The organism is Methylobacterium sp. UNC378MF, from assembly GCF_900103195.1.
Lineage (GTDB): Bacteria > Pseudomonadota > Alphaproteobacteria > Rhizobiales > Beijerinckiaceae > Methylobacterium.
On record NZ_FMWU01000006.1, the window covers coordinates 167,774 to 224,519 of the forward strand.

48 protein-coding genes (2 of these 48 cut by a window edge) are annotated in these 56,746 nt (G+C 70.8%); 27 read left to right on the forward strand and 21 right to left on the reverse strand.

Annotated features, from left to right (window positions below; genetic code table 11):
- The 4 genes from BLT59_RS08400 to BLT59_RS08415 all read left to right on the forward strand — a co-directional run.
- Positions 1-580 carry the 3' portion of a PIG-L deacetylase family protein gene (locus tag BLT59_RS08400; RefSeq protein ID WP_091778429.1) on the forward strand. 179 nt of this gene lie to the left of the window's left edge, so 580 of the gene's 759 nt are visible here — the last part of the coding sequence; its start codon lies beyond the left edge, outside the window; the stop codon is at positions 578-580.
- Positions 570-1,199, forward strand: coding sequence for a uracil-DNA glycosylase (locus tag BLT59_RS08405; protein WP_091778431.1), 630 nt, complete (start codon positions 570-572; stop codon positions 1,197-1,199). The genes BLT59_RS08400 and BLT59_RS08405 overlap by 11 nt, the downstream gene beginning before the upstream one ends.
- 151 nt (positions 1,200-1,350) lie before the next feature.
- Complete coding sequence (locus tag BLT59_RS08410) at positions 1,351-2,439, forward strand: lysylphosphatidylglycerol synthase domain-containing protein (RefSeq protein ID WP_091778545.1); 1,089 nt, start codon at positions 1,351-1,353, stop codon at positions 2,437-2,439.
- Between the two features lie 19 nt (positions 2,440-2,458).
- Positions 2,459-3,730: an ATP-binding protein gene (locus BLT59_RS08415; protein ID WP_175543968.1), complete on the forward strand. Its 1,272-nt coding sequence runs from the start codon at positions 2,459-2,461 to the stop codon at positions 3,728-3,730.
- Here the strand turns inward: BLT59_RS08415 and BLT59_RS08420 are convergent.
- The gene (locus tag BLT59_RS08420) at positions 3,712-4,323 is read right to left on the reverse strand and encodes a glutathione S-transferase family protein (protein ID WP_091778433.1); all 612 of its coding nucleotides are present in this window, start codon (positions 4,321-4,323) and stop codon (positions 3,712-3,714) included. The genes BLT59_RS08415 and BLT59_RS08420 overlap by 19 nt on opposite strands.
- 175 nt (positions 4,324-4,498) lie before the next feature.
- Here BLT59_RS08420 and BLT59_RS08425 point away from each other — a divergent pair, with 175 nt between their 5' ends.
- The 3 genes from BLT59_RS08425 to BLT59_RS08440 all read left to right on the forward strand — a co-directional run bounded on the left by BLT59_RS08425 (position 4,499) and on the right by BLT59_RS08440 (position 9,085).
- The gene (locus BLT59_RS08425) at positions 4,499-6,973 is read left to right on the forward strand and encodes a heavy metal translocating P-type ATPase (protein WP_091778435.1); all 2,475 of its coding nucleotides are present in this window, start codon (positions 4,499-4,501) and stop codon (positions 6,971-6,973) included.
- A complete protein-coding gene (cueR, locus tag BLT59_RS08430) occupies positions 6,970-7,431 on the forward strand; it encodes a Cu(I)-responsive transcriptional regulator (RefSeq protein ID WP_091778437.1) in 462 nt (153 codons plus the stop codon). Before BLT59_RS08425 ends, cueR begins: the two co-directional genes overlap by 4 nt.
- A gap of 481 nt (positions 7,432-7,912) precedes the next feature.
- On the forward strand, positions 7,913-9,085 hold the full coding sequence (locus BLT59_RS08440; protein WP_091778439.1) for a M20 aminoacylase family protein: 1,173 nt from the start codon (positions 7,913-7,915) through the stop codon (positions 9,083-9,085).
- Between the two features lie 283 nt (positions 9,086-9,368).
- On the opposite strand, the gene BLT59_RS08445 is transcribed toward BLT59_RS08440, so the two are convergent.
- Positions 9,369-10,769, reverse strand: coding sequence for a leucyl aminopeptidase family protein (locus BLT59_RS08445; protein WP_091778441.1), 1,401 nt, complete (start codon positions 10,767-10,769; stop codon positions 9,369-9,371).
- 124 nt (positions 10,770-10,893) lie between these two features.
- Here BLT59_RS08445 and BLT59_RS08450 point away from each other — a divergent pair, with 124 nt between their 5' ends.
- From BLT59_RS08450 to BLT59_RS08470, 5 genes are all read left to right on the forward strand, one after another.
- The gene (locus BLT59_RS08450) at positions 10,894-11,706 is read left to right on the forward strand and encodes a tetratricopeptide repeat protein (protein WP_091778547.1); all 813 of its coding nucleotides are present in this window, start codon (positions 10,894-10,896) and stop codon (positions 11,704-11,706) included.
- A 487-nt stretch (positions 11,707-12,193) separates the two neighbouring features.
- A complete protein-coding gene (gene acnA, locus BLT59_RS08455) occupies positions 12,194-14,893 on the forward strand; it encodes an aconitate hydratase AcnA (RefSeq protein ID WP_091778443.1) in 2,700 nt (899 codons plus the stop codon).
- A gap of 312 nt (positions 14,894-15,205) precedes the next feature.
- Positions 15,206-15,892 carry a metal ABC transporter permease gene (locus tag BLT59_RS08460; RefSeq protein ID WP_091778445.1) on the forward strand — a complete coding sequence of 229 codons (687 nt, stop codon included), beginning with the start codon at positions 15,206-15,208 and terminating at the stop codon, positions 15,890-15,892.
- A 261-nt stretch (positions 15,893-16,153) separates the two neighbouring features.
- A complete protein-coding gene (locus BLT59_RS08465) occupies positions 16,154-17,815 on the forward strand; it encodes an OFA family MFS transporter (RefSeq protein ID WP_091778447.1) in 1,662 nt (553 codons plus the stop codon).
- A 76-nt stretch (positions 17,816-17,891) separates the two neighbouring features.
- Positions 17,892-18,809: a LysR family transcriptional regulator gene (locus BLT59_RS08470; protein ID WP_091778449.1), complete on the forward strand. Its 918-nt coding sequence runs from the start codon at positions 17,892-17,894 to the stop codon at positions 18,807-18,809.
- Positions 18,810-18,927: 118 nt separating this feature from the next.
- Here the strand turns inward: BLT59_RS08470 and rpmG are convergent, their stop codons facing one another.
- From rpmG to BLT59_RS08500, 6 genes are all read right to left on the reverse strand, one after another.
- Complete coding sequence (gene rpmG, locus BLT59_RS08475; protein WP_012320513.1) at positions 18,928-19,095, reverse strand: 50S ribosomal protein L33; 168 nt, start codon at positions 19,093-19,095, stop codon at positions 18,928-18,930.
- Positions 19,096-19,201: 106 nt separating this feature from the next.
- The gene (locus BLT59_RS08480) at positions 19,202-20,332 is read right to left on the reverse strand and encodes an MFS transporter (RefSeq protein ID WP_091778548.1); all 1,131 of its coding nucleotides are present in this window, start codon (positions 20,330-20,332) and stop codon (positions 19,202-19,204) included.
- Between the two features lie 53 nt (positions 20,333-20,385).
- Entirely contained in the window at positions 20,386-21,129 is a 744-nt protein-coding gene (locus BLT59_RS08485; RefSeq protein WP_091778451.1) for an NUDIX hydrolase, read from the reverse strand.
- Positions 21,086-21,550, reverse strand: a complete 465-nt coding sequence (locus BLT59_RS08490) for a DUF983 domain-containing protein (RefSeq protein WP_091778549.1) — start codon at positions 21,548-21,550, stop codon at positions 21,086-21,088. The genes BLT59_RS08485 and BLT59_RS08490 overlap by 44 nt, the downstream gene beginning before the upstream one ends.
- Before the next feature lie 23 nt (positions 21,551-21,573).
- Entirely contained in the window at positions 21,574-23,895 is a 2,322-nt protein-coding gene (rnr, locus tag BLT59_RS08495; RefSeq protein ID WP_091778453.1) for a ribonuclease R, read from the reverse strand.
- A gap of 135 nt (positions 23,896-24,030) precedes the next feature.
- Positions 24,031-24,369 (reverse strand): hypothetical protein, encoded by a 339-nt coding sequence (locus tag BLT59_RS08500; RefSeq protein ID WP_091778455.1) that lies wholly within the window; start codon positions 24,367-24,369, stop codon positions 24,031-24,033.
- 113 nt (positions 24,370-24,482) lie between these two features.
- Between BLT59_RS08500 and BLT59_RS08505 the strand changes: the two genes are divergently transcribed.
- Together BLT59_RS08505 and BLT59_RS08510 are read left to right on the forward strand one after the other, a co-directional pair.
- Positions 24,483-27,566: a D-2-hydroxyglutarate dehydrogenase YdiJ gene (locus BLT59_RS08505; RefSeq protein ID WP_091778458.1), complete on the forward strand. Its 3,084-nt coding sequence runs from the start codon at positions 24,483-24,485 to the stop codon at positions 27,564-27,566.
- A gap of 10 nt (positions 27,567-27,576) precedes the next feature.
- Positions 27,577-28,467 carry a ketopantoate reductase family protein gene (locus tag BLT59_RS08510; protein WP_091778550.1) on the forward strand — a complete coding sequence of 297 codons (891 nt, stop codon included), beginning with the start codon at positions 27,577-27,579 and terminating at the stop codon, positions 28,465-28,467.
- Between the two features lie 91 nt (positions 28,468-28,558).
- Here the strand turns inward: BLT59_RS08510 and BLT59_RS08515 are convergent, their stop codons facing one another.
- From BLT59_RS08515 to BLT59_RS08530, 4 genes are all read right to left on the reverse strand, one after another.
- A complete protein-coding gene (locus BLT59_RS08515; RefSeq protein ID WP_091778460.1) occupies positions 28,559-28,873 on the reverse strand; it encodes a plasmid stabilization protein in 315 nt (104 codons plus the stop codon).
- A 17-nt stretch (positions 28,874-28,890) separates the two neighbouring features.
- Entirely contained in the window at positions 28,891-30,510 is a 1,620-nt protein-coding gene (locus BLT59_RS08520; RefSeq protein WP_091778462.1) for a hybrid sensor histidine kinase/response regulator, read from the reverse strand.
- A 129-nt stretch (positions 30,511-30,639) separates the two neighbouring features.
- Entirely contained in the window at positions 30,640-32,613 is a 1,974-nt protein-coding gene (locus BLT59_RS08525) for an AI-2E family transporter (protein ID WP_091778551.1), read from the reverse strand.
- Positions 32,614-32,670: 57 nt separating this feature from the next.
- Positions 32,671-33,051: a response regulator gene (locus tag BLT59_RS08530; protein WP_091778464.1), complete on the reverse strand. Its 381-nt coding sequence runs from the start codon at positions 33,049-33,051 to the stop codon at positions 32,671-32,673.
- A 194-nt stretch (positions 33,052-33,245) separates the two neighbouring features.
- Between BLT59_RS08530 and BLT59_RS08535 the strand changes: the two genes are divergently transcribed.
- The 3 genes from BLT59_RS08535 (at position 33,246) to BLT59_RS08545 (ending at position 36,224) form a co-directional block, all read left to right on the forward strand.
- Complete coding sequence (locus BLT59_RS08535; protein ID WP_091778466.1) at positions 33,246-33,881, forward strand: glutathione S-transferase family protein; 636 nt, start codon at positions 33,246-33,248, stop codon at positions 33,879-33,881.
- A 113-nt stretch (positions 33,882-33,994) separates the two neighbouring features.
- Entirely contained in the window at positions 33,995-34,900 is a 906-nt protein-coding gene (locus tag BLT59_RS08540; protein WP_091778468.1) for an amino acid ABC transporter substrate-binding protein, read from the forward strand.
- Between the two features lie 82 nt (positions 34,901-34,982).
- The gene (locus tag BLT59_RS08545) at positions 34,983-36,224 is read left to right on the forward strand and encodes an MFS transporter (protein ID WP_175543969.1); all 1,242 of its coding nucleotides are present in this window, start codon (positions 34,983-34,985) and stop codon (positions 36,222-36,224) included.
- A gap of 2 nt (positions 36,225-36,226) precedes the next feature.
- On the opposite strand, the gene BLT59_RS08550 is transcribed toward BLT59_RS08545, so the two are convergent.
- Together BLT59_RS08550 and BLT59_RS08555 are read right to left on the reverse strand one after the other, a co-directional pair.
- On the reverse strand, positions 36,227-37,468 hold the full coding sequence (locus tag BLT59_RS08550) for an NAD(P)/FAD-dependent oxidoreductase (RefSeq protein WP_091778470.1): 1,242 nt from the start codon (positions 37,466-37,468) through the stop codon (positions 36,227-36,229).
- The gene (locus BLT59_RS08555; RefSeq protein WP_091778472.1) at positions 37,465-38,412 is read right to left on the reverse strand and encodes a LysR family transcriptional regulator; all 948 of its coding nucleotides are present in this window, start codon (positions 38,410-38,412) and stop codon (positions 37,465-37,467) included. The genes BLT59_RS08550 and BLT59_RS08555 overlap by 4 nt, the downstream gene beginning before the upstream one ends.
- A gap of 194 nt (positions 38,413-38,606) precedes the next feature.
- Here BLT59_RS08555 and BLT59_RS08560 point away from each other — a divergent pair, with 194 nt between their 5' ends.
- The 4 genes from BLT59_RS08560 to BLT59_RS08575 are packed head-to-tail and all read left to right on the forward strand — an operon-like array spanning position 38,607 to position 42,045.
- Positions 38,607-39,662 (forward strand): class 1 fructose-bisphosphatase, encoded by a 1,056-nt coding sequence (locus BLT59_RS08560; protein ID WP_091778474.1) that lies wholly within the window; start codon positions 38,607-38,609, stop codon positions 39,660-39,662.
- 24 nt (positions 39,663-39,686) lie between these two features.
- The gene (locus tag BLT59_RS08565; protein WP_091778476.1) at positions 39,687-40,547 is read left to right on the forward strand and encodes a phosphoribulokinase; all 861 of its coding nucleotides are present in this window, start codon (positions 39,687-39,689) and stop codon (positions 40,545-40,547) included.
- 20 nt (positions 40,548-40,567) lie between these two features.
- Entirely contained in the window at positions 40,568-41,254 is a 687-nt protein-coding gene (rpe, locus tag BLT59_RS08570; RefSeq protein ID WP_091778478.1) for a ribulose-phosphate 3-epimerase, read from the forward strand.
- Positions 41,248-42,045, forward strand: a complete 798-nt coding sequence (locus tag BLT59_RS08575; protein WP_091778480.1) for an HAD-IA family hydrolase — start codon at positions 41,248-41,250, stop codon at positions 42,043-42,045. The genes rpe and BLT59_RS08575 overlap by 7 nt, the downstream gene beginning before the upstream one ends.
- A gap of 295 nt (positions 42,046-42,340) precedes the next feature.
- Here the strand turns inward: BLT59_RS08575 and BLT59_RS08580 are convergent, their stop codons facing one another.
- Entirely contained in the window at positions 42,341-43,387 is a 1,047-nt protein-coding gene (locus tag BLT59_RS08580; protein ID WP_091778482.1) for an SDR family oxidoreductase, read from the reverse strand.
- A 228-nt stretch (positions 43,388-43,615) separates the two neighbouring features.
- On the opposite strand from BLT59_RS08580, the gene BLT59_RS08585 reads away from it, so the two are divergent.
- Positions 43,616-44,362, forward strand: coding sequence for a YebC/PmpR family DNA-binding transcriptional regulator (locus tag BLT59_RS08585; protein ID WP_091778484.1), 747 nt, complete (start codon positions 43,616-43,618; stop codon positions 44,360-44,362).
- Between the two features lie 223 nt (positions 44,363-44,585).
- Here BLT59_RS08585 and BLT59_RS08590 read toward each other — a convergent pair whose 3' ends face one another.
- On the reverse strand, positions 44,586-45,572 hold the full coding sequence (locus BLT59_RS08590) for an alginate O-acetyltransferase AlgX-related protein (protein WP_091778486.1): 987 nt from the start codon (positions 45,570-45,572) through the stop codon (positions 44,586-44,588).
- 181 nt (positions 45,573-45,753) lie between these two features.
- Here BLT59_RS08590 and ada point away from each other — a divergent pair, with 181 nt between their 5' ends.
- A complete protein-coding gene (gene ada, locus BLT59_RS08595; protein ID WP_175543973.1) occupies positions 45,754-46,818 on the forward strand; it encodes a bifunctional DNA-binding transcriptional regulator/O6-methylguanine-DNA methyltransferase Ada in 1,065 nt (354 codons plus the stop codon).
- A gap of 37 nt (positions 46,819-46,855) precedes the next feature.
- On the opposite strand, the gene BLT59_RS31215 is transcribed toward ada, so the two are convergent.
- Together BLT59_RS31215 and BLT59_RS08605 are read right to left on the reverse strand one after the other, a co-directional pair.
- A complete protein-coding gene (locus tag BLT59_RS31215; protein ID WP_091778490.1) occupies positions 46,856-48,190 on the reverse strand; it encodes a DUF5666 domain-containing protein in 1,335 nt (444 codons plus the stop codon).
- Between the two features lie 11 nt (positions 48,191-48,201).
- A complete protein-coding gene (locus BLT59_RS08605; protein WP_091778492.1) occupies positions 48,202-49,047 on the reverse strand; it encodes a DUF6502 family protein in 846 nt (281 codons plus the stop codon).
- 477 nt (positions 49,048-49,524) lie between these two features.
- Between BLT59_RS08605 and BLT59_RS32115 the strand changes: the two genes are divergently transcribed.
- From BLT59_RS32115 to BLT59_RS08620, 3 genes are all read left to right on the forward strand, one after another.
- Positions 49,525-49,653, forward strand: a complete 129-nt coding sequence (locus BLT59_RS32115; RefSeq protein ID WP_280141039.1) for a hypothetical protein — start codon at positions 49,525-49,527, stop codon at positions 49,651-49,653.
- A gap of 37 nt (positions 49,654-49,690) precedes the next feature.
- Positions 49,691-50,428, forward strand: a complete 738-nt coding sequence (locus BLT59_RS08615) for an outer membrane protein (RefSeq protein WP_091778494.1) — start codon at positions 49,691-49,693, stop codon at positions 50,426-50,428.
- A 179-nt stretch (positions 50,429-50,607) separates the two neighbouring features.
- Positions 50,608-50,985 carry a phospholipase A2 family protein gene (locus BLT59_RS08620; protein WP_091778496.1) on the forward strand — a complete coding sequence of 126 codons (378 nt, stop codon included), beginning with the start codon at positions 50,608-50,610 and terminating at the stop codon, positions 50,983-50,985.
- Positions 50,986-51,003: 18 nt separating this feature from the next.
- On the opposite strand, the gene grpE is transcribed toward BLT59_RS08620, so the two are convergent.
- From grpE to BLT59_RS08635, 3 genes are all read right to left on the reverse strand, one after another.
- Positions 51,004-51,618, reverse strand: a complete 615-nt coding sequence (grpE, locus tag BLT59_RS08625) for a nucleotide exchange factor GrpE (RefSeq protein WP_091778554.1) — start codon at positions 51,616-51,618, stop codon at positions 51,004-51,006.
- 104 nt (positions 51,619-51,722) lie between these two features.
- On the reverse strand, positions 51,723-54,515 hold the full coding sequence (locus BLT59_RS08630) for a [protein-PII] uridylyltransferase (protein WP_091778498.1): 2,793 nt from the start codon (positions 54,513-54,515) through the stop codon (positions 51,723-51,725).
- A gap of 51 nt (positions 54,516-54,566) precedes the next feature.
- Positions 54,567-55,985: a TAXI family TRAP transporter solute-binding subunit gene (locus BLT59_RS08635; protein ID WP_091778500.1), complete on the reverse strand. Its 1,419-nt coding sequence runs from the start codon at positions 55,983-55,985 to the stop codon at positions 54,567-54,569.
- Positions 55,986-56,209: 224 nt separating this feature from the next.
- On the opposite strand from BLT59_RS08635, the gene BLT59_RS08640 reads away from it, so the two are divergent.
- Positions 56,210-56,746: the 5' portion of a regulatory protein RecX gene (locus BLT59_RS08640; RefSeq protein ID WP_091778502.1), read on the forward strand. Its footprint extends 3 nt past the window's final position; only the first 537 of its 540 coding nucleotides appear in the window; the start codon lies at positions 56,210-56,212; its stop codon lies off the right edge, out of view.

Genomic DNA, 56,746 nt, shown 5'->3' on the forward strand with positions numbered 1-56,746 from the left:
CGGGATCGACTACATGGCGCTGCGCCGCGATGAGGACATCCGGGCCGCCGCCGAACTCGGGATCGCGCCGCCCGTCCACCTGCCGTTCCGGGAAGCGCCGCATCGGGGCTACGGCTCGGCGCCGGACCTGTTCTCCGACACCCGCCCCGACGACGGCATCGCGGCCGATCTCGCGCCGGCCATCGCGGAGCTGATCGGCGTCGAAAGCCCTGACCTCCTTCTCGCGCCGCAGGCGATCGGCGGCCATGTCGACCATGTTCAGACGGTCCGGGCGCTCCGGAGCCTCGATCCGCCGGAGCCGATCCTGTGGTGGCGCGACTTCCCGTACACGGTGCGCGACACCGTACCGAAAGCGCCGCTGGCCGAGCTGTTCACGGCGCTTGCCGAGCCGGCGATGCGGCTCGGTCCGGACGCCCAGGCCAGGAAGCGGGCGGCGTGTGCGGCCTATGCCAGCCAGATCGGCTTCCAGTTCGGCGGCGTGGCCGGCCTCGATGCGCGGCTCGCCCGCGAGGAGGGCATCGAGCGCTTCCGCCTCTCCGGCCGGCTCGGCGCGGCGATCCCCGGCCTCGATGTCGGCTGAGCCCCAGGCGCCGAAATCCCTGGCCGACCCGGACGCGCTCGCGGCCCGCCGCGCGATGATCGGGGCAGAGCATATCGCGCCGATCCGGGCGCTCGGCGAACGGATCTCTGCGGAGCGCGGCGCGCCGGTCCCGGTCCCCGATCCCCTCGATGGCGGCGTCGGCGCGCGGATGCTGCTCCTCTTGGAGACGCCTGGGCCGGCCGTGCTGCGCACCGGATTCGTCACCCGCGACAGCGCGAACGGCACCGCCGCCAACCTGTTCCGCTTCCTGGCCGAAACCGGCATTGCCCGGGCCGACACGCTGATCTGGAACGCCGTCCCCTGGTTGATCCATCAGGCGGGCGCGCTCAACCGGGCGCCCCGCCGGACCGAAATCGCGGCCGCCGGGCCCTATCTCGCGCCGCTCCTCGACCTGCTGCCGCGCCTCGCGGTGGCGGTGCTCGCCGGCCGCTTCGCCGGTGAGGCCGCACCGGCGCTCGCGACGCTCCGTCCCGGCCTGCCGGTGATCCGGATCCCGCATCCGAGCCCGACCTATGTCTGCACCGCGCCGGAGGTGCCGGCCCGGATCCGGCGCGGCCTTGCAGAGGCGGCCGCGATCCTCGCCGACGCGGCCGGCTGAGGATAGAAGGCCTGTCACGGCCGGACCTTCCCTGGCCTTGGGCGCCTGTTCGGCCTACATGCGGGGCGACGGGCCGCGGTCCGGGAGATTCCGGCACGGGCTGACGGCCTTCGGCCGGGCCGCGCAGCCGGAAGGGCGGACGCCGAACGGCATGAATTTTCAGGGACAGCACCGGAAGCCGGCTGAACCGGCTGAGCCGGTCCAGCACGACGCGGCCGAGAACGCGAAGCGGAAGGGCCGGCGCAACCGCTTCGCCTGGATCGGCACCGCCGCCAGCATCGTGCTGGTCGCCGTCTCCCTCGGCGTGCTGTGGAAGCTCGTCCAGAGCGTGAGCTGGGCGGAGGTGCGCTCGGCGATCGCGGCGGCCACGGCCGAGCAGCTCGGCCTCGCCTTCCTGTTCGTCGGCGTCAGCTACCTGTTCCTTACCGGCTACGACGCGCTGGCCCTGCGCCAGCTCAAGATCAAGGTGCCCTACCGGATCACCGCGCTCGCCTCGTTCACCAGCTACGCGGTGAGCTTCACCCTGGGCTTTCCGCTGCTTACCGCCGGCACGATCCGCTACTGGATCTACGCCCGGCAGGGCCTGTCCACGCCCAAGATCGCGGCGCTCACCGTCATCGCCGGCTTCACCTTCTGGCTCGGGATGGGCGTGGTGCTGGGCCTCAGCCTGATCATCGAGGCGGGCCAGCTCGCCGGGCTCGCCTTCACGTCGATCCGGATCAACCAGGGCGTCGGACTCGCGGCGCTCGCCCTGGTGCTCGGTTACCTCGCCTGGGTCTCGGCCAAGAAGCGCAGCATCACGGTGAAGCAGTGGCGCCTGGAACTGCCCGGGGCCTCGGTCTCGATCGGGCAGATGATCGTCGGGATCGGCGATGTCTGCGCGGCGGCGGCGGTGCTCTACGTCCTGCTGCCGCAGGAGACGACGCTGGGCTTCACGACCTTCCTGGCGATCTACGTGCTCGCCGCCATGCTGGGCATCGCGTCGAACGCCCCGGGCGGCATCGGCGTGTTCGAGGCGACGGTGCTGCTCGCCCTGTCGAGCCTGCCGCGCAACGAGGTGCTGACCTCGCTGCTCCTGTTCCGGGGCTGCTACTACGTCGTACCCTTCGTCACCGCCCTGGCGATGCTCGGCCTCTACGAGATCGTGAAGCGCGCGGGCGGCGCGCGCGATCCCGGCCCGCCGGAGGGGACGGCGGGGCCGTCCGGCCGGGCATGGCATGACGAGACCGAGCGCCGCTGATCCGCCGAACGCGCCTGCCATGTCCGCCCGCCTGCGCAGCTCTCCCGCCTGGACCGGCGCCGCGATCGCGGCAGGCCTGCTGGGGCTCGCCACCGCCCTGGCCGGGCGGCTCGATCTGCCGCTGATCCTGATCGGGCTCGGCGCCGTCTGCCTGGGCGGCTGGCTCGGCGGGCGCGGCCGCGAGGCCCCGGTGCCGCGTCCGGCCGCCACCGCGCAACGCCATGGTGTCGCCGAGGCGTTGCTCGCCCACGTGCCGGATCCGGTGATCCTGGTGGACCGCCGGACCCTGGTTGTGGAGGCGAATCCCGCCGCCCGCGCGCTCCTGCCGGCCTTGCACCAGGCCCGGCCCCTGTCCTTCGCGCTCCGCGATCCGGAGGTCCTCGACGGGATTGAGGCGGTGCTCAGTTCCGGCCTCCCGCGCCGCGTCGCGCTGTCGACCCGGGTGCCGCTGGAGCGCACCTTCGACGTCCAGATCGGCGCCCTGCCGATGCCCGACGGCTCGGGCGTCAGCGCGCTGCTGTTCCTGCGCGACCTCACGGCGGCCCGGCGCCTGGAGGCGATGCGGGTCGATTTCGTCGCCAACGCGAGCCACGAGCTGCGCACGCCGCTCGCCACCCTGATCGGCTTCATCGAGACCCTGCAGGGGCCGGCCCGCGACGACGCGCAGGCCCGGGAGCGCTTCCTGGAGATCATGCGCGTCCAGGCCCTGCGCATGACACGGCTGATCGACGATCTGCTGTCGCTGTCGCGGATCGAGCTGCGCGAGCACGTCGCGCCCACGGCCGTGGTCGATCTCGGATCCCTCGCCCGCCAGATGGTCGATGCCCAGGGGCCGCCCGCCAAGGCGCGGGGCGCCACGATCCAGCTGGAGGAGGGGGCCGGCCCCTACGCCGTCCCGGGCGACGCCGACGAACTCGCCCGGGTGATCGAGAACCTGATCGAGAACGCCGTGAAATACGGCGGGGGCCGGATCAGCGTCGGGCTCGCCCGGGAGGATGATCCGCGGCTCGGGCGCCGGATCGTCCTGTCGGTGGCCGATGACGGGCCGGGCATCCCGCCCGAGCACATCCCGCGTCTGACCGAGCGCTTCTACCGGGTCGACGTCGCGTCGAGCCGGGCCCGCGGCGGCACGGGCCTCGGGCTCGCCATCGTCAAGCACAGCCTCAACCGCCATCGCGGACGCCTCGCCATCGAGAGCGCCCCGGGGGAGGGGACGACCGTGCGGGTCAGCCTGCCGGAATACGGCGCCGCGCCGCCGCAGCCCGCGGCCGATCAGGCCGGCCCGGCATAGGGCCCGATCCCGAGCTCGCCTTCGACGCGCCCGACCCAGGCGCGGATCGCCGGGAAGCCTGCTAGGTCGAAGCCGCCCTCATGGGCCATGCGCGTGTAGGCGACGAGCGCCACGTCGGCGAGGGTCAGGGTCTCGCCCGCCATGAAGGCCGAGCGCGCGAGGGTGGCCTCCATCAGCCGCAGGGCGTCGGTGCCGCGCTCGGCGAGCTTCGGGTCGAGATCCTCCGGCGCCCGCCCGAGGTAGTGGAGTTGGTAGCGGCGGACCGCGATGTAGGGCTCGTGGCTGTACTGCTCCCAGAACATCCACTGCAGCATGCGGGCGCGGGGCAGCGGCTCCGCGGGCACCAGCGCGGAGCCCTCCGCGAGGTAGAGGATGATCGCGTTCGATTCCGAAAGCACGGCGCCGTCGGGCAGGACGACGACTGGCACCCGCCCGGCGGGGTTCAGGGTCAGGAACTCGGGCCTGCGCGTCCCGCCGCCCGGGACGTCCACATCGCGCCAGACCGCTGGGATGCCGAGATGGGCCGCGACCCACTTGACCTTGAGGCAGTTCCCGGAGCCCGGGTCGCCGTAGATCGTCAGCGGTTCGGTCATCCGGATCCTCGTCGATCATGCGTGCGAGGACCTTGGCCGGGCACCGGCGATTCGACAACGGACCGCGCCTCACCGTGTGTCGGATCCATCCGGTCTGCCAACCCGTGCCCTTGACCTTCCCATCATGGGAAGCCCCATCTGAGCGGGCGTGGATGCTTCGAACCGGATCACCGCCATGTCGAAATCCGTCGCCCTGACCTTGCCCGTCGAGGGCATGTCCTGCGCCTCCTGCGTCGGCCGCGTCGAGCGTGCCCTCGCGGCGCTGCCCGGTGCCCGGGATGTCGCGGTGAACCTCGCCACCAACCGCGCCAGCCTCGTCCTCGACGGGGACACGAGCCCGGGCGACGTCGCGGCGGCGCTGGCGGAGGCCGGCTACCCCGTCCCCGAGACGCAGAGCCTCCTCACCATCGAGGGCATGTCCTGCGCGAGCTGCGTGGGCCGCGTCGAGCGGGCGCTGGCCGCCGTGCCGGGGGTGACCGGGGCCAGCGTCAACCTCGCCGCGGGGCGGGCCACGATCCGCCATCCCGAGGGCGTGGTGTCGATGGACGCACTGACGGCGGCCGTCGAATCGGCGGGCTACGAGGCCCGACCGGTCGAGGCCGGCCACGCGGTCGACCCGTCGGCCCGGCAGGCGGAAGAGGGCCGCGCCCTGCGCCGCGACCTGATCGTCGCCGCCCTGCTGTCGGCGCCCGTGGTCGTCCTCGACATGGGCGGCCACCTTCTGCCCGCGCTGCATGGGGGTCCGGTGGCGGCCCTGGTCCAGGCCGTGCTGGCCACCCTGGTCCTCGCCGGCCCGGGGCGGCGCTTCTTCCTGCGCGGCGTTCCGGGTCTGCTGCGCGGCCATCCCGACATGAACGCCCTGGTCGCCCTCGGGGCCGGCGCCGCCTACCTGTACTCGCTGGTCTCGACCCTGGCGCCCGATCTCCTGCCGGCGGGGGCGGCGCACCTCTATTTCGAGGCGAGCGTCCTGATCGTCACGCTGATCCTCCTCGGCCGGACCCTGGAAGCCCGCGCCAAGGGGCGCACCGGGCAGGCGATCGCCCGCCTGATGGATCTGACGCCGAAGACGGCCCGGGTCGTCCGCGGCGGCGCTGAAGCCGAGGTCCCCCTCGACGTCCTGCGCATCGGCGATGTCGTCCGGGTGCGGCCGGGGGAGCGGGTGGCGGCCGATGGGGCCGTGGTCTCCGGCACCAGCCACGTCGACGAGAGCATGGTCACGGGCGAGCCGGCTCCGGTGCGCAAGGGGCCGGGCGATTCCGTGGTCGGCGGGACGCTCAACGGCCGCGGCAGCCTCGATCTGCGGGTCGAGGCCGTGGGCGGCGCTACCGTGGTGGCGCAGATCGCCGCCATGGTGGAGCGCGCCCAGGGCGGTAAGCTGCCGATTCAGGCGCTGGTCGACCGCATCACCGGATGGTTCGTGCCGGTGGTGATCGGGATCGCCGCGGCGACCTTCCTGGCCTGGCTGATCCTGGCGCCGGCCCCGGCGCTGGGTCCGGCCCTGGTGAATGCCGTGGCGGTGCTGATCATCGCCTGCCCCTGCGCCATGGGGCTGGCGACGCCCACCGCCATCATGGTCGGCACTGGGCGCGCGGCGGCGCGCGGCGTGCTGTTCCGCGACGGCGCGGCGCTGCAGGGCCTGCGCGACGTGCGGGTCGTGGCCCTCGACAAGACCGGCACCCTGACCGAGGGGCGCCCCCGGCTGACCGAGATCGTCCCCGCCGCCAATGTCACGGAGGACGAGGCGCTGGCCCTCGCCGCCGCGCTGGAGACCCGCTCCGAGCACCCGCTGGCCGGCGCCGTCGTGGCGGCCGCCCGCGACCGCGGCCTCGCCACGGCCGAGCCCGACAGCTTCGAGGCGGTGGCGGGCTTCGGCGTCGCCGGCCGGGTCGCGGATCGGACCGTTGCACTCGGCGCGCCGCGCTACCTGGGACGCCTCGGCGTCGCCCTGGATCCGGGTCTCGCTGCCCGCGCCGAGGCGTTGGCGAGTGCGGGGCGGAGCCCGGTCCACCTCGTGCTCGACGGCCGCCACGCCGCGATCCTCGCGGTGGCCGATCCCGTGAAGGCGGGCGCCCGCGCGGCGGTGGCGGCCCTGAAGGCGCAGGGTCTCGCGGTGGCGATGGTCACGGGCGACGATCCCGTCACTGCGGCGGGCGTGGCGCGGAGCCTCGGCATCGACGCGGTGGCCGCCGGGGTTCTGCCCGGCGGGAAGATCGAGGCCGTCCAGCGGTTCCGGGCCGCGCACGGGCCGGTGGCCTTCGTAGGCGACGGCATCAACGACGCGCCGGCCCTGGCCGAGGCCGATGTCGGGCTGGCGATCGGAACCGGCACCGACATCGCCGTCGAGAGCGCCGACGTTGTGTTGATGTCGGGCGATCTGGACGCTCTGGTCGAGGCCCTGGCCCTGTCGCGGGCGGTGATGGCCAATATCCGCCAGAACCTGTTCTGGGCCTTCGCCTACAACGCCGCCCTGATCCCGGTGGCGGCCGGCGTGCTGGTGCCGTTCGGCGGCCCGGCCCTCTCGCCGATCCTGGCCGCGGGCGCCATGGCGTTCTCGAGCGTGTTCGTCCTCGGCAACGCCCTGCGGCTACGCCGGGCCGGCGGGCGGCCCGCGGCGGCCGAGGCGCCGACGCTCGCCGCGCGGTCGGCATGAGCGCGGCGAGCCTGACGATCGGCGAGGCGGCGCGCCGCACCGGCGTCTCGGCCAAGATGATCCGCTGGTACGAGGCGACCGGCCTGCTGCCGCCGGCCGCCCGGTCCGAGGCCGGCTATCGCCACTACGGCGAGGCGGACCTGCACACTTTGCGCTTCATCCGCCGCGCCCGCGACCTCGGCTTCAGCGTGAACGCGATCGCGGATCTCCTGGCGCTCTGGCGCGACCGCGCCCGGCCGAGCGCCGGGGTTAAGGCCATCGCGCAGGAGCAGATCGCGAATCTGCGCCGCCGCATCGCCGAGATGGAGGGGATGGCCCGGACGCTGGAGCATCTGGCGGAGGCCTGCTGCGGCGACGCGCGGCCGGACTGCCCGATCCTGGACGACCTCGCCGCGGGCGACCATCCTCCCGCACCGCAGCGGCGCGCGCGCGGCATGACGGGGCGGGGGGCGGGGTGAGTGGAGCGGACGCGGATCTCCGGGGCAAGCTCGTCGGCAACGAGCGCGCGAAGCTCACCGCCACCTCCATCAACGGTCTCCCGATCGCGGTCTTCGCTGTCGGCGGTTTCGCCCCCTTCATCGGCACCGGGCGTGGCCACCGAGCAGCACGGCTTTCTCGCCGGCGCGCTGCTGCTGCTGCTCGGTGTTTGCTCGTTGACGAGCGGCGCCCTACATTGGGTAGCCCGATCTCGCCTCGGGAGCCTGGATCCATGACGACGCTTCAGTTCGCGAGCCTCCTCGGCGTTCCGCTCGCCGGGCTCGCCCTCGGCCTCGGCATGCTCTGGCTGACCGGCAAGGCGCACTGAGCCGCCGGGATCTGCGGGCTGTCCGGACGGACTTACGGGCGCACCGCGTGTACCGAGCGCGGCCGTTGACGACGGCTCTGGCCCCGGCTTTGCTGGTCCGGCCCACCCGCAAAGGCCACGAAAGCCCCGACCCGATGCCCGTCCTCGAACGGATCCGCGCCTTCACCGACACGATGGCGGCGTGGCGGCACGACCTGCACGCCCATCCCGAGCTGCTCTACGACGTCGACCGCACCGCCGGCTTCGTGGCCGAGACGCTCCGGTCCTTCGGCTGCGACGAGGTGATCACCGGCATCGGCCGCACCGGGGTGGTCGGCGTGATTCGCGGCAAGGGCCGCGCCTCCAACCGCGCCATCGGCCTGCGCGCCGACATGGATGCCCTACCGATCCAGGAGGTGCGCGATCTGCCCTATCGGTCGACCGTGCCGGGCAAGATGCACGCCTGCGGCCATGACGGGCACACCACCATGCTCCTCGGCGCCGCCAAGTACCTCGCCGAGACCCGCGACTTCGACGGGGCGGCCGTGCTGATCTTCCAGCCCGCCGAGGAGGGCGGCGGCGGCGGCGAAGCCATGGTCGAGGACGGTCTGATGGAGCGGTTCGGGGTCGAGTCGGTCTATGGGATGCACAACATCCCCGGGATGGCGGTCGGCACCTTCGCGATCCGGCCAGGGCCGATCATGGCCTCGACCGACCGCTTCACGGTGACCATCGAGGGCCGGGGCGGACACGCGGCCCTGCCGCAGAACGCCATCGACAGCGTGCTGGTGGCCAGCCACGTGATCATCGCCCTGCAGAGCATCGTGTCGCGCAACCTCGACCCGGTGCAGTCGGCGGTGGTTTCGGTCTGCGCGCTGGAGGCCGGCGAGGCCTTCAACGTCCTGCCGCAGACCGTCACCATGCGGGGCACGATGCGCACGCTGTCCCAGGCCGTGCGGAGCCAGATCAAGGAGCGGATCGAAACCCTCGTGGCCGAGATCGCCGGCGGATTCGGCGCGCAGGGCCGCGTCGAGTACGGGTCGAGCTATCCGGTCACCGAGAACCATCCGGCCGAGACCGACTTCATGGCCGGCGTCGCCGAGGCGCTGGTCGGTGGTGAGAACGTCGACCGGGCGGTGGCGCCGATGATGACCGCGGAGGACTTCTCCTACATGCTCGGCCGCCGCCCCGGCGCCTACATGTTCATCGGCAACGGCGACAGTGCCTCGCTCCACCACCCGCATTACGACTTCAACGACGCGGCCGCGCCGTACGGGGCTTCCCTGTGGGCGCGGCTGATCGAGACAGGACTGCCGCACACGGCCTGAGCGCGCCGCCCTCCGGAGCTTCGCCGCGGCCGTCCCGGTCTGGCTCCGGGCTGCGGCCCTCTCCTTCGGCGGCCCGGCCGGGCGGCGGCCTCGTGGCGGGGGCCGTTCGTGCTGCCGGAGCCCCGCTTCCTGTGGATCTTCGCCGGCGCGCCGCTGATCGGCCGCCCTGCTGCTGATCCTGGCGGCGATCCGCGCGGTCCTACGGTCCGGCCTCGGGACCCTCCGGACCCTGGCGCCGTGCGCCGGGTCCGGAATTCTGCAGCGGCAGGCGAGCTGGGCTTGATCAGCCGCCGTAGCGGGCCTTGAGCAGCGCGTAGGTCAGCCGCGCGGTCTGGACCTCGCCGCCCTCCGGCCGGCCGGGCTTGGTGGAGGGGTTCCAGCCGTAGAGGTCGAAATGGCCGTGCGCCTTCGTGTTCGGTGCGAAGCGGCGCAGGAACAGGGCCGCGGTGATCGCGCCCGCGAACGGCCCGCCCGAGACGTTGTTGAGGTCCGCGACCTTGGACTCGAGGAGGCTCGCGTAGGGCGCGTGCAGCGGCATGCGCCAGACCGGATCGATCGCCGCCCGGCCGGCCCGCGCCACCGCTTCGGCCAGCGCGTCGTCCGCGGTGAAGAAGGCCGGCAGGTCCGGCCCGAGGGCCACCCGCGCCGCGCCAGTCAGCGTCGAGAAATCGAGGATCAGGTCGGGGGATTCCGCGTCCGCGCGGGCGAGCGCGTCGGCCAGGATCAGGCGGCCCTCCGCGTCGGTGTTGCCGATCTCGACGCTGAGCCCGGCCCGGCTCGGCAGCACGTCGCCGGGGCGGAAGGCGTTGCCGGCGACCGCGTTCTCGACGGCCGGGATCAGCAGGCGCAGGCGCAGCCGGAGCCCGGCGCCCATGACCATGGCGGCGGCGGCAAGCGCCGCGGCGGCGCCGCCCATGTCCTTCTTCATCAGCAGCATCGCGGCCGACGGCTTGATGTCGAGGCCGCCGGTGTCGAACGCGACGCCCTTGCCGACCAGGGTCACGCGCGGCGCGTCCGCCGGTCCCCAGCTCAGATCGATCAGCCGCGGCGCCCGGGGCGAGGCGACGCCCACCGCGTGGATCAGGGGGTACTCCGTGGCGAGCGCCTCGCCCTGCGTGACGGTGACGGCGGCGCCGTGACGGTCGCCGAGCGCCCGGACGGCCGCCTCGATCTCGGCAGGCCCGAGATCGTTGGCCGGCGTGTTGACGAGATCGCGGCCCATCGCCACCGCGGCGGCAATCCGCTCCACCTCGTCCGCGTCGATGCCGGTGGGCGCCGCGAGCCGGGCCTTGGTTCCGCCGCCGGACCGATAGCGGCCGAAGCGGTAGCTGCCCATCAGCCAGGCGAGCGCCGCCTCGGCGGGCTCGGGGGCGTTGTCCAGGCGGAAGACGCCCTCCGGCAGCAGGCCCGGCAGCTTGCCGACGAGCAGCCGGTCGTAGGCCGCGGCCTCCGGGTCGCCGAGGCCGAACAGCACCCGCGCGAGGCTGCCGTCCGGGCCGGGCAGGAGCGCGAGGCTGCCCGCCTTCGGTTCGAAACCGGTGGCCCGGGCGAAGCTGCGCTGGGTTGGCTCCAGGCTCGATTCGACCTCGGCCCAGCCGCCACTCGTGACCAGGGTCACCGCTACGGCCTGCGTCCCGCCGGGCAGGAGCCCGAGGGTCGTCGCCGGAATCTCGGCCTGGATCATGTGCCTCTCGCGTGCCGCCCGCACCGGCGGCTTAACCGCTGGTTAGGGTTAATGCTCTATCACCGCCCGGCCGGGGGCGGGAAGCACGTGCCCGCGTCCGGGCCAGATGCCGGCGGAGCGTACCATGATGACGGCCCTGATCCGGGTCACACGATCCCCGGCCAAAGCCGGACGCCGCGCCGCCCTGGTGGCCGCCGTCGTCGCGCTGGGGCTTGCCGGCTGCAACACCCGCTCCCCGGAGACGACCGGCTCGCTCGGCGGCGCCGCTGCTGCCGCCGCGACGCCTTCGCGGCAGGACATCGACCGGCTGGCCGAGCGCTTCAACGCCGACCCCACCGACGGCCGCACGGCGATGGCCTATGCCCGCGCCCTGCGGGTCACCGATCAGATCAGCCAGGCCTCGGCGGTGCTGCAGCAGGCGGCCCTGCGCAACCCGCGCGACCGGGCCCTGCTCGGCGCCTACGGCAAGTCACTGGTCGAGGCAGGCCGGTTCCGTGAGGCGATCGACGTGCTCGCCAACGCCCATACGCCGGCCAATCCCGATTGGCGCATCCTCTCGGCGCAGGGCTCGGCCTCCGCCCAGCTCGGCGAGCAGGCCCGCGCGCAGAGCTTCTACGAGGCCGCCCTCAAGATCCGGCCGAACGAGCCCTCGCTCCTGTCCAACCTCGGCCTGTCCTACGCGCTGTCGCGCAACCTCGACCTCGCCGAGCAGACCCTGCGGCTCGCCGCCGACCAGCCCGGTGCCGACGCACGGGTGCGGGCCAACCTCGCCCTGGTTCTCGGCCTCAAGGGCCGCTTCGCCGATGCCGAGTCCGTCCTGCGCCGGGACATGAGCGCCACGGAAGCCGCCGCCAACGTCGCCGCGCTGCGCAGGCTCGCGGCACAGCCGGACCGCTTCAAGACGCTGTCCGGCGCGGGGGCGCCGGGGCAGGGGTGACGTCACGGCTCACCGGTCCGGTGCTTCGGGGCTGAGCCGCGCTGGAAGCGGGGACGGCCGGCGACCCCGTCAGTCCGGGACGCAGAAGGCGAGCCCGGAATCCATCAACACCAACGGCGCCCGCCCTTGACGCGTCGGCGGGTCTCGATCCCGGGTTCCGCTGCGCGGCCCCGGGATGACGATGCACCGTGACGCTCGCACCGGCAGGCACGCCGACCGCCGTCGCGCATCCGCAGCCGCGACTCCGACAGGAAAACGCACCTGTCATCGCGACCCGGTAGCGGCCAGATTCGAAAAGTTCTATATCCCTCCCTGGCTGCGCCGCGCGGCATCACGGGCGTCCAAATCGCCCCCGCGCATCGTCTCCTGCCCGGGCACTCCCGGGGCGGCGCGCGCCCGTCGGGCGCTACACAGGCCGAACACAGATCTCGTAGCGCAGGTCTTGCCTGCGCGTGTTCGACAACCCGCAGCGAGGATAGAACCAGCCGTGCCCTCACTCGACAGCTTCAAGGCCCGCCAGACTCTCGAAGCCGGCGGCAAGACCTACACCTACTATTCCATCCCCGCGGCCGAGAAGAACGGCCTCGCCTCGGCGGCCGCGCTGCCCTTCTCCATGAAGGTGATTCTGGAGAACCTGCTGCGCTACGAGGACGACCGCTCGGTCAAGAAGGCCGATATCGAGGCCGCCGTCGGCTGGCTCGACCAGAAGGGCAAGGCCGAGGTCGAGATCGCGTTCCGCCCCTCCCGCGTGCTGATGCAGGACTTCACCGGCGTCCCGGCGGTGGTCGACCTCGCCGCCATGCGCGACGCCATGGTGGCTCTGGGCGGCGACCCGCAGAAGATCAACCCGCTCGTCCCGGTGGACCTCGTCATCGACCACTCGGTGATCGTCGACGAGTTCGGCACCCCCAGGGCGCTCGCCGACAACGTCGCCCTCGAATACGAGCGCAACGGCGAGCGCTACACCTTCCTGAAGTGGGGCCAGTCGGCCTTCGACAACTTCTCGGTGGTGCCGCCGGGCACCGGCATCTGCCACCAGGTGAATCTGGAATACCTCGCCCAGACCGTCTGGACGAAGTCCGAGAACGGCTCCGACGTCGCCTATCCCGACTCGCTCGTCGGTACCGATTCGCACACCACCATGGTCAACGGCATGGCCGTGCTGGGCTGGGGCGTCGGCGGCATCGAGGCCGAGGCGGCGATGCTCGGCCAGCCGCTGTCGATGCTGATCCCCGAGGTCGTGGGCTTCAAGCTGTCGGGCAAGCTGCCCGAGGGCACCACCGCCACCGACCTCGTGCTCACCGTCACCCAGATGCTGCGCAAGAAGGGCGTGGTCGGCAAGTTCGTGGAGTTCTACGGCCCCGGCCTAGACGACATGGCGGTCGCCGACCGGGCCACGATCTCCAACATGGCCCCCGAGTACGGCGCGACCTGCGGCTTCTTCCCGGTCGACCAGAAGACCATCGACTTCCTGAAGGTCACCGGCCGCTCCGATGACCGGATCGCCCTGGTCGAGGCCTACGCGAAGGCGCAGGGCATGTGGCGCGACGCCAGCACGCCCGACCCGGTCTTCACCGACACGCTGGAACTCGACATGAGCGAGGTCCGGCCGTCGCTGGCCGGTCCGAAGCGCCCGCAGGACCGGGTGCTCCTCGACGGCGCCAAGCCGGGCTTCGCCGCCTCGATGGAGACCGAGTTCAAGAAGGCCGCCGACCTCGCGCGCCGCTACCCGGTCGAGGGCACCAACTTCGACCTCGGGCACGGCGACGTGGTGATCGCCGCGATCACGAGCTGCACCAACACGTCGAACCCGTCGGTCATGATCGGCGCAGGGCTCCTTGCCCGCAACGCCGTCGCCAAGGGCTTGCGCTCCAAGCCGTGGGTGAAGACCTCGCTCGCGCCGGGATCGCAAGTGGTCGGCGAATATCTCGAAAAATCCGGCCTGCAGGAGCCGCTGGATGCGCTCGGCTTCAACCTCGTGGGCTTCGGCTGCACCACCTGCATCGGCAATTCCGGCCCGCTGCCGGAGGCGATCTCCAAGTCGATCAACGACAACGACATCGTCGCCGCGGCCGTGCTCTCGGGAAACCGCAACTTCGAGGGCCGCGTGAACCCGGACGTGCGGGCGAACTACCTCGCCTCGCCGCCGCTCGTGGTCGCCTACGCGCTCGCCGGCTCGCTCCAGATCGACATCACCACGGAGCCGCTGGGCCAGGGGTCGGACGGCAAGCCCGTCTACCTCAAGGACATCTGGCCGTCCTCGGCCGAGGTCCAGCAGTTCATCGAGGAGAACATCACCTCGGCCCTGTTCAAGTCCCGCTACGCGGACGTGTTCGGCGGCGACCAGAACTGGAAGGACGTCGAGGTCACCGAGGCCGAGACCTTCGCGTGGAACCCGGGCTCCACCTACGTGCAGAACCCGCCCTACTTCGTCGGCATGGAGAAGACCCCGAAGCCGGTCGAGGACATCGAGGGCGCACGCATCCTCGGCCTGTTCCTCGACTCGATCACCACCGACCACATCTCGCCGGCGGGCAACATCCGCGCGGCCTCGCCGGCCGGTGAGTACCTGCAGTCGCACCAAGTGCGTGTGCAGGACTTCAACCAGTACGGCACGCGGCGCGGCAACCACGAGGTGATGATGCGGGGCACCTTCGCCAATATCCGCATCAAGAACCAGATGGTGAAGGACGCCTCCGGCGGCGTGGTCGAGGGCGGGTGGACGCATTTCCAGCCGTCCGGCGAGAAGATGTTCATCTACGACGCGGCGATGAAATATGCCGAACAGGGCACGCCGCTGGTGATCTTCGCCGGCAAGGAATACGGCACCGGCTCGTCGCGCGATTGGGCGGCGAAGGGCACGAAGCTGCTCGGCGTCCGCGCCGTGGTGGCCGAGAGCTTCGAGCGCATCCACCGTTCGAACCTCGTCGGCATGGGCGTGGTGCCGCTGGTCTTCCAGGGCGAAACGAGCTGGCAGTCGCTGGGCCTGAAGGGTGACGAGACCGTCACGATCAAGGGTCTCGCGGGCGAGCTGAAGCCGCGCCAGACGCTGACCGCGGAGATCAAGTCCGCCGACGGCTCGGTGAAGCAGGTCCCGCTGACCTGCCGGATCGATACGCTCGACGAGCTGGAATACTTCCGCAACGGCGGCATCCTGCCCTACGTGCTGCGCTCGCTCGCGGCCTGACCGGATCGGTTCGTCTCGCGAAGGAGATCGCACCCACTCCGCGATCCCGGGGCCGCGCAGCGGAGCCCGGGATCCAGGCCGGCCGACGCGTCGAGGGCTCGCACCGTCGGAGTTGACGGATTCCCGGCTCGCCTGCGGCGTGCCGGACCGACGGCGGAGAAAAGTGGTGCGGGTGAAGCCCGGACATTACGAGGCGGCGCCCAGCGGGCGCCGCCTCCTTTGTATCCTGGATCACGGCATTTCGCTTGTGCGCAACCTTGTTTTGCGCACGGGTCGCCCCATAACCCGGATCCCGAAGCCAATGGGATCCCGATGAAGCACCTCAGCAAGACCCTCGTTGCTGCCGGCCTGACAGCCCTTCTGTCGAGCGCAGCGTTCGCCGCGCAGGTCGAGCGCATCCGCGGAACCGTCGACAAGGCCGACGGCACCACGCTCACGATCAAGACTGACGACGGCAAGACCGAGACGGTGGATGTCGCGGGGGCGAAGTTCGCCTGGGTGGTCCCATCGAGCCTCGACGCGATCAAGGACGGCGTCTTCATCGGCACCGCCACCAAGGGCGAGAGTCCGATGACCGCGCTGGAGGTCGTGCTCTTCCCCGAATCGATGCGCGGCACCGGCGAGGGCCATTACGGCTGGGACTCGATCACCGACCACACGGCGGGCGCCGGCGCCAAGGTGAAGAGCGCCATGACCAACGGCACGGTGAAGGCCGAAACGTCGAACGCCCCGAAGGTGAAGAGCGCGATGACCAACGGCACCGTGAAGGCCGACAAGGCGGCCGCCGGCGGCGAGCGCACCCTGACGGTGAGCTACGGCAAGGAGGGATCCAAGGAGATCGTGGTGCCGTCCTCGGCGCCGATCGTCGCCTTCGAGCCCGCCGACAAGGCCATCCTGTCGCCCGGCTCCAAGGTCTTCGCCGTAGTCGCCAGGGATGGTGCCAAGGCCGACGGCAAGCTCGTCGCTGTCGGCAAGGACGGCCTGACTCCGCCGATGTGAGACCAGCTGCCGGGCAGGGGGCCGGCTTGCCCGGCGCCCTGCATCCGCGTCGCGGAAACCGCTCAGCCTGTCAGGATGACGCGGCGGATCCGTTCCCGGATCGCACCGGACGGCCGCTCTACGCAGATTATGCATACAGCTGGCGTCGGAGCGGATTAAAATCGTGATCTCAGCGTATCGCGCGCTGGCACCCTGCACACAAATCGCGCATCTTCCGGCGCCGAGCGGCCCGCGAACGAGGCTGCCGCGGAGGAGTCCATCATGGGTGCTGGAGTGGCGGGTGCGATCGCGCCTGAGCGGACGCCAGGTCTGTTGTCACGCGAACGGATCGTCGCGAAGCCAGGCTTCAACCGCTGGCTGGTGCCGCCGGCGGCTTTGGCGATCCATCTTTGCATCGGGATGGCCTACGGCCTGTCGGTGTTCTGGCTGCCGCTGACCCGGGCGCTCTCCGTGGGCAAGCCGGCTCCCGCCGCCTGTCCCGATATGGGCGTGATGACGGCCCTGTTCACCACTACCTGCGATTGGCGTGTCAGCGACCTCGTCACGGTATTCTCGATCGGCATCGTCGTGCTCGGCCTGTCAGCCGCCTTGTTCGGCGGCTGGCTGGAGCGCGCAGGCCCGCGCAAGGCCGGCATCGTGGCCGCCCTGTGCTGGGGGGGCGGCTTTCTGATCGGCGCCTTCGGCGTCTACATTCACCAGCTCTGGCTGGTCTGGCTCGGCATGGGCCTGATCGGCGGCGTCGGGCTCGGCCTCGGCTACATCTCGCCGGTCTCGACGCTGATCAAGTGGTTCCCGGATCGCCGCGGCATGGCCACCGGCATGGCGATCATGGGCTTCGGCGGCGGCGCGATGATCGGCTCGCCGCTGGCCGACGGCATGATCAAGACCTTCCGGGGGCCCGATTCCGTCGGCGTCTGGCAGACGCTCGCCGTGATGGGCGTCGGCTACCTGATCTTCATGCTGGGCGGCGCCTTCGGATATCGCGTGCCGCCGGCGGGCTGGCGCCCGGACGGCTGGACGACCCCGAGCGCCAAGAGCGCCATGATCGCCTCGGGGCACGTCCACCTGCGCGACGCGCACAAGACCTTCCAGTTCTGGATGATCTGGCTCGTCCTGTTCCTCAACGTGTCCGCCGGCATCGGCGTGCTGGCCCTGGCCTCGCCGATGCTCCAGGAGATCTTCGGCGGCGAGCTGATCGGCCTGCCGGGCACCGGCTTCTCCGCCTTGGACGCCGGCCAGAAGGCGCAGGTCGCGGCCATCGCGGCCGGCTTCGTCGGCCTCCTCTCCCTGTTCAACATCCTGGGTCGGTTCTTCTGGGCCTCCATGTCGGACCGGATCGGGCGGAAGGGCACCTACGCGATCTTCTTCGCCCTGGGCGGCCTGCTCTACGCGGCGGCGCCCTGGGCCGCCGGCATCGGCTCGCAGGCTTTGTTCGTCGCCATCTTCTGCGTGATCCTGTCGATGTATGGCGGCGGCTTCGCGACGGTGCCGGCCTACCTTGCCGACGTGTTCGGCACGCAGTTCGTGGGCGCGATCCACGGGCGGTTGCTGACCGCGTGGTCGATGGCCGGCATCGTCGGGCCCTTCGTCATCACCAAGATCCGCGAGGCGCAGGTCGCCGCCGGCGTGCAGGGGGCCGATCTCTACGGCCGGACCATGTACGTGCTCGCGAGCTTCCTGGCGGTCGGGTTCCTCTGCAACCTGCTGGTGCGGCCGCTGGCCCAAAGCTGGTTCATGTCCGATTCCGAGCGGGCCTCCCTGGACGTCCGCGCGGGTGCCACGGCCTCCGGCCCGTCCGGCTCCTTCGGCATCGGCCGCGGCGGCTTCAGCCTCGGCGCCGCCCTGGCCTGGGCGGTGGTCGGCATCCCGATCGTCTGGGGTATCGGCATCACCTTGTCGAAGGCGTTCATCCTGTTCCGCTGAGCGGGCGCGCTCGGTTGTGGCGGGCACGGCGGGTCGCTAGGTTTCGGGCGCCTCGCCGTGCCGGGATGCCTTCGTCGTGATCGACAAGCTGGACTTCCTGCTCGCGCTCGCCCGCGAGCAGCATTTCGGGCACGCCGCCGAAGCCTGCGGCGTGACCCAGCAGACCCTCTCGGCCGGCGTGAAGCAGCTGGAGAACCGCTTCGGCGTGCAGCTCGTCCTGCGCGGCTCCCGCTTCCAGGGCTTCACCCCCGAGGGCGAGCGGGTCCTCGAATGGGCGCGGCGCATCGTGGCCGACGCTCGGGCCATGCACGAGGAGGTCACTGGCCTGCGCCGGGGCCTGACCGGCCACCTGCGCATCGCTGCCATCCCCACGGCGCTGCCGATGATCGTGAACCTCACGACGCCCTACCGCGAGCGGCACCCGGACGTGCGGCTCACGGTCGAATCCGCCACCTCAGCCGACATCTTCTCGCTGATCGAGAACTTGGAGGCGGATGCCGGCCTGACCTACCTCGACAACGAGCCCCTCGGACGGGTGATCTCCGTACCGCTCTACCGGGAGCGCTACCGCCTCGTGACGGCAATCGGCGGCCCCTTCGATCATCGGGAGAGCGTCACCTGGGCCGAGACGGGCAGTCTGCCGCTCTGCCTGCTGACGCCGAACATGCAGAATCGGCGGATCATCGACCAGCAGATCCGGGAAGCCGGTGCGGACCCTGCCGCGACCCTCGAGTCGAACTCGATGATCGTGCTGCTGACCCATGTGCGCACCCTGCGCTGGGCCTCGATCATGCCCGAGATCCTGGTCGATGCGCTGGGCTCCATGGAGGGCGTGCGCACCATCCCGATCACCGCGCCGGACTTGGAGCACACGATCGGCCTCGTCGCTCCAAGACGGGAGCCGTCCACCCCGATGGTGACCGCCCTCGTGGCCATCGCGCGGTCGCTGGCGCGCACGCTCGATCCGGACCTCGCGGCATCGACGCCCGTCTGACGGGCGCGCGACCGGAATGTCTCGGTCCGCAAAGACAGTGACGGCTCATGAAAAAGCCGCCCCGTCTCCGGAGCGGCTTCACAGGTCGGCAATCGAGCCGCGATGCGGCCCGCCCGCCTTACTTGATCTTGGTTTCCTTGAACTCGACGTGCTTGCGCGCGACCGGGTCGTACTTGCGCATCGTCAGCTTCTCGGTCTGCGTGCGGGAGTTCTTCTTGGTGACGTAGAAGTAGCCCGTGTCGGCGGTGGAGACGAGCTTGATCTTGACGGTGACGGCCTTGGCCATGGCGCGGCGCTCCTGCAGGGTGCGGCATTCCGCGTGAGCGAAACGCAAATGGCCGGGAGAACCCGGCCGAATACGGGCGGGTGAATGCCCGATCGGGCCCGGCAGGTCAAGAGCGCGGGACCGATCGCTCCATCGCGGCGAGCCATCCGACGAAGGCCAGGAACAGGGCGAGCAGCGCCAGGGCGAAGCCGTGCGGCGGTGCGACGTCGAGCCCGCCGCCGATCAGCGGCGGCCCCAGCATCAGCCCGACATTGTAGAGCACCACGAAGGCCGCGTTGGCGCCCGCGAGATCATTCGGCGGCGTGCGGTCGCCCAGCATTGCGAGGCCGACCGTATAGAGCGTGCCGGCGAGGCCGCCCCAGACGAGGAGGAGCAGGCCGAATGCCATCGGGGTGCCGGCCGCGAGCGGGATCAGGGCCGAGCCCACAGCGCCCGCGAGCCCTGCGCCGAGCAGCACCGTGAACCGGTCGAGGCGGTCGGCGAGCCAGCCGAACGGGATCTGGAACAGCACGTTGCCCAGCGCGATCAGGCTGACGAGGCCGGCCGCGCCCTGCGCGTCGTAGCCGAGGCGCAGGCCGTAGAGGGGCAGGATGGCGAAGATGCCGGTCTCCACCGCCCCGTAGGTCAGGGCCGCCGCCAGTGCGCCGGGGGCGAGCCGGACGTAGCCGAGTATGCCGCGGCCAGAGCCCGTCTCGATGGTTGGCGACAGCCCGCGGGCCAGCATGATCGGCAAGCCGCCGGCCAGCATCAGGACCGCACCCGTCGCGTAGGGCGCCGGCCCCTCGGTCCCGACCAGCGCCAGCAGAAGCGGCCCGACCGCGAAACCCGCCGCCAGGACGGTCGCATAGATGCCCATCACCAGACCGCGCCGTTCGGGCGGAGCGGCGGCGTTGATCCAGTACTCGGACAGGACGAACAGCGCCCCGAGCGTCATCGAGAAGACGAAGCGCAGGGGAAACCACAGCGCGATGCCCGGCAGGAGCGGGAACAGCGCGAGGCTGATTGCGCCGACGAGGAGCGCCAAGCCGAGCAGCGGGGCGACGCCGATCCGCGCCGCGAGCCGCGGCACGAACGGCACCGTGCAGATGCTGGCGATGCCTGCCACCGCAGTGTTGAGACCGATCAGCGTGCTCGACGCGCCGCGTCGCTCCAGCTCGATCGACAGAAGCGGGATCGACAGGCTCAGCCCGATGCCGACCACGGTGACGCAGGTCACGGCCGCCGCGATGGCTGCCACATCCTCTGAGCTGATCCCGTTCGGCGCCTCCCGTCCCAGCTTCTCCTTATGGCTCACAAGGCCACCCGCTCGCGGCGTCCGTAGCGTTCGTAGTGGAACGGGATCATCCGGTGCGGGGCGAAGCCAGCGGCGATCTGCGCCTCCAGGTCGTCCAGGATGGCGCGGGTTATGTACGGCAGGTCGAGCTTGCGCGCGGCGTCGAGCCGGACCCAGGCCAGTTCGGTGAACTCGGCGTCGGCGGCGATGCGCCCCGGCTCCTCGGCCGCCACCATCCGGCGGTCGATCGCGAAGAAGCGCGTATCGAAGCGGCGCACCCGCTTGGGCGGCGTGATCGCCCGGGCGACGAGGTGCAGCGCCTCGAGATCCGGCAGCACACCGTGCCGGGCGAAGCCCTCCCATCCCGCCGGGACGTCCTCGGGGGCGCCGTGCTCGTTCGTACCGAGGAGCAGGCCGGTCTCCTCGTAAGTTTCGCGGATCGCGGCGAGCGCAAGCGCCCGGCCGAGATGGTGCGGCGGCCGGGTGACCTGCCGCGTCAGCGCCGCCTCCGCGTAGTCGGGAAGAGCCCCAGCCACCGGCATGTGGCGGTCGCCGAGTTCGATCCGGCCACCCGGGAAGACGAACTTGCCCGGCATGAAGGCGAGGTTCGGGTTGCGCCGGCCCATCAGGACCTTCGGGCCGCCACGCCCGCGCCGGTCGATTACGATCAGGGTCGCGGCATCCCGCGGCCGCAGACGCGCCGTCGCGGACTTGCGTTCAGGAGCTGTGGCGATCTGGGGCTCCTGCTGCGGCAGCGGCAAGGCGTGTCTCCTCCGGTCCCGGGGCAGGGCGGCTCCGCGGTAGCGTGGCGAAGCCGTGCATGCCAAGCGCGTATTGCAGCCCGACGACAGCGCCCTTCACGGGCTGGAGCAGAACCAGCGCGAAAAGGAGCGTGAAGACTGGCCAGACGCCCATCTCGACCCAGAGGGGAACCTCGTAGGCGCTCTCGGTCTCCAGGATCAAATAACCGACGATGTGGGCAACGATGAAGATCACCACGTAGGGCGGCAGATCGTCGGCGCGGTGGTGGTGCAGCTCCAGGCCGCACGCGTCGCATTCCGGTCGCACCTTGAGGAAGCGGCCGAAGATCCGGCCCTGACCGCAATGCGGGCAGCGGCCGATGAAGCCCCTTGCCATGGCGGGAATGAGGCGTGTGCGCTCGGGAATCGCGTCGGCGGCCATGCGCTGGCTGTACACCGCCCGGCTCAGCGGCGCGAGCCGCGGTGGCGCGACCCGGTGTTGCGGATGCCGACAGGGCGTCCGGGCGGCGCGGCCTTGAAGGGACGTCCGCCCGGCTTCTTGCCCGGCCCGGCATTTCGGGCGCCGGAACGGGTCCGTCCCTCGCTGAGCAGCTCGAAGCGCAGCGCGCCCGCCACCGGCGAAGCCTCGACAAGGCGCACCTCGACCCGGTCGCCGAGGCGGAACGTCTCCCCGGTCCGCTCGCCCACCAGGGCATGGCGGCCTTCCTCGTGGCGGAAATAGTCGGCGCCGAGCTGCGAGACCGGCACGAAGCCGTCCGCGCCTGTCTCATCGAGCTTGATGAACAGGCCGGCGCGGGTGACGCCGGCGATCTGACCCTCGAAGGTTGCCCCGATCCGATCGGCGAGGTGGTGGGCGATCAGCCGGTCGATGGTCTCACGCTCGGCGGCCATGGCGCGGCGCTCGGCCGCCGAGATCTGCTCGCCGATCTGCGCCAGTTCACCCGTCGAAATCTCGGGCGCGAGCCCGTCCGCGCCCAGCTTACAGGCGGTGATGAGCGCCCGATGGACGATCAGGTCCGCGTAGCGGCGGATCGGCGAGGTGAAGTGCGCGTAGCGGCGCAGGTTCAGGCCGAAATGCCCGAGATTCTCGGCGGCGTAGACGGCCTGGGCCTGGCTGCGCAGGATCACCTCGTTGAGGAAGACGCCGTGCTCGGTCTCGGCTGCTGTGGCCAGGATACGGTTGAACAGGGCGGGTCGCAGTGCGCCTTCCTTCGGCAGCTTGATCCCGACCGAGGCCAGGACCTCGCCGAGCGCCCGCATCTTCTCCAAAGCGGGCTCGTCGTGGATCCGGTAGATCAGGGGCTGGCGGGCCTGCTCCAGGGTCTCGGCGGCGGCGACGTTCGCCGTGATCATGAATTCCTCAATCAGCCGGTGCGCGTCGAGGCGCTGCGGCACGATCACCCGGTCGACCGCACCCTCCGGGCTGAGCAGGACCTTGCGCTCGGGCAAGTCGAGGGCCAACGGCCCGCGTCGGTCGCGCGCCGCGCGCAGGGCCGCGTAGGCGGCCCAGAGGGGGCGCAGCGCCACCTCCAGCAGTGGCTCCGTCACGGCATCCGGCTGGCCATCGATGGCCGCTTGCGCCTGTGCGTAGGCGAGCTTCGCGCGGGAGCGCATCATCACCCGGTGGAAGCCGTGGCGGCGCTTCTCGCCGTCCGCGGCGATGACCATGCGGACTGCGAGCGCTGGCCGGTCCTCGGCCTCGCGGAGCGAGCAGAGGTCGTTCGAGATCCGCTCCGGCAGCATCGGCACGACGCGGTCAGGGAAGTAGACGGAGTTGCCCCGCTCCAGTGCTTCGCGGTCGAGGCTTGAGCCAGCCCGCACGTAGGCGGCGACGTCGGCGATGGCGACGGTGAGGATGAAGCCACCGGGATTGGCCGGATCGGGATCGGACTCGGCCATGACGGCATCGTCGTGATCCTTGGCGTCGAGCGGGTCGATGGTCAGGAGCGGCCGGTCCCGCCAATCCTCCCGGCCTTGTAGGCTCGCGGGCTCGGCAGTCTCGGCCTCCACCAGGGTCGCATCCGAGAAGACATGCGGGATGTTGTGCAGGTGCAGGGCGATCAGGCTTACCGCCTTCTCGGAGCCGAGCGAGCCGAGGCGCTCCCGGACGCGGCCTCGCGGCAGACCGAAGCGGGTCTCGCGCTCCAGGGAGACGCTGACGAGGTCGCCATCGCGGGCCTGACCCTCCTCGCCGGGCGGTATCAGGATCTCGCGACCTTGGGAGCGCTTCTCGACAGGCACGATTCGGCCGCCCTGCGCGCCGGCCCGGTAGACGCCGATGATCTCCGCGCGATTCTTGCCGATGACCTTGATGACCCGGCCGGTATAGCCGCCCTCGGCGTCGCGCTCGACGCGCACAAGGGCGCGGTCGCCGATGCCCGCCGCCGGGCGGTTGCCTTTGCGCGGGCCGCGGGGCTGCGTCAGCGCGATGGAGGGCGGCTTGCCCGCGCCGGTCCACTCCACCGGGACGGCCAGGGCATCGCCGTGCCGGTCCCGGGAGCGGATGTCGGCCAGAACGACCGGCGGCAGATGCCCGGCGGGAGCGAGTCCGCCGCGCCCGCGATCGAGGGCGCCCTCCTCCTCGATCTCCTTGAGGATGCGTTTCAGGTCGATCTTGGCGGCGCCCTTGATGCCGAAGGCCTGGGCGATCTCGCGCTTGCCGACGCGCTCCTTCGACTCGGCGACGAAGGCGAGGATCTGCTCACGGGTGGGGAAGGGCGGAGGAGCGGCAGGCTCGGCTGCCGGGGCGGTGCTGCGTCGTGCCAAACGGTGAATGCCAGACAGTTCTTCGGACGGTACGCCCGCGCGCGGGCGTAGAATCGAGGCTTCGATCCTGTCGCCCCAAGATGGGTGTCCCAGCCCCCTGCGGCAACGCCGCGCCGTCCGTCCTCAACAGGCACGTCAGCCCGTGGAGGCGATCTTCCGGATGTGGTCTACCGCCGCGTCCACGTCAAAGCCGGGTGCCAGGATCTCCGCGAGGGTGAACGGGCAGCCACGCGGCAGGGTCAGATTCACTTGCCCTTCCTGCGGCGCCAGCTCGGGGGTCTCCGCATCGCGGATCGCCAGCGTCCAGGCACCGTCCATGCGCAGGCTCGAAGGGTGCGGCGGATCGGCCGCGAGCGCCGCGAGCCTGCCGCGCGCGGTCTCCCGGAAGGCGAGACTTCGACCATCGTTCGAAATCAGGGCTGCCTTGATCAGCTCGGCCAGCGCGCCCCTGACCTGTTCCACACTCGCGTTCATGCGCACCCATTCCTTGCGGTACCCCCGGCAGGGCAAGCGCGATGCCAGCACGTGTGGCGGCGCGGCGGAGCCGCCGATCTTCCCTCGCGATCCGCCAGGTGTAGAAGGCACGGATGATCCCGGTCCTGACCCGCCACACCGAGGCTGTGCCGCTCTATGCCGCGGCCTGCGCCGAGTTGCGCCTGCGCGGCTTCGAGGGCGACCTGACGCTCTCGGATGCCGACCGCACGGTCTTCGCCACCGACAATTCGATCTACCAGGTGGAACCGGGGGCCGTGGCCTTCCCGCGCAGCCGCGACGACCTCGTCCGCATCGCCAAGCTCCTCGGGGACCCGCGCTTCTGCGAGATCGTGATCCGTCCGCGGGGCGGGGCGACCGGCACCAACGGCCAGTCGCTCGGCCACGGCCTCGTGGTCGACACGTCCCGGCATATGAACCGCATCCTCGAGATTGACGTCGCCAGCCGTACGGTCCGTGTCGAGCCGGGGGTGGTGAAGGACCAGCTCAACCGGGAACTCGCCAAGCACGGCCTGTTCTTCGCGCCCGAACTCTCGACCTCGAACCGCGCCACCCTCGGCGGCATGATCTCCACCGATGCCTGCGGGCAGGGCTCGTGCCTCTACGGCAAGACGCGGGACCATGTCCTGGCTCTGACCTGCGTGCTCACCGACGGCACGATCTGGACCGCCGAGCCCCTGGATGAGAGCGGCCTGGCAGCCGCCAAGGGGCGCAATGACCGCGTCGGCGAGATCCACCGCACCGTCGACGCCGTCGTCACCGAGAACGCCGCGCTCATCGCCGAACGCTTTCCTAAGCTCAACCGCTGTCTTACCGGCTACGATCTCGCCCATCTGCGCGATGCATCGGGACGGTTCGACCTCAAGAGCGTGATCTGCGGCTCCGAAGGCACGCTGGCGCTGATCGCCGAGGCGCGGCTCAACGTGTTGCCGATCCCGAAGGCCGCGGTGCTTGTCGCGCTCTCCTACATCGATTTCGACGCGGCGCTCCGCGACGCGCAGGCACTGCTGCCGTTCGGCGCCGCCTCGGTGGAGACGATCGATTCCACGGTCCTGGCGCTGGCCCGCAAGGATCCGATCTGGGCCGAGGTGCGAGCCTTCTTCCCCGACGATCCGGCCGGGCGGCCAGTGGACGGCATCAACCTCGTGGAGTTTGTCGGCGACGACGCCGCGATCGTGGAGGCGGCCCTCGCGCGGCTCACCGGGATGCTGGAGGCCGAGCGCGGCACCGACACGAAGCGTCTCGGCTTCACCATCGCCCGGGGCGATGCGATCGAGCGGCTCTGGACCATGCGCAAGAAGGCGGTGGGGCTCCTCGGCGCCGCCAAGGGCGATGCGCGCCCGATCCCGTTCGTGGAGGATACGGCAGTCCCTCCGGAGCGGCTCGCCGATTACATCGCCGAGTTTCGCGCGCTCCTCGACGGCAAGGGGCTGCGCTACGGCATGTTCGGCCACGTCGATGCCGGCGTGCTGCACGTCCGGCCGGCCATCGACCTGAAGGACCCGGCCCAGAACGCCCTGATCCGCGAGGTCACGGAGGGGGTGGTCGCCCTGACCGCCAAGTATGGCGGGCTGCTCTGGGGCGAGCACGGCAAGGGCTTCCGATCGGAATTCGTGCCGAAGACGTTCGGGCCGCTGATGCCGGCGCTGGAGGCGATCAAGCGCGCCTTCGACCCGGGCGACCGGATGAATCCGGGCAAGATCGCCTCGGCCAGGGGCGCTGGCCTGACCCGGATCGACGGCGTGCCGCGCCGGGGCGAGCGGGACCGCACCATCCCGGCGCCGGTCCGGCAGGATTTCGACGCGGCGCTCCACTGCAACGGCAACGGCGCGTGCTTCAGCTTCGACGCGGACGAGGCCATGTGCCCGTCCTGGAAGGTGACGCGCGAGCGGCGCCACTCGCCCAAGGGCCGCGCCTCACTGATGCGCGAGTGGCTGCGCCGCGCGGCAGAGGCCGGACTCGACCCGGCCGCCGAGCTGGCGCGGCAGCGCGCCGGATGGCTGAGCGACGTGGCGGCGACCCTGCGGAGCGGCCTCCGGGGTCGATCCGAGGATGACGACTTCTCCCATGCCGTCAAGGAGGCGATGGATGGCTGCCTCGCCTGCAAGTCCTGCACGGGGTCCTGCCCGATCAAGGTCGACGTGCCGACCTTCCGGGCCAAGTTCCTGGCGCTCTATCACACCCGCTACGCGCGGCCGCTGAAGGACCATCTCGTGGCGGCGCTGGAGCCGCTGCTGCCGCTGGCGGCGCGGGCGCCGCGCCTGAGCAACGCGATCCTCACCAATCCGCTGACTCGGCTGATCCTGACCCGGGCCGGGCTAGTGGCGCTTCCGACCCTGGCACCCGTCGATCTCAAGACACGTCTGGCGGATCTCGGCGTCGCTGTCGCGTCCCACGAGGCGCTCGCCCGGTTGGATTCGCGCGAGCGCGAGACTGCGGTTCTCGTGGTCCAGGACGCCTTCACCAGCCATTTCGACGCGGAGGTCGTGGCCGACAGCTGCGCGCTGCTGATCGCCCTTGGCTTCAAGCCCTGGCTGTTGCCCTACCGGCCAAACGGCAAGCCGCTGCATGTGCACGGCTTCCTGGCGCGGTTCGCTGCCGTCGCCCGATCCAACGCCACGATGCTGCGGGATCTCGCCCGGCACGGCGTGCCGCTCGTTGGGATCGATCCGTCGATGACGCTGACCTACCGGTCCGAGTACGCGCAGGCGCTGGGCGGCGATCTTCCGAAGGTCCACCTTCTGCAGGAATGGCTGGCGACCCAGCTCGACCGGATCGCGCCGCGACAGGGCGGTGAGATGATGCGGCTGCTGCCCCACTGCACCGAGCGCACCAACGCGCCGGGCGCGGTGCGGGACTGGCAGGCCGTGTTCGCTCATCTCGGCCTGCGGCTCGAGGTGCCGGCCGCCGGCTGCTGCGGCATGGCGGGGACCTACGGGCACGAGGCGCGCCACCGCGCCTCCTCCGAGGCGATCTACGGTCTGAGCTGGGCGCGTCACGTTGCGGAGGCTCCCGGTTGTACCCTCCTGGCGGACGGCTATTCCTGTCGGTCGCAGGCCAAGCTCATCGACGGCGTTCGGCTGCGACATCCGGCCCAGGCGCTCCTCGATCATGTCCGCGCAGGTACCCCCGGGGCGGCCCCGTTCCACCCCGAGCGCGCTGCGGCTGCGGCGCGGTGAGGGCGCCGTGATGCAGGTCGCTGTCGTGGGGGCCGGCGCAGTCGGCAGCTATTACGGGTTCCTTCTGGCGCAGGCTGGGCATTCGGTAACGCTGATCGGTCGCCCCGCTCTGGTCGAGGCGGTCAACTCGGGCGGTCTGGTGCTCGAGAGCGGGGATGGGACGGCCTCTGTCCCGGTGCGGGCAACGATTGCGGGCGACGGCGTCTCCGGCGCCGATCTCGTACTGGTCTGCGTGAAGTCGGGGGACACCGAAGCGGCGGGTGTGATGATCGCACCCCATCTCGATCCTGCCGCGACGATCCTCAGCTTCCAGAATGGCGTCGACAACGCCGACCGACTCGCCGCCGTGCTGGCGCGGCCGGTCGTGCCGGTGGCGGTCTACGTCGCCACCGCGATGGCGGGTCCGGGCCGCGTCCGGCACAATGGGCGGGGCGACCTGATCCTCGGCGCGTCGGAGACGAGCGACCGGATTGCCGCCGCGTTCATGGCCGCCGGCATCCGGGCCACCGTGTCGGCGCGTGCCGTCGACGCGCTCTGGGCGAAGCTGATCATCAACTGCGCCTACAATGCGCTCTCGGCCCTGACGCAGATGCCCTACGGCCGTCTGGTCCAGGCCGAGGGGGTGGTCGCGGCCATTACGGACGTGGTTCAGGAATCCGTCGCCGTCGCGGGGGCCGCCGGTGTGTCGGTGCCCGCCGACATCCTCGACCGCGTGCTGGAGCTCGGCGTCACCATGGCCGGGCAGCGCTCGTCCACCGCCCAGGACCTCGCCCGCGGCCGGCCCAGCGAGATCGATCACCTCAACGGCTACGTGGTGCGCAAGGGCGCGGTACTCGGCATCCCGACGCCGGCGAACCGGTTGCTGCACACGCTGGTCAAGCTCGCCGAGCAGAAGGGCTGAGCCTGTCCGCTTCACGCGCGCCGTCATTCCGCGCTGCGCCGGATTGCCTCGCTTCGCACAGACGGACGACGGATCCGGTTGCGATCTGCTGTCAGGCCCGCGCAGCCGCGTTGGCCTTGCGGGTCGCGGCCGCCTTCTTGGCGGAGGCTGAGCGCTCCGCTGCCGTTCGTCCGGCCGACGCCCTACCGCCGGTCTCGCCCCCCTTGTGGGCGGCCGGATGGCCAGTGGTCTTGCCTCGTCCCGACCCGCCCGGCTTCTTGCCGCCCCCATCGTCCTTGTTCACGGTGGCCCAGGCCCGGGCCTCCGCTTCCTTCTCCGGCACACCGCGGGATTCGTAAGACTCGGCGATGTGCTCGGCCTTGCGCTTCTGCTTGTCAGTGTACTTGGACTTTTCGCCCTGGGACATGGTCCGGCTCCCGAAGCTCAGCCCACCCCGGTCGGACCGTCGAGGATGGCGCGCACGCGGCGAACCAGCTCCGTGCGCCGGTAGGGCTTGTTGAGGAGATCAAACTCCGAGCCGCCAATATCGGTTCGCTCCAGGCTCGCCTCCGCGTAGCCTGTTGCGAGCAGGACCTTGAGCTTGGGTTGGCGGCGCCGGGCCTCGCGGGCCAGAAGAACCCCGTTCATGCCCCCCGGCATGATCAGGTCGGTGAAGAGCAGATCGACCTTCTCGCTCGAATCCAAGATCTCAAGCGCCTCGCGTGCATTGCACGCCACCAGCGTCGTGTAGCCGAAGTCCCGCAGGATGGTGCGGGCAAGCTCGGCCACGTCCTCGCGGTCGTCGACGATGAGGATCGTCTCGGTGCCTTGGCGGTCCACAGATCGCAGCGAGACCTTCACGGGAGCGTTGACGTCGCCGTCGGTCGCCGGAAACGAGAGACGGACCGTCGTGCCCGCGCCCACGGTCGACTCGATCTGTGCCGCGCCTCCAGATTGCTTGGCGAAGCCGTAGACCATCGACAGGCCGAGGCCCGTGCCCTTGCCCTCTTCCTTGGTGGTGAAGAACGGGTCCATCACCCGGGCGAGCACGGCCGGCGGGATGCCGGTGCCCGTGTCCGTGATGGCGATGCTGACGTAGCGGCCGTCGCGCAGCGGCCCGATCTCCCGGCCGCGCGAGGCGATCTCGCTGTTCTCGGTGGAGATCCGAACGGTGCCGCCCTCCGGCATCGCGTCGCGGGCGTTGATGAGCACGTTCAGAATCGCGACCTCGGCCTGGGTCGGGTCGACCCGGCAGTTCCAGAGGTCCTCCGCAAGATCGAGTTCGACCTTCACGGCCTCGCCCACGGAGCGGGCGACCATCTCGCCCATCCCCTCGATCAAGGTGTTGAGGTTGACCGCACGTCCGTCCAGCCGCTGCTTGCGGGCAAAGGCCAGCAATTGCTGTGTCAGCGTCGTCGCGCGATCGGCGGCCTGCCGGATATTCTCGGTGGCGCGGCCGAGCCGGGCGCGGTCGGCGTCAGGCTTCTCCAGGCCGGCCGCAAGGATGTCGACGTAGCCGACGATCACCTGAAGCAGGTTGTTGAAATCGTGCGCGATGCCGCCGGTGAGCTGGCCCAGCGCCTCCATCTTCTGGGCCTGACCCAAAGCCTCCTCGGCGTCGCGGCGGCGCGAGACGTCGAGCTGCGAGCCGAAATAGTACACGAGTTCGCCGTCGGCATTGTAGACCGGCGAGACGAACAGGGCGTTCCAGAAGGTCGAACCGTTCTTGCGGTAGTTCAGGATCTCGGTGGCGAATTCGCGCTTCTCGGCAATCGCCGCGCGGACCTGCGCGACGCTCTCGCGGTCGGTATCGGGACCCTGGAGAAAGCGGCAGTTGCGCCCGATCAGCTCTTCCGGCGTGTAGCCGGTCATCGCCAGAAACGCCCGGTTAGCGAAGATGATCGGGTTGTCGGGTTGTCGCGGATCGGTGACGATCATCGGCATCCGCGTCGTCTCCACGGCCGCGAAGAAGATGTCGCTCTTGCGGTCGGTGAGGTCGCTCGGGGCGCCGTCCCGGATCGGGGGACTCGGTCCGGAGGGCGGGGTTTCTGGCGTCTCAGACATGCGAGGCGGTTGTCACCTTCCAGGCCGGGAAATCAGTCTGCGCGTGGCCGATCACGAAGTGGGTGAGCGAGATTAGCGGCCGGGCGGCGGATGTCGACGGTGTGTCCCCAGCGGTCCTGCGTCGGCGCCTCATGCTGCGGCCGGCTGTGCGGCGTCGGTGCGCATGCCCACGGGTGCCGGGACGAGCCGGGTCGGCGCGGATTCGCGACAGGCGCCCAACACGGCCGACAGAGCCTCGTTCAGCGACGTGACCAGGAAATCCGCCGATGTCGCCCGGCGCAGCCGCTCCAGGGTCGCCGGATCGCGCTCGCGCCAGAAGCCCACCAGGATGCGGATCCCCGGCACCGCGGCGCGGGCCTGCCGGACGGTGAACCGGATCTGCGACAGGCTCACCGGCTCCAGATAAGAGAAGCAGATCAACGCGAGACCCTCCAGGTTCTCGGGCCGCTCCCCGGCGCGGATCGCCGCCATGGACAGGATCTGCGAGGACAGCCCGTGGCGCGCGAGGATCTGGCTCAGCATCAGCGTCGCCGCCTCGTCGAAAGGACCGCGGCTCGACACGCACAGGACCGGCGTCTCGCCGCGCCAGTTGGGCGCGAGATCCTCGCGCTCGATGACGATACCGGCCACCTGCCGGTCGGGACCGATGGCGGCCAGCGCCGCTGCGGTCTCGGTGTCGGGGCCACGGCCTGATCCGCGCCGCGACCGCCGCGCGACCGGCGCGGTCCCGAGGCGGTCCACCACCGTGCGGATCGCCGCGCCGACCTCCTCCTGCCGCTCCCGGTCGAGGGTGCCGCGCGATAGATCCTCCTGTGCCAGCAACAGACCGGCGAGGGCGACTTCGTCGTAGTACGTGACGAGGGCACGTTCCTTGAGGAATTGCCAGCCCTGGTCGATCGCCTCGACGGGATCGCCGGCCAGCATGCGCTGGTAGAAGATTTCCGGTGGCGACAGGGCGGGCTGATCGCCCAGCAGCACGTCGAGATACCAGAGGCGTTCCACGTGCCGGCCGAGCACCACGAGGCAGACGGTGAGCGGCGTGGCCAGAACGAGGCCGATCGGCCCCCACAGGAACGTCCAGATCGTCGCCGCCAGGATGACGGCGACCGGCGAGAGGCCGGTGGAATGACCGTAGAGCAGCGGCTCGATGACGTGGCCGCAGATCGGCTCCACAACCAGGAACAGCGCCGCGGTGGCGATCACCATGCTCCAGCCGGGATCGACGGCGGCGGCGAGGATCAGCGGCAGGAGCGCGCTGATCGCTGCACCGATGTAAGGCACAAACCGCAGAATCGCCGCGAGAACGCCGAACAGGGTCGGGCTCGGGACGCCGATCACCCAGAGGCCGAGGCCGATAACGAGGCCGAAGGCGATGTTGAGGGCGAGCTGCGCCAGGAAGAACCGGCTGAGCCGACTTGTGGCGTCATCGATCGCCGCCGTGGTGCGGCGCAGGTCGCCCGAGCCGCCGGCGAGCCGGATCGCCCGGTTCCGCAGATCCTCGCGCTGGAGCAGGATGAAGATCGTGAAGATCAGGATCAGGCCCGTCGTGGCGAGCGGGTGCAGGATCGGGCCCACGACGGTCTGAAGCGTGTCGACGACGCTGGCGCGGGCCGGTGTCAGTTCGACGGTGAGGGGATGCGTGCGCGATCCCGGCTCGCCGCGGACCTCTGCCGCCGGCGGCGGCTGCAGCGTGGCGCTGAGGTCCTGCACCATGTCGACGATCCGCGACAGCGTGCCGGTCCCGGCCGTCGCCCCGCGCAAGTCCTTGATCTTGGTCCGCATCACCTGGGTGTAGCGCGGCAGGTCGGATGCGAGCTGGGACGCCTCGCTGGCAATCAGGCTGCCGATGCCGAACAGGGCACCGAAGACGATCACCACCACGAGGAGCACCGCCGGCGCGCGCGGCACGCGCAGCCGCCGGAGCATCCGGACCGCCGGTACCAGCACGAAGCTCAAGAGGATCGCGAGCGTCACCGGCACGAGGATCTCGCGCCCGAGATAAAGCGCCGCCATCGTGGCGACGACGAGCAGGATCGAGGCCAACGCCACGAAGACCGGCAGGCCCTGCCGCAGGCGCTGGGCAGTGACGGGATCCTCGCTCACGGACACGCTCCACTCACATCAGGTCTCGGGGCCGCGTTTGGCGCGTCCGCAGTTGGGTCAGATCGCCTGTGCGGTCTCGCCCAGGGCCGCGCTGATCTGGCTGAGCAGCTTCGAGAAATCGACGGGCTTCGGATGATAATCGTCGCAGCCCGCCTGGATCGCCTTGTCGCGGTCGCCCGACATGGCGTGGGCGGTGAGCGCAATGATCGGGATCGCCCTCGTGTCGGAGCCCGATTTCAGCGTCCGGGCGACCGACCAGCCGTCGAGGATCGGCAGATTCATATCGAGGAGGATGACGTCGGGCTGACCCGATCGGGCCTGGTGGACGCCGGCCTCTCCGTCATGAGCCAGGATTACCTCGTAGCCGCGTCGCTTGAGGCGGCGCGAGAGGAAGTCCCAAATCTCTTCATGGTCCTCGACCAGCAGAATCTTCGCCATCAGAATTCGAACCCCCGGCTTGCGGCGTGCCGGACGGAAGCCCAACGCGCGGCAACGCACAATCGCCCAACGCTCCTGCCGCGATTCCGGTCCCGGGAGAAGTGGCGCACGGTTCGCGGTTGACCGGACCTTCGGCCGGTAAGAGCGTGTGCGCGCCGGAAACGACAATCCTCGAACGCGGCAGGGCTGCAAAAATGGCTGACATTGAGTTCTATCATTCGCCCAATACCCGATCGTCGGGTGTGCGCGTGCTGCTCGAGGAACTCGGCGTCCCCTACCGGCTGCACGCGCTCAACATGCGCGCCGGCGAGCACCTCCAGGACGCCTATCGCGCGATCAACCCGATGGCAAAGGTGCCGGCGATCCGCCACGGCGACGCCCTGGTGACCGAACAGGCGGCCGTCTACCTCTACCTTGCCGACCTGTTCCCCGAGGCCGGGCTTGCACCGGCGCTGACTGAGCCTGCCAGGGCCGCCTACCTGCGCTGGATGGTGTTCTATGGCTCCTGCTTTGAGCCAGCGGTGATCGACCGGCACCTGAAGCGGGAGCCGGGACCGCGCGCCTTATCGGCCTACGCCGATTACGACAGCGTCATCGCCCGTGTAACCGAAGCGCTGACGCCAGGGCCGTATCTGCTCGGCGCGCGCTTCAGCGCCGCCGACATCCTGTGGGGCGGCGCCCTTGGCTGGACGACGGGCTTCGGCCTCGTCGAGCCCACGCCTGTCCTGACAGCCTATGTGGAGCGCATCCGGTCCCGTCCGGCCTCCCGGAAGGTGGCGGCTGAGGACGCACAGCTCGCGGAAGCACACCAGGCGGCCGCATCGGGCTGAGTCCGGCCGGACTCTTGCTGGGCTCGATCCGGGAGCCAGCACGCGCGGCCGGCGTCCCGCCGCCGGCCGGTCGCGCCGGACGGCTCCATCGCGCGCCCGGAACCCGTCAGCCCATGCGCCTGATCGCTCCTTTTCTCGCCGCGCTCCTTCTCGGCGCGCCCGCCGGGGCCGCCGAACTCACCGGAACCCTCAAGAAGATCCAGGACAGCAACAGGCTGGTCCTCGGCGTGCGCGACACTGCGCCCCCATTCAGCTACCTGGATCAGAACCAGAAGGTCGTAGACTTCGCGGTCGACATCTGCCTGAAGATCGCCGACGCCGTGAAGCGCGAGCTCAAGAGGCCCGGGCTCGACGTTGCGATGGAGTTCGTCAATTCCTCGTCGCGGATCCCGCTCATCACCAACGGGACCGTCGACCTCGAATGTGGCACGACGACCAACAACGCCGACCGCAAGAAGCAGGTGGACTTCACCAACACCCACTTCCTGACGGCGACCCGCTTCGTTTCGCGGAAGGATCAGCACATCTCCAGCCTGGACGATCTGCGCGGCAAGATGGTCTCCTCGGTGGCCGGTTCGACCAACATCCTGATGCTGATCAAGGCCAACAACGAGCGCAGGCTCGGCATCACGGTGGTCGCCGCCAAGGACGTTCCGGAGGGCTTCCTGCTCGTCGAGACCGGCCGCGCTGCGGCGTTCGTGATGGACGATGTGCAGCTCAGCGTCGTGGCCGCCCAATCCAAGGACCCGGCCGCCTACGTCGTCAGTCAGGAGACGATGTCGAACCCGGAGCCCTACGGGATCATGCTGCGTCGGGACGATGCGGCCTTCAAGGCGGTGGTAGACCGGGCGACCGCCGAACTCTACCGGAGCCCCGAGATCGTGACGCTCTACGATCGCTGGTTCCTGAAGCCTGTACCGCCGCGCGGCCTGACCTACAACGTGCCGCTGTCCTCGGCTCTACGCTGGACATTCGCGCATCCGACCGACAATTCGGATCCGGCGTTCTACGCACACTGATCTGTCGCGCCGCGGGGTTCCGCTCCGGCTGGGGAGATGCGATGCCGCGAGTCTGGTTTAGACCGCGTCGCGAAGCGTCCCCATGACCGACAGCACAGAGCCGGCCCTCACACCCGCGGCGACGCTTTCCGCGGCGCCGACCACGTCGATTCCGCGCCTGATCGTCGTGCTGGCCTGCGCGGGCTTCGGCAGCACCTTCGCACTGCGCTCGGTCGAGCCCCTTGTCGGCGTGCTCGCCCGGGATCTAGCGAGCGATGCGCACACGGTGGCGCTCCTCTCTACCGCCTTCGCACTGCCCTACGCTTTCATCCAGCCGGTGCTCGGCCCGATCGGTGATGCGCTCGGCAAGGAGCGGGTGATGAGCACCTGCCTCGCGGTGCTCGCCGTCGCGCTGACCCTGTGTAGCGTCGCGCCGGATATCGGCAGCCTGTTCGGCCTGCGCATGCTGGCAGGCGCGGCAGCCGGCGGCTGCATCCCTCTCTCGCTGGCGCTGCTGGGCGACCGCGTCCCGATGGAGAGCCGCCAAGTGGCGATCGGGCGATTCTTGGTGGCGGTGATCCTCGGCCAGCTCTCGGGCTCGACCTTCGCGGGTCTGATCGAGGCAGCGATCGGCTGGCGCGGCGTCTTCGCGGTCACCGCGGCCGTGGCGGCCTTCGCCTGCGCGGCGACCGTGTTCGGCTTCGACCGGACCGGCCGCCCCGCCGCCCGCCGCCCGGCCTTCGGCGTGGCGGTGACGCGCTACCGGACGATCCTGCGAAACCCGCGGGCGCGGGTGCTGTTCTCGGCAGTGTTCATCGAAGCCATCGCGATCTTCGGCGTGTTCCCGCATCTCGCCCCGCTGATCGAGGCCCGCGGGGAGGGCGGACCGCGCGAGGCCGGACTCGTTCTGGCGGGGTTCGCGGTCGGCGGCCTGGCCTACTCGGCGCTTGTCGGGCTGCTGGTGCGGCTGCTCGGCCTGCCGCGGATGCTGATCGGCGGCGGCCTGATCTGCGGCGCCTCGCTCACCGTGGTCGGGCTCGCCGGCTCCTGGCAGGTCGATTGCGCGGCGCTCACCGCCATGGGTCTCGGATTCTACATGCTGCACAACACCTATCAGACCCAGGTGACCGAGGTCGCGCCGACGGCCCGCGCCTCCGCGGTGGCGCTCCACGCCTTCTCGTTCTTCTGTGGGCAGGCGCTCGGCGTCGCGGTGATCGGGCAGGCGCTGCTCCGGCTCGGCCAGCTCGGGGCGCTTCTGGGATGCGCCGTCACCATCCTGGCGCTCGGGATCGGCACCGCCATCGCCCTGCGGCAGAAGCCGGCGCCGGTCGCGTTCCCGGGCTGAGGTCAGGGCCGCTGCAGGGCCAGCGCCTTGAGGTCGAAGCCCGGATCGGCCGCCTGATCGGGCGTGAGCGGTGTCCCGGCGGTCAGCAGGCGCCGGGCGATCATGTGGTCGCCTGCCCGATCGACGGATTCCACCGCGCATAGGCACCCCTCGCGGAAGCGGAAGACCGAGAAGGCGTCGCCGGAGCCGCGGATCACGCTGGCATCACCGGGTCCCGACAATCCGGCGATCTGCAGCTTGTGCGGACCCTGATCGCTCCAGAACCACGGTAGGGCGCCGTAGGCAGCGGGCTTGCCGGTGAGCCGAGCCGCGAGGCAGCGCCCCTGGTCGATGGCGTTCTGCACGGATTCGATCCGCACCGTTCCGTCCGGCGTCAACCCGTGGGCGAACGGGGTGGGGAAGCGGGCACAATCGCCGATCGCCGAAATGGCGGCGTCCGGCGTGGACAGGAACGCGTCGACCTCCACGCCGCCCTCGGCCGGCAGACCCGCCTCCGCGGCGAGCTCTCGGTTCGGCAGCACGCCGATCCCGACCAGGACGAGATCGGCGGCGAGTTCCCGGCCATCCGCCAGGGCGACGCCGGCGGCCTGGCCGTCGCGCCCGAGGATCGCCGTCACGCCCGCCCCGAACGCGAAGCGGACGCCCAGGGCCTCCTGGGCGCCACGGAAGAAGTCCCCCATCTCGGCCGAGACGGCCCGCGCCATCGGACGCTCGGCTGCCTCGATCACCGTCACCGCGAGTCCGCGCGCGGCCGCGACGGCGGCAAATTCGAGCCCGATGAATCCCGCGCCCACTACCACGACTGTGCGAGCCGCTTCGATGTCCGCCCTCAGCGCGTGGGCATCCGCGAGGCCGCGCAGCTGGCGCACGCCCTCCAGATCGGCGCCCGAGACGGGCAGCGGCCGATTGCGGGCGCCGGTGGCGAGCACGAGGTGGTCGTAGGGAAGACTTGCGCCGTCCGAGAGCTGCAGGCGGCGCGCCGCCCGATCGATCGCGACGGCGCGGAGCCCCGGCCGGTGCGTGATGGCATGCTCGGCGAAGAAGCCGTGCGGGCGCAGGAACAGGCCTTCTTGGTCGGTCTTGCCGGCGAGATAGGCCTTCGACAGAGGCGGACGCTGGTACGGCAGGACGGTCTCGTCACCGACGAGGGTGATCGGGTCCTTGAAGCCGCCCTCGCGCAGGGAGGCGGCGAGCTGAAAGCCCGCCTGGCCTGCGCCCGCGACGACGATGCCCGCCGCGCTCACGCCTTGGCTCCCGCGAGTGCCAGACCGCTCTGCGCGACTCCCGGCAGGCTGCGGGCGCCCTCCGACATCAGGTAGGACCAGACCGCGGAGGCGGCCGGACCCAGCACTTTGTCGGCGCGCCGGACCGCGTACCAGTCGCGCCGGATCGGCAGACCCTTGACGTTGAGGAGGACGAGGCGGCCGGTTTCCAACTCGGCCGCCACCGAATGCACCGAGAGAAGCGCGATGCCGAGCCCGGCCATCACCGCCTGCTTGATGGTCTCGTTCGAGCCGGTATCGATGTCGAGCGGTGCCCGCTTCACCAGCACCCCGCTCATGAACTCCTCGAACACCATGCGGGTGCCCGAGCCCTCTTCCCGCAGGAAGAACGGCTGATCGGCGAGATCCTCGCGGTTCAGCCCGGTCTTGCCCGCCAGAGGATGGGTCGGCGGGGCGATCAGTACGATCGGGTGCGGACCGAAGGTTGCGGCCTCGATGGGAAAATCCCGGGGCGGGCGGCCCATCAGCGCGAAATCGATCTCGTAGCCGCGGAGCGCCTCCACGGTCTGGCCGCGGTTGCGCACCGAAAGGCTGATCTCGACGCCTGGGTGCTTCTTGACGAAGCCCGCGATCACCTGCGGCGCGAAATATTTCGCGGTCGAGACGACGCCCAGCGCCACGCGCCCGCCCTCAGCGCCGCGCAGGGTGCGCAGGCGGTCGGTGCAGGTCTCGAGCACGGTGTTAATGCTGTCGATCGCCCAGAGCATCTCGCGTCCGGCGTCGGTCGGCTTAAGGCCGCCGGGCGTCCGGTCGAACAGTAGCAGCCCGGCCTCCTCCTCCAGCTGACGGATCCGCGCGTAGAGGGCCGCCGAGGTGACGTTCAGTTCCTGCGCCGCCCGGGTCATGGTGCCGAGGCGGGCCACCGCAGCGACCGCCTGGAGCTGCTTGAGGGAGAGGTTGCGCATGGCGGATTTCTCGGCGGAGGTCTCGTTTTTTTCGTCCTATGGCACAAGATCGCACAGAAATCTTGAAGGCCCGGCCGCGGGTTCCTGTCGATCCGGAGACAGAGACCGCTATCCTGGCAGCCAAGCGGCCGCTACAGAGCCGGCGCGCACCGCGCGATCCCGGCGGGCGGGATCCGAGTAGGAGGAGTAGGCCGATGGCAATTTCAGCGGCGATCGGGACCCCCCTCGAGGCCTGCCTGGCGCAGGCCGTGGACGCCAGCCCGGCCCTGAAGGATGCCGCCGCGGTGATCGCGGCCGTGGCGCGCTCGGCTGTGGAGATCAGCGAACGGATCGGGCGCGGTGCGCTCGGCGGCGACCTCGCGGCCGCGGGCGAGCACAACAGCGACGGTGACGTCCAGAAGGCCCTCGATGTCATCGCTCACGAGAGCGTGACCGCAGCCCTGCGGAGCGCTCCGGTCGCCGAGGTCGCCTCCGAGGAAGCCGAAGAGGTGATGCGGCTGAACCCGGACGCGCCGCTTGCGGTCGCCATCGACCCGCTCGACGGCTCCTCCAACATCGGCGTGAACATGGCCGTGGGCATGATCTTCGGGATCCGGCCGTCGATCAAGGATCCGGCGAATCCGCTCGCCTCGTTCACGACGCCCGGCTCGGCGCAGATCGCCGCGGGCTTCGTGACGTACGGCCCGGCCACTGCGCTGATCCTGACGCTCGGGGAGGGCACCCAATCCTACGTGCTCGACCGCGCCGAGGGTCGGTTCAAGCTGACGAGTCAGGCCATGTCTGTGCCGGCCTCGACCAAGGAATTTGCCATCAACGCCTCGAATGCCCGGCACTGGGACGCCCCTGTGAAGGCCTATATCGAGGATTGCCAGCGCGGCACCGAGGGCCCGCGCGACAAGGACTACAACATGCGCTGGCTGGCCTCCCTGGTGGCCGACATCCAGCGCGTGCTGACCCGCGGCGGTGTGTTCCTCTACCCGGGCGATGCCCGGAAGAACTACGCCCGTGGCCGCCTGCGGCTGCTCTACGAGGTCGCGCCCGTGGCCATGCTGGTTGAGCAGGCGGGCGGGACCGCCACCGACGGTGAGACGCGGATCCTCGACCTCGTGGCCACCGGCATCCACGAGCGGGCACCGCTGGTCTGCGGCTCGACCGAGGAGGTGGCTTGTGTCGCGACCTACTATGCGGGCGGGAAGCCCGATGCCGGCCGCTCGCCGCTTTTCGGCCAGCGCGGCCTGATGCGGTCCTGAGGCGCAACGCGAAGTCCGGACGGAATGTCGGCGCGGCACCCCATCATCTCGGTGACCGGCTCCTCCGGGGCCGGCACCACGTCGGTGCGCAACACCTTCGAGCAGATCTTCCGCCGCGAGGACGTGCGGGCGGTCTTCATCGAGGGTGATGGCTTCCACGCCTTCGACCGCGACACGATGCGGGCGATGATGGCGAACGAGCCGACGTTGTCCCACTTCGCACCGCGCGCCAACCTCCTGCCCGAACTGGAGGCGGTATTCCGCAGCTATGCCGAGACCGGGGCCGGCCGCACCCGCCACTACGCTCATGACCAGCACGACGCCCAGGCCTACGGCATCCCTGAGGGAAGCTTCTCGGACTGGGAGGCGTTCCCGTCCGATTCCGACCTCCTGTTCTATGAGGGCCTGCACGGCTGCGTGGCCGATCAGGATGTCGACATCGCCCGTTACGCCGACCTGAAGATCGGCGTCGTGCCGGTGATCAACCTCGAATGGATCCAGAAGCTGCACCGGGACCGCTCGTTTCGCGGCTACTCCACCGAGGCGGTGACCGACGTGATCCTGCGGCGCATGCCTGACTACGTGCAGACCATCTGCCCGCAATTCTCGTTCACCGACATCAACTTCCAACGGGTGCCGACGGTCGACACCTCGAATCCGTTCATCGCCCGCTGGATACCCACCGCCGACGAATCGATGGTGGTGATCCGCTTCAAGGACCCGAAGGGGATCGATTTCTCGTACCTCGTCTCCATGATCCATGACAGTTTCATGAGCCGGGCCAATTCCATCGTGATCCCGGGCGGAAAGCTGGATCTCGCCATGCAGCTGATCCTGACGCCGATGATCATGCAGCTCGTCGAGCGCCGCCGCCGACTGGCCTGAGCCAATCCCGAAAGCCTCCCATGCTCGCACCCGTCATCGCCCCGTCGATCCTGTCCGCCGACTTCTCGAAGCTCGCCGAGGAGACCCGCGCCGTCGATGCGGCCGGGGCCGACTGGATCCATCTCGACGTCATGGACGGCCATTTCGTGCCCAACATCACCTTCGGGCCCCCCGTCGTGAAAGCCCTGCGCCCGCACACGCAGAAGTACTTCGACGTGCACCTGATGATCGCGCCGGCCGATCCGTACCTGGCGGCCTTCGCGCAGGCGGGGGCCGATGGGATCACGGTCCATGCCGAGGCCGGGCCGCATATCCACCGCTCGCTCCAGACCATCCGCGACCTCGGCAAGCGCGCCGGCGTGGCGATCAACCCGGGCACGCCGGCCGTCATGGTCGAGCCGTTGCTCGACCTCGTGGATCTCGTGCTGATCATGACGGTCAATCCCGGCTTCGGCGGCCAGAGCTTCATCAAGAATGCGATGGAATCGGTGGCGCGGGTGCGCGCCATGGTTGCGGGTCGGGACATCCGCATCCAGGTGGATGGGGGGATCGACCCTGAAACCGTGAAGGCTGCGAGCCGCGCCGGTGCCGACACCTTCGTGGCCGGCAATGCCGTGTTCAGCGGCGGCCCGGACGCCTACGCAGAGCGCATCGCGGCGATTCGTGAAGGCGCGGAGGGCGCCTCCGGTCGCGACCTGTCGTGCTGAGGGCGCTGATCTTCGACGTCGACGGGACCCTCGCCGAGACGGAGGATCTGCACCGGCAGGCGTTCAACCGCGCCTTCGCGGAACTCGGCCTGCCCTGGCACTGGGACGAGGCGCTCTACGCCAACTTGCTCACCGTGATGGGCGGCAAGGAGCGGCTCGCCCACTACATCGACACGCAACATCCGTACGAGGCCAACGCGCTCCATGCGCTGGCCCCGGAAATCCACGCACGCAAAACCGCCGCATACGGGGCGCAGGTTGCGGAAAGCGGTCTGCCCTTGCGCCCCGGGGTCGCCCGGCTGATCGCTGAGGCCCGGGCGGCCGGGCTCCGCATCGCGGTGGCCACCACAACCAGCCGACCGAACGTGGACCGGCTCCTGGCTGCCAATTTCCCGCCGGATGCCGCCCCCTTCGATGTAATCGCGGCGGGCGACGAGGCGAACCGCAAGAAGCCCGCCCCCGACGTGTTCCTCCTGGCCCTCGCCGGCCTGAACGTCGCGGCCTCGGAGGCTGTGGCCTTCGAGGATTCTGCCGCCGGCATTAGCTCCGCCCGGGCCGCCGGCCTGCCGGTCCTGGCAACCCGGAGCCGCTACACCGATAGCCATCGCCTCGACGGTGCCTTCTCTGCGGTCTCGGACCTCGGCGAGCCGGGGCGGCCGCATCGGCACCTCGCCGGTCTGGAATGGCCGGGCGGGATCGTGGATCTCGCCGGTCTTCTCCGGTGGCACGACGCCCTGGAAGAGCCGGGCAACTCGCCGACATGCGTCGGGCCGCCCTCGACGCGCTCCTGACGGGGCGCCCTTCTTCGATCGCCGTCGCGGAATGATATGCCAAGGCCGTCATCGGCCTGACGGCCATCGCCGATGCGGCAGTCGCAGTCATCGATACCGCGATCGACCGGGCACGCGCCTCCGCGACCGGGTCCTCGTCTCCGCCTCGGACCTGTCCCGTCAGGCCGACCAACTGTCCGACGAGGTCCGGCGCGTCCTCGCCACCGTCCGCTCGGCGTGAGGGGCGCGCCCGGTCTCGAAGGCCGCGCCACCGCGCGACGCATGGACTCCGACCGACGCCGCCCGTCCCAGCCGGTCAGCGCCGCGCACGGTCGAGCCGGCGGTCCTGGCGCCCCGCCGCCCGCCCCTGCGCCTCGGTGGCGAACAGCATCGTGCCGGCAACGATGCCGACCGCCGCCACGATCCCGAACTTGAGCCAGCGCGGGTCGGCCGCCGCAACGTGGCCGGTCGCGCGGGCGTCGAACCGGCCGTGCGCCCCGGGATCGGTGTCCACCGGGTCGTAGAGGTTGTTGGGGCGGTTCTTCTGCGCCTTCACGTCGGTCATCTCCCCGCGATAGCCATGCCGGGCGAGGTAGCCGTCGATCCAGCCCGGGATCAGCATGTTTCCGATGATCGCCTTCCAAGCCGAGGCGCCGATCCACAATTCCCGCGGCGCGCCGTGGGCCGCCCGGAAGACGTGCCGGGCGATCGCCTCCGGCTGGTAGATCGGCGGAACCGGCTCGAGCTTGCGCGGCAGCCGCGAGCGCGCCCAGTCGAACTGAGGGGTGTTCACAGCCGGCAGCTGCACCATCGTCAGCCGCACCCGGCTGCCATCGTGAATCAACTCGCTGCGCAGGGAATCGACGAAGCCGCGCACTGCGGCCTTGGCGGCGCAGTAGCTGGCTTGGAGCGGGATCGAGCGGTAGGCGAGCGCTGAGCCGATATGCACGACGGTGCCCTGGTCGCGCGGCACCATATGCCTCAGGGCGGCGAGCGTCCCGTGCACCTGACCGAGATAGGTTACCTCGGTGGCGCGGCGGAACTCCTCCGGGCTCGTCTCCTGCACGGGGGCGTAGATCGTCACCATCGCGTTGTTGACCCAGACATCTATGCGGCCGAACGTCTCGGCCAGGTCATCGGCAGCCTGCGCGACGGCGTCCGCGTCGGCGACGTCGATTGCGAAGGCCAGCGCCCGGCCACCGACCTGCTCGACGTCGCGGATCGTGCCCCTCAGCCCAGCCTCGCCCCGGGCGATCAGCCCGACATTCCAGCCATGTCGGGCGAATTCATGCGCTACGGCGCGGCCGACGCCGGCGCTCGCGCCCGTGATCATGACCGTACTGCGTCCGTTGCGGCTCGACATCAGGCTTCCAGCTGCGCGTGAAGACCAGCGCCAACGCCCGAGGCCGCCGTTCTTTCCGCGCTCACGAGATTGGGAGGCCGGCGCCGCCATGCCCGCCAGCGCTCGCAGATTGGCGGCGGCTGCGTTGCTTCGTCGGAAGACGGCGGCCTATATACGGCGCGACCTCACAGCCGCGACGGCGGGGTCCCGGACGCCCGCCCGCGCCAACGAACAAAAGTCTGAACCGTCATGGCAGGCCATTCGCAGTTCAAGAACATCATGCACCGGAAGGGCCGGGTGGACGCGGTCCGCTCGAAGGTGTTCGGCAAGCTCGCTCGCGAGATCACCGTGGCGGCCAAGCTCGGCACGCCCGATCCGGCGATGAATCCGCGCCTGCGGGCGGCTATTCTGGCGGCCCGCGCCGAGAATATGCCCAAGGACAATATCGAGCGCGCCATCAAGAAGGCCGCCGGCGCCGACGGCGAGAACTACGAGGACATCCGCTACGAGGGCTACGGCCCCGGCGGCGCCGCGCTGATCGTCGAGGCGCAGACCGACAACCGCAACCGTACCGCCTCGGACGTGCGCTCGGCCTTCACCAAGTCGGGCGGGAGCCTCGCCGAGACCGGGGCCGTGGCGTTCATGTTCGACCGCGTCGGCGTGATCGCCTATCCCGCCTCCGTGGCCGATGCCGACACGATGCTGGAGGCTGCCATTGAGGCCGGCGCCGACGATGTCAGCTCCGGCGAGGACGGGCACGAGGTCGTCTGCGCCCAGGATTCGTATGGCGAGGTCGCCAAGGCCCTCGAGGGGCGCTTCGGCGAGCCGAGCCGCACCGGGCTGATCTGGAAGGCGCAGAACACGATCGACGTCGATGACGAGACCGGTGAGAAGCTCATCCGGCTCGTCGAGGTGATCGAGGACCAGGACGACGTCCAGCATGTCTACGTGAATTTCGCCCTGTCGGATGCACTTGTCGCCAAGCTGCAGGCGTAAGAGGCGGCCTCACAGGCGCGGCTCACGCCGACGGATGCACGCGCGCAATCTCCGGGTGTGTCATCCCGCGCGACAGCCGCCCCGTCGTTCCGGGACGCCGCGGGCGAGCCCGGAATCCTGAACCTCGGACAGAGCCGGTTCGGGCATCCGGTGAGGCTCTGGATCACGGGACCCGCTGCGCGGTCCCGGCCTGCCGGGCCAGCCGCCGAGTGATCCGGAAATCTCAGGCGCCGGCGGCCGCGAGTTCGGCGCCGAACCGCTCCTGCGCGTAGCGCTCCACCGAGAAGGTGTCGTCGGGCAGCTGCACCATGAAGCGCTCGGCCACCTCGGTCAGGACGATGTCGGGCTGGACGCGCTCGATATAGGCCCAGTCGAGCGAGGTGCTCCAGATGAAGTGCACCTCGCGGAAGGTTTCCGCCAGCATGATCGTCAGCATGTACGGCATGACGTGCGCGAACGAATCGCCGAACAGCACCAGGCGGCGCGGGTCGTTGGCCTTGGCGTTGCCGTAGACCACGTGCGCGCCGACATGCAGCGTGTGCAGCAGGCCGGCCCTCTCCCGGGCCTCGACGATCGGGCTGCCATAGGTCCGCACCGCGTCCTGCTGCATCAGGACGGTGCGGGAGCGCGCCCGCCGGGGCGGATCGAAGGCGCTCCCCAGATCGCCGTCATGGTCGGTCTCGTAGGACGGCCGTTCGCGCAGATCCTGCCGCGGCGCGGCGCCCAGCGCCCGGCAGATCTCCGCGTAGGCCAGGAAGCAGCCGTCGGAGGACCAATGCGTGTCGGTCCGGCAATAGAGGTCGGCCGTGTCGCGCTGCGCCCGCATCGGCGTCACCAGGTCGATGCAGGTCTGCCGCCAGCGTTTCCGGCGGCGCCAGGCCGCGTACAGCCCGATCGGACCGAGGAGGCGGCCCGGCATGGGCTCGCTGTGGAGGAGCCGGTAGGCCGGCGACGCGCTCGGCCGGATGGTGAGCCCGTCGAGCCGGTGATCGTAGATCATCAGCTTCTCCGGGGCGACGACGTGGCGGTACAGGATACCCTGGGCGCGCAGGCGCCGCTCCCGCGTCGACACGAGGCTGCGCCACTGCCAGATCAGCTCCGTCGTCTCCTCCGGCCGCTCGTACTGGCCGAGCACGTCATTGGTCCCGGTCTTCAGGAACAGCCATCCGTCCTGGCCGACATGGATGTGGTCGGGCGTGCTCGAAATCATGGCGCACTCGTGAGGCGGGTCGCCCGCGCCGGCCGACGCCGAGGATGACGGATTCGGCAGCAAGGAGCGGGATGCCGGTGCGGCGGCGGACGGACAGAGTGCTGCACGCGTCATCCACCGCCCGGCAGGCCCCGTCATGCCCCTCCTCAACGCTCACGCCAAGCCGCATAGTGCCGCCGCCATGAGTACCGGAACCAGGACAGAGGCCGGCGATACCGAGCGCTGGGCGGCCCTCGCCGCCCGCGACGCGCGGGCGGACGGCACCTTCGTGTACGCGGTCCGCACCACCGGGGTGTATTGCCGCCCGAGCTGCGCCTCGCGGGCGGCCCGGCCCGAGAATGTCAGCTTTCACCGGACCTGCGCCGAGGCGGAGGCGGCGGGCTTCCGGCCGTGCCGGCGCTGCCGTCCGGACGAACCCGCCCTCGCCGAGCGGCGGGCCGCGGCGATCGCCCGCGCCTGCCGCCTGATCGAGGCCGCCGAGACGATGCCGTCCCTCGCCGAACTCGCCGGCGCCGCCGGCCTGAGCGCCTACCATTTCCACCGGCTGTTCAAGGCCGCCACCGGCGTGACGCCCAAGGCCTACGCGGCCGCCCATCGCGCCGCGCTGGTGGCGCGGCGGCTGCCCGGCGCCGCTTCGGTGACCGAGGTGCTCTACGAGGCCGGCTACGGCGCGGCGAGCCGCTTCTACGCGGGTGGTGCGCCCCGTCTCGGCATGGCGCCCGCCGCCTACCGGACGGGCGGCGCAGGCCTGCGCATCCGGTTCGGCATCGGTGCCTGCACCCTGGGTGCGATCCTGGTCGCCGCCACCGATGCGGGCGTCTGCGCGATCCTGCTCGGGGACGCGCCCGAGCCGCTCTTGCGCGATCTCGAGGATCGCTTTCCCGCCGCGGCCATCGAGGGGGGCGACCCGGCCTTCGAGGGCTGGATGGCGCAAGTCATCGGTCTCGTGGAGGCGCCCGGGAGCGGCCTCTCTCTGCCGCTCGACATCCGCGGCACGGCCTTCCAGCAGCGGGTCTGGGAAGCGCTGCGGAAGATCCCGGTCGGATCGACGGCGACCTACGCGGAGATCGCCCGCGCCATCGGCCTGCCGACGGCGACCCGTGCGGTCGCCCAGGCCTGCGGGGCGAATCCGGTCGCGGTGGCGATCCCGTGCCACCGGGTCGTACGATCAGACGGCGCCCTGTCGGGCTATCGCTGGGGCGTCGCGCGCAAGCGGGCGCTGCTCGACCGGGAGACCGAGGGCTGAGGCCCGCCAGCGCGCGCTCGCGCGGACGGTGGTCCGTCTAGCGCCGTCCTCCGCCCGGGCCGCCCAAGCCACCTCCGCCCAAGCCACCTCCGCCGAAGCCGCCGCCACCGGGACCGCCCGGGCCCGGGCCAGGGCCGCCGCTCGGACCGCCGAAGCCCCCGGGTCCGACCGGGAATGCCCCGGGCCCAGTCGGCGGGGCACCGCCGAAGCCGCCGCGGGGTGCGCCGAATCCGCCCGGCGCTTCCGTGCCGGGAACGACCGCGCCTCCGGGGCGGGTGTCGATCGCCGGACTACGCGGCGCCCCGATGCCGCCCGGGCCGCCCTGCCGGCCGCCGGGCTCGGGACCGAACCGGCCGGGCAGCTCGTCGGGCAGGTTGCGCAGGTCCAGCCGATCGCGCTCCCGCTCGAACCGTGGGGGATCCGGTTGCGGTGCGTCGGGCGCGATGCGCTTCTCGATGCGCAGCCGCTCCACCGTGAGGTCGCCGTCCCGCGCGATCGCCGCGGTCAGCACCGCCCGCACGCTCCCGGCGCGTGGAACCTGCGCGCCCGCACGACCCGCCACGGCGTAGCCCGCGCCGACATCGAATCCGGAGCCGGTCCGGCCGATATAGGCCTCGATCGAGACCTGCTTCAGGCCCGGCGGGAACGGCAGGCCCACCTTCGCGGCGTTGGTCACGGTGAGGACGTCGTTCGCCGCCGAGCCCGTCACCAGGGCGCGTTTGCCCGCTGGCAGGGCATCCGCTCCCGTGAGACGCAGGCCGCCGATCCTCGGCCCGTCCGCACCGCGCCGCACCGGTCCGGCGACGCGGTCCGGCCCGGCCTCCCGCGGCTCGATCAGGCTGGCCACGATCACGCCGTCCGGCCGGCGCAGCCCGCTCACCGCGACCCGCACCCCCGGCTTCCAGACGCCCTCGAGACCCGCGGTCGAGACCCGCTGCCCGAGCACCACCAGCCGACCCGGCGCGACGGATTCCACGGGCCCGACCACCTCGCTGGTCACGTCGATCCGCCGCGTGGCGAGGCCGGCCCCCTCGGGCCGCGCGACCACGTGGACCACCTGACCGATCTTGAGGTCGGCGGCCTTCGCGGGGGCGCCGTCGATGCGCACCTCCACCTCTGGCGGGTAGGCGATGCGCAGGTCGTTGACGATGATCGAGCCGAAGCGGCGGATCGTGCCGATCACGCCGGTCCCGCCGATGCCGCGGTCGCCCTCGCCGAGTGACCCGTCGCGGGGGTCGTCGGTCCGCATCATGCCGGTGCCGCCGATGCCCTGATCGCGCGGCGCGTCCTGCGAGCGGACGGCGCTCGGCAGCAGGGTCGCGGCCCCCGCGAGCAGGCGCAGGACGAACCGGCGGTTGGGCAAGGCGCGCACGGGCTGGCCTCTCACCGCTCGTCCGCGGGCTGCGCCGGTGGCGCCGCTTCCGTGTAGATGTAGAGGCCGAAATTCCAGCGATGCGTGCCGCCGGGATCAGTCTGGCAGGCGGCGTGCGCTTCCCGGTTGGCCTGCTGCAGGGCCTCCATGGCGATCTCGCGGGCGCGTGCCTCGAGCTTGGTCGCGAGGTCCTTCGACAGCCCATCGTAATGGACCGCCCGCTCCAGGAAGCGCGGCGCATCGCCGACGATATTGGCGACGGCGGCCGCGATGTGGTCGTGCAGGTTGCGGCCGAAATAGTAGAGCTGCGGCCCCTCGGCACCGTCGCCGCGGGGCACGTAGGCGGCCTCCGCCAGCACGATCCGGTCCTGTGGGTCGGTGAAGGCCAGCCCGCGGTCGAGCCACTCGTCGAGGACGGCGCGGGGCCGCAGATCCCGGGTCACGCCCGCGACCAGGGATTCGAACGAGGGCGCGCTGCCCTCCGCGGTGCGCGGCAGCTTCAGGGGCTGGCCCTGCGGATCGGTGAAGGCCGGGTCGGCGATCCAGCGGGCGATGATCCGGCTGGTGCGCGAGACGACGGCCGGGACGGCGCTGACAGGGGCACCCGCGCCGCGCAGGCGCCGGACCTCCTTGCGGTGGATGCCGGTGAGCAGGGAGACGCGGCTATCCGTCTGCTCCTTGCCGGTCAGGGCGAAATCGTACTCGGCGACGTTCACGTAGAGCTCGCGCAGAAGGTCCGTAAGCGCGGGAAACGTGATGCCGCGTGCCACGAGCAGGCGGACGAGCGGGCGCAGCAGCCGCGCCAGAGGCGCGTGCAGGCTGGCGCCCTCCCGTGGGGTATCGGCAGTTTCGGACATGGCCTCATCGTGGCGCCTTGTGCCGTGGGATACAATCCCACCGCGTGCGACGGCACACACCGAAGCGCGCTTTCCGTGTTGACGTGGGATTTTTGCACACGTAGACCAGATGCGTGGTCAAATTTCCCACGCGAAGTGAGGAGCAGGGGTCATGAATGTCCGAGCACGCCCTCTGATAACGGCGACCCTGCCGCCTTTGACGACGACCACCGCCCGCGAACACCGTCCGCAGCGGGCTGTCTCTCTTCCGCGGCTCCGGCGCCTGATCGGCGTCATCGCCGCGCTCACGCTGCCCGTCCTCGGAGTCGCTGGTGCGGACACGGTCCACCGCGCCCTCGCACCGAAGACGACGCAGGCCGCCGCTCCCGCCAACCCCTCTGGCGGGGCGGCGGTACCCACAGGTACCGCCGCGCCCAGGCGTGCCCTTCGAACCCTGCGGACAGCGGCGCGGATGGCCGCCAGCCGGGACATGCGGTCATGATGGTCCTGTCCGATTTCGGCAGCCGGCGTCCGGCTCCGACCTGCGGCGGAGCGGCCGTCCTCGACCTCGCGCTCTGCCTGATCCTGGCCGTGACCGTCGTCGGCCTGCTCCTCCTGGCCCTCTGATCCTCGCGGCTTCGCCGCCCTCCACAAAGAGACATCCATGACGCGATCGTTCCACGCAGCCCTCGCGGGTGCCGCGGCCGGCTGCTTCGCGCTCGCCGCCGAGGCGGCGGATCTGCCCCGCCGCGCGCCGCCGCCGCCGCTCCCGCCGCTACCGGTCTTCACCTGGACCGGCTTCTATGCCGGCGTGAATGCCGGATATGCGTTCCCCACCGCGAGCGGCGGGTTCACCGACCCGACCTACGGTGCCGTGACGGGCGGCGGCCGGTCCGGCGGCTTCGCCGGCGGCGGCCAGATCGGCTACAATTATCAGGTCACACCGGGCGCCGGCGTCGTGGTCGGCTTGGAGACCGACATCCAAGGTACGGCCTTTGCCAAGGCGGATGCCACCTATCTCGGCACCGCGCCGTATTACAGCGTCCGGCCGGCCCTCGACTATTTCGGGACGGTCCGCGCGCGACTCGGCTACGCGTTCGACCGCGTCCTCGTCTACGGCACCGGCGGCCTCGCCTATGGCGGCGGCTCGCGTTCGGCCTATGCGGGATCCTACCCCTACACCCTGCCGTCCACCGACCGGACCGGTTACGCGGCCGGCGGCGGCGTCGAGTACGCGCTCACCGAGAAGCTCTCCGCGAAGGTGGAGGCCCTCTACCTCCATCTGGGCCGCGGATCGGTCGCCTCTACCTACTACAATGCCAGTGTTCCGGCCTATTATGGTGCCGGCAAACAGGATTCCGGTTTCGCGCTGGTTCGCGCCGGTTTGAATTACCGATTTTGAACAATACTCATGAATAGATAGCTTGACGGAGTGGGCAGGCTGGGTCGCAATGCGGGGCGTTCGGCTTCGCGAATCTGTCGGCCGCGCGAACCTGCTTACGGCCGGTGAGAGTCGCAGAGGCCGAATACCGCGCGGATGCCGCCACGCGGGATCAGGGTTTCTCTCCGACAGGATCGGCCGTGCGCATACCCAGCCCGACCTCCCTCCCGACCGCCTTGCTCGCCTTCGGGCTCGCGGCCTGTGCCGTTCCGGTGCGGGCCCAGGAGATCGTCCCGCCCGGGCCGACCGGGCGCGGCGCCATCCTGATTTACGGAAATTTCTGCGGTCCCGGCAATCGCGGCCCCGGATACCCGCCCATCGACGCGCTGGACCGCGCCTGCGCGCATCACGATGCCTGCTCGCCGGAGCCGGACTCGGGCCTGTTGCCGACCTGCGCCTGCAACGGCCGCCTCCGGGTCGAGGCGGGGATGGTCGCCCACGATCCGCGCGCATCGGACCAGACCCGCCAGACGGCGCAGTTCATCTCGGATTTCGCCGCGGCGCTGCCCTGTCAGTAGGCTGCGCCGCGCGTTCGATCAGGCGGCGTCGGCCGGGTTGGCGGCCGGCTTCGGGCCGCCCTTGGCGACCCCCACGAGGGCCGGGCGCAGGACGCGCTCGCCGATGACGTAGCCCGCCTGCACGACCTGCACGACGGTGCCCGCGGGAACCTCCGCGTTCGGCACCTCGAACATCGCCTGATGGCGATTCGGGTCGAACTTCTGGCCCTGGGGCTCGACGATCTTCACGCCGTGGCGCTCGAGGGTCTTGGCGAGGTCGCGCTCGGTGAGCTCGATCCCGTCGATCAGGCCCTTCAGGGCGCCGTCGGCCGTGGCCTTGGCGTCGGCCGGGACGCTGTCGAGGGCACGACGGATGTTGTCGGCGACGTTGAGCACGTCCCGCGCGAAATTGGTCACCGCGTAGGCGCGCGCGTCGGCGACCTCGCGCTCCGTCCGGCGGCGCAGGTTCTCCATCTCGGCGAGGGTGCGCAGCGTCCGGTCCTTGAGCTCATCGCGCTCGGCCGTGAGCAGGGCCAGGGCCTCCGCGACCGGATCGACGGAGGCCGACCCGGTGCCCTGACCCGCGGGCGCGGGATCCTGGGCCGCGCCGGCACCGGCTTCGACCGTGGTCTGGCGCTGGTCATCCTGGGTCATGTCGTTGCTCGTCATCACGTTTCAGTCGTGGGCGGGATGGGGTGGGGTATGATCGGAATCGGCGCTGATATCTGGCCAAGGGGCCGCGAAATCAACCCGTACGCTCACGCCTCGCGCGGCGGCGGCGCCGCCACCAGCGCCTCCAGACCCTCGGCCTTGAGCGTGGCGACGTCGTGCGCGAACACATCCATCACGGTGCTGCGGATCGCGGCCTGCCGGTCGGGCTGCGTCACCCGCGTGCCGGTGAGGTCGGTCACGTAGAAGACGTCCACGGCCCGTTCGCCGAAGGTCGCCACATGCGCCGACGTGATGTTGAGCGACAGCCGGCTGAAGGCGGTGGTCAATTCGTAGAGCAGGCCCGGCCGGTCGAGACCGGTGATCTCCACCACGGTCTCGCGGCTCGACAGAGCGTTGTCGATGATGACGTCCGGCGGCACCGGGAAGGTCTTGGCGCGGGTGCTCGTCGGCGGGTGCTTGTCGGCGACGAGGTCGGCGATGCGGATCTCGCCTTTCAGCGCCCGCTCGATCGCCGCGGTGATGCGCTTGGTCCGGCGCAGCTCGTCCTCGTCCCGCTCGAAGGCGCGGGAGATGAAGATGGTGTCGAGGGCGAACCCGTCGGTCGTGGTGAAGATCTGCGCGTCGACGATGTTGCTGCCGGCCGCCGCGCAGGCGCCGGTGACGATGGCGAGCAGGCGGGGATGGTCGGGCGAGTAGACAGTGATTTCGGTCACGCCGCGGACGGGGTCGAGCGCCACGTCGGTGGCGCTGGTCCGCCCGTCGCGCACGACGTCGCGCAGGAAGATCGCGTTCTTGAGCTGGCGCGTGCCGTCGACCTTGAGCCAGTAGGCCTGGCTGTGCCGGGCCGCGTAGGCGTCGAACTCCTCTGCGCCCCAGCCGGGCAGCTGCTCCCGCAGGCCCATCTGCACGAGGCGCACCCGGTCGGTCCGGGCGATCTCGGAATGGCCGCCCGACAGGTAGACCTCGGTCTCGTCGTACAGGGTCCGGACCAGCGTACCCTTCCAGGCGGTCCAGACCCCGGGGCCGACGGCGGTGATGTCGGCCACCGTCAGGATGGTCAGGAGCTTCAGCCGCTCCAGGCTCTGCACGCTCGCGGCGAAACGCTCGATCGTCTTGCCATCCGAGAGGTCGCGGCTCTGCGCGGTCATCGACATCAGCAGGTGGTGTTCCACGAGCCAGCGGACGGTCTCGGTCTCGGCCTGGTTCAGGCCGAAGCGCGGGCAGAGCTTCTCGGCGATGGCGGCGCCGGCGATCGAGTGATCCTCCGGCCGACCCTTGGCGATGTCGTGCAGCAGGATCGCCACGTAGAGCGCCGTGCGGTTGTGGATCGTGTGCACGAGCCGCGAGACCAGCGGGTAGGTCTCCTGCGCCCGGCCGGATTCGATATCGGCCAGCACGCCGACCGTGCGCAGCAGGTGCTCGTCCACCGTGAAGTGGTGGTACATGTTGAACTGCATCATCGCGACGATGCGGCCGAAATCCGGGATGAACCGGCCGAGCACGCCGGCCTCGTTCATCTCGCGCAGCGCCTCCTCCGGCGCGTTGCGCGAGGTGAGGATCTCGAGGAACAGGCGATTCGCCTCCGGATCCACGCGCAGCGTCGGGTTGACGAGGCGCAGGGACCGGCTGGCCAGCCGCTTGGCGTCCGGATGGATCGCGAGGTTGTGCCGGTCGGCGAGCCAGAACAGCCGGATCAGGTTGACCGGGTCGCGCTCGAACGCGTCCTCGGCGCGCAGGTTCACCCGGCCGTGGTCGATCCAGAAATCCTCCGCCTCCATGGCGGTCGCCCGGAACCGGTCGCGGAACCGGCCGATCCAGCGGTCGAGCACCGGGGTGCGCTTGGCGTGCCGCGCCTCCAGCTCCGCGCAGACGATGGCGGTGAGGTCGCCGACATCCTTGGCGAACCGGAAATAGGCCTTCATGAAGCGCTCGACGCCGGAGAGGCCGCCGCGGGCCTCGTAGCCGAAGCGCTCGGCGATCCGCGGCTGCAGGCCGAAGGAGAGGCGCTCCTCCGCCCGCTTCGTCACGAAGTGCATGTGGCAGCGCACCCGCCACAGGAACTCCTCGCAGCGCTCGAACAGCGCGTACTCCTCCGGGGTGAACAGGCCGGCGCTGACGAGTTCGGCCTGATCACGCACCCGGTAGGTATATTTGGCGATCCAGAACAGCGTGTTCAGGTCGCGCAGGCCGCCCTTGCCGTCCTTGACGTTCGGCTCGACGAGGTAGCGCGAGGACCCGGCCTTCGAGACGCGCAGGTCGCGCTCGCGCAGCTTCGCCTCCACGAACTCGGCGGCGGAGCCGACCACCAGCTCGGCATCGAAGCGCGTCACCAGCTCCTCGTAGAGGATGCGGGTGCCGAACAGGTAGCGCGCCTCCAGCAGGGCCGTGCGGATCGTCATGTCGGCCCGCGCCTCGCGCAGGCATTCCTCGACCGAGCGCGTGGCGTGGCCGACCTTCAGCTTCAGGTCCCACAGGACGTAGAGCATCCCCTCGACGACGCTCTCCGACCACGCGGTCTGCTTGTAGGGGAGCAGGAACAGCAGATCGATGTCCGAGCCCGGCGCCATCGTGCCCCGGCCGTAGCCGCCGGTGGCGACCACCGCGAGCTGCTCGCCGGTCGACGGGTTGTCATTGGGATAGAGCCGCCAGACCACGGCATCGTGGATCGCCCGGACCACCGCGTCGGTGAGGTTCGACAGGGTCTGTGCGCAGCGCAGCCCGTTGCGGTCTTCGAGGAGCTGCGCCTCCGCGGCGCGATGGCCTTCCTCGATCACCCGGCGCAGCTGCGGCACCAGTGCGGCCCGGAGCTTGGTAGGCTCGCGAGCTTCGCGGTCGAGATTCTCCAGGACCGTATCGAGGGCGGCGACGGGATCGAACATGGCTCCCGTTAGCATGATATCCCTACGCCGCCAGCCATGCGGCACCCGTCGCTATTCCGCGGCCGGCAGGTCGAGCGCCAGGAGCCGCGCCGTGCGGTTGCGGGTCGCCGTGCGGGGTTCGACGTCGTTCGCCTGCCGCCTGGCATCCGCGATGGCCGCGTGGACGCCGTCCACCGCCAGAATCAGCGCGCTGACCGTGCGGGCATCGATGCTGCGCTCGCGGGCATAGCAGACCACGTCGGCCACGAGGCCGTCGGTCTCGATCGCGATCGCGTCCAGTTCGGTCGTGCTGGTCGCCGCGCGCACCTCGCGCATGATGTCGAGCAGCCGGTCGAGGACGAAGTCGACGCGCTCCCGGCGCTTGCGGGCAAGGCGCTGGCCCAGCCAGGCCAAGCCGGAGCCGATCGTGCCGCCGAAGAAGGCGAACAGGTAGATGTAATCCTCGTAGCGATCGAGGAAGGTCTGCTGCTCGCGCTCGAAATAATCGACTGCGCCGGGATGGTTCGGCAGGCGCGCCGAGGTCGCCGCCACCGTCGTGTCGAAGTCCGGCGCCTTCATCAGCTTGGCCACCGGCGCCGCCGAGGCGAGCCGCGAGCGCCACTCGAACAGGTGCTGCGTCGCCGAGGCGACCGCGACGCGGCTGACCGTGCCCCGCGCCATCAGGCGGTACGAGGCGCCGACAGTCTTGACCTCCTCGTCGGGGCGCTTCGGGCGACCGCCGAAGGTGCCGGCCGGAATGGTCACCGATTGCAGTTCGGGAAAGCGCTGCAGGATCGCGTCGCCGTCCGGGATCGAGACGAAGCCGATCTTGCGCTCCGGCGAGCCCAGCTCGACGGCGCGGACCACCGCGGCCGCGGATTTGGAGGCGGGACTGGCGATCACCGCGACCGCGTCGACCCGCTTCTCGGTGAGCGCGGCCGTGACATCGCCGACCTTCAGCGGCACCACCACGACATGGCCCGGCTCCGCCTCGGCGGCCCGGTCGGCCTCCGGCGCATCCTCGCCGGCGCTATCCGGCACAAGGTCGTAGAAGGAGAGCAGGTTCGTGAGGAACGGCAGGTCGGCGCTGTGCCGGACGACGATGCCGAGCCGCTTGCGTGCCAGGGCGGGGACGTCGTCGATATCGGCCGCCTCGGGCGCCGCGATGACCAGCGCCTCGTCGTGCAGGATCGCCAGGGTCAGACCGTTCTCGGGCAGGAACACGTCCGGTCGCACGACGGCGAGGTCGGCCTTGTTCCGCTGGAGCGCCAGGGCGCTGTCGCGGACGTCGCCGTAGCGCACGACCTTGAGGCGAACATCCTCGCGCGCCCGGTCGAGGGCGCTGGCATAGGCTTCGATCAGCGCGGCCTCGGGCCCGTCCTGCGGGCCGACTGCCACCGTCAGGGTGTTCGGGCGTGAGAGGTAGACGATCGCGGCCGCGACCGCGGCCAGCCCCAGGGCCACGAGGACCAGGAGCCATTCGCGGCGCATCAGGACAGCCGCCGCGACATGCAGCCTCCGCCGGCTTCGAGCCTGCGGATTGCCGGACGGAGAACGGTGGTTCGGGCCATGGCCGAGCCTGTCGCGTTGCGCACGTTCCATCGCCGAGTCATGGAACGCAAACCTGTCGAGATCGTGAAGAACCGGTGAAACCTCCAATCGTTGCAGGATCCGCGCCAGAACGTCGCGACCGGGCGATCAAGCCGCCCGGGCCGGTGAGCCCGGCCTGGCTCGAGCGCGCCGCGCTTCATTATCTGGAACGCTACAGCGCCTCGACCGAGATGCTGCGCCGGACCCTGGCGCGCCGCGTCCAGAAGCGGGCCCGCGCTCGGGGCGAGGATCCGGATCGTTTCACGGATCTCGTCACCGCGACGGTGGCGCGGGCGGTGTCGGCCGGCCTCGTGGACGATGCGCGCTTCGCCGATACCCGGCTCGCCACCCTGCGCCGCCGCGGCACGTCGAGCCGCGGCGTCTCGGCCAAACTCGCCGCCAAGGGCGTGCCGCGCGATGTGGTCGAAGCCGCGATGCTGGCCGAGCGCGAGGCCACGGCCGACGGGGAGGCGGAGGCGATCGAGGAGCAGGCCGCACAGGCCTATGCCAAGCGGCGGCGCCTCGGGCCGCATCGCCGGCCGGACCAGCGGGACGCCTACCGCGAGCGCGACCTCGCGGCGCTGGCACGGGCGGGTTTCCCCTACGCCCTCGCGCGCCGCGTGGTCGACGTGGAGCCAGACGGGGAACCCGACCCGCCGGCA

What these genes read in the sequence shown, in the direction of transcription:
- BLT59_RS08405 (WP_091778431.1), top strand. Translation starts at nt 570, where the DNA reads ATGTCGGCTGAGCCCCAGGCGCCGAAATCCCTGGCCGACCCGGACGCG.
- BLT59_RS08410 (WP_091778545.1), top strand. Translation starts at nt 1,351, where the DNA reads ATGAATTTTCAGGGACAGCACCGGAAGCCGGCTGAACCGGCTGAGCCG.
- BLT59_RS08415 (WP_175543968.1), top strand. Translation starts at nt 2,459, where the DNA reads ATGTCCGCCCGCCTGCGCAGCTCTCCCGCCTGGACCGGCGCCGCGATC.
- BLT59_RS08420 (WP_091778433.1), bottom strand. Translation starts at nt 4,323, where the DNA reads ATGACCGAACCGCTGACGATCTACGGCGACCCGGGCTCCGGGAACTGC.
- BLT59_RS08425 (WP_091778435.1), top strand. Translation starts at nt 4,499, where the DNA reads ATGTCGAAATCCGTCGCCCTGACCTTGCCCGTCGAGGGCATGTCCTGC.
- cueR (WP_091778437.1), top strand. Translation starts at nt 6,970, where the DNA reads ATGAGCGCGGCGAGCCTGACGATCGGCGAGGCGGCGCGCCGCACCGGC.
- BLT59_RS08440 (WP_091778439.1), top strand. Translation starts at nt 7,913, where the DNA reads ATGCCCGTCCTCGAACGGATCCGCGCCTTCACCGACACGATGGCGGCG.
- BLT59_RS08445 (WP_091778441.1), bottom strand. Translation starts at nt 10,769, where the DNA reads ATGATCCAGGCCGAGATTCCGGCGACGACCCTCGGGCTCCTGCCCGGC.
- BLT59_RS08450 (WP_091778547.1), top strand. Translation starts at nt 10,894, where the DNA reads ATGATGACGGCCCTGATCCGGGTCACACGATCCCCGGCCAAAGCCGGA.
- BLT59_RS08460 (WP_091778445.1), top strand. Translation starts at nt 15,206, where the DNA reads ATGAAGCACCTCAGCAAGACCCTCGTTGCTGCCGGCCTGACAGCCCTT.
- BLT59_RS08465 (WP_091778447.1), top strand. Translation starts at nt 16,154, where the DNA reads ATGGGTGCTGGAGTGGCGGGTGCGATCGCGCCTGAGCGGACGCCAGGT.
- rpmG (WP_012320513.1), bottom strand. Translation starts at nt 19,095, where the DNA reads ATGGCCAAGGCCGTCACCGTCAAGATCAAGCTCGTCTCCACCGCCGAC.
- BLT59_RS08490 (WP_091778549.1), bottom strand. Translation starts at nt 21,550, where the DNA reads ATGGCCGCCGACGCGATTCCCGAGCGCACACGCCTCATTCCCGCCATG.
- BLT59_RS08500 (WP_091778455.1), bottom strand. Translation starts at nt 24,369, where the DNA reads ATGAACGCGAGTGTGGAACAGGTCAGGGGCGCGCTGGCCGAGCTGATC.
- BLT59_RS08505 (WP_091778458.1), top strand. Translation starts at nt 24,483, where the DNA reads ATGATCCCGGTCCTGACCCGCCACACCGAGGCTGTGCCGCTCTATGCC.
- BLT59_RS08510 (WP_091778550.1), top strand. Translation starts at nt 27,577, where the DNA reads ATGCAGGTCGCTGTCGTGGGGGCCGGCGCAGTCGGCAGCTATTACGGG.
- BLT59_RS08515 (WP_091778460.1), bottom strand. Translation starts at nt 28,873, where the DNA reads ATGTCCCAGGGCGAAAAGTCCAAGTACACTGACAAGCAGAAGCGCAAG.
- BLT59_RS08520 (WP_091778462.1), bottom strand. Translation starts at nt 30,510, where the DNA reads ATGTCTGAGACGCCAGAAACCCCGCCCTCCGGACCGAGTCCCCCGATC.
- BLT59_RS08530 (WP_091778464.1), bottom strand. Translation starts at nt 33,051, where the DNA reads ATGGCGAAGATTCTGCTGGTCGAGGACCATGAAGAGATTTGGGACTTC.
- BLT59_RS08535 (WP_091778466.1), top strand. Translation starts at nt 33,246, where the DNA reads ATGGCTGACATTGAGTTCTATCATTCGCCCAATACCCGATCGTCGGGT.
- BLT59_RS08540 (WP_091778468.1), top strand. Translation starts at nt 33,995, where the DNA reads ATGCGCCTGATCGCTCCTTTTCTCGCCGCGCTCCTTCTCGGCGCGCCC.
- BLT59_RS08545 (WP_175543969.1), top strand. Translation starts at nt 34,983, where the DNA reads ATGACCGACAGCACAGAGCCGGCCCTCACACCCGCGGCGACGCTTTCC.
- BLT59_RS08555 (WP_091778472.1), bottom strand. Translation starts at nt 38,412, where the DNA reads ATGCGCAACCTCTCCCTCAAGCAGCTCCAGGCGGTCGCTGCGGTGGCC.
- BLT59_RS08560 (WP_091778474.1), top strand. Translation starts at nt 38,607, where the DNA reads ATGGCAATTTCAGCGGCGATCGGGACCCCCCTCGAGGCCTGCCTGGCG.
- BLT59_RS08565 (WP_091778476.1), top strand. Translation starts at nt 39,687, where the DNA reads ATGTCGGCGCGGCACCCCATCATCTCGGTGACCGGCTCCTCCGGGGCC.
- rpe (WP_091778478.1), top strand. Translation starts at nt 40,568, where the DNA reads ATGCTCGCACCCGTCATCGCCCCGTCGATCCTGTCCGCCGACTTCTCG.
- BLT59_RS08580 (WP_091778482.1), bottom strand. Translation starts at nt 43,387, where the DNA reads ATGTCGAGCCGCAACGGACGCAGTACGGTCATGATCACGGGCGCGAGC.
- BLT59_RS08585 (WP_091778484.1), top strand. Translation starts at nt 43,616, where the DNA reads ATGGCAGGCCATTCGCAGTTCAAGAACATCATGCACCGGAAGGGCCGG.
- BLT59_RS08590 (WP_091778486.1), bottom strand. Translation starts at nt 45,572, where the DNA reads ATGATTTCGAGCACGCCCGACCACATCCATGTCGGCCAGGACGGATGG.
- ada (WP_175543973.1), top strand. Translation starts at nt 45,754, where the DNA reads ATGAGTACCGGAACCAGGACAGAGGCCGGCGATACCGAGCGCTGGGCG.
- BLT59_RS08605 (WP_091778492.1), bottom strand. Translation starts at nt 49,047, where the DNA reads ATGTCCGAAACTGCCGATACCCCACGGGAGGGCGCCAGCCTGCACGCG.
- BLT59_RS32115 (WP_280141039.1), top strand. Translation starts at nt 49,525, where the DNA reads ATGATGGTCCTGTCCGATTTCGGCAGCCGGCGTCCGGCTCCGACCTGC.
- BLT59_RS08615 (WP_091778494.1), top strand. Translation starts at nt 49,691, where the DNA reads ATGACGCGATCGTTCCACGCAGCCCTCGCGGGTGCCGCGGCCGGCTGC.
- grpE (WP_091778554.1), bottom strand. Translation starts at nt 51,618, where the DNA reads ATGACCCAGGATGACCAGCGCCAGACCACGGTCGAAGCCGGTGCCGGC.
- BLT59_RS08630 (WP_091778498.1), bottom strand. Translation starts at nt 54,515, where the DNA reads ATGTTCGATCCCGTCGCCGCCCTCGATACGGTCCTGGAGAATCTCGAC.
- BLT59_RS08635 (WP_091778500.1), bottom strand. Translation starts at nt 55,985, where the DNA reads ATGCGCCGCGAATGGCTCCTGGTCCTCGTGGCCCTGGGGCTGGCCGCG.